54 protein-coding genes (2 of these 54 running past the window's edge) are annotated in these 56394 nt (G+C 62.9%); 15 read left to right on the top strand and 39 right to left on the bottom strand.

The genetic code is table 11. The features are described from left to right. The 3 genes from E2A64_RS02655 to E2A64_RS02645 all read right to left on the bottom strand — a co-directional run. On the bottom strand, positions 1–1172 hold the 5' portion of the coding sequence (locus E2A64_RS02655) for a ComEC/Rec2 family competence protein (RefSeq protein ID WP_133282883.1). 352 nt of this gene lie to the left of the window's left edge; the window shows 1172 of its 1524 coding nt (coding positions 1–1172); it begins with the start codon at positions 1170–1172; the stop codon falls past the left edge of the window. Between the two features lie 56 nt (positions 1173–1228). After that, a complete protein-coding gene (ggt, locus tag E2A64_RS02650; protein ID WP_133282882.1) occupies positions 1229–3019 on the bottom strand; it encodes a gamma-glutamyltransferase in 1791 nt (596 codons plus the stop codon). A 119-nt stretch (positions 3020–3138) separates the two neighbouring features. Then, the gene (locus E2A64_RS02645) at positions 3139–4050 is read right to left on the bottom strand and encodes a pirin family protein (protein ID WP_133282881.1); all 912 of its coding nucleotides are present in this window, start codon (positions 4048–4050) and stop codon (positions 3139–3141) included. Between the two features lie 212 nt (positions 4051–4262). On the opposite strand from E2A64_RS02645, the gene E2A64_RS02640 reads away from it, so the two are divergent. Together E2A64_RS02640 and E2A64_RS02635 are read left to right on the top strand one after the other, a co-directional pair. Next, on the top strand, positions 4263–4460 hold the full coding sequence (locus E2A64_RS02640; protein ID WP_133282880.1) for a hypothetical protein: 198 nt from the start codon (positions 4263–4265) through the stop codon (positions 4458–4460). A 121-nt stretch (positions 4461–4581) separates the two neighbouring features. Further along, on the top strand, positions 4582–5391 hold the full coding sequence (locus E2A64_RS02635; protein WP_133282879.1) for a class II glutamine amidotransferase: 810 nt from the start codon (positions 4582–4584) through the stop codon (positions 5389–5391). Here the strand turns inward: E2A64_RS02635 and coaBC are convergent, their stop codons facing one another. The 4 genes from coaBC to ubiE form a co-directional block, all read right to left on the bottom strand. After that, positions 5392–6600: a bifunctional phosphopantothenoylcysteine decarboxylase/phosphopantothenate--cysteine ligase CoaBC gene (gene coaBC, locus E2A64_RS02630; RefSeq protein WP_133282878.1), complete on the bottom strand. Its 1209-nt coding sequence runs from the start codon at positions 6598–6600 to the stop codon at positions 5392–5394. A gap of 150 nt (positions 6601–6750) precedes the next feature. Then, on the bottom strand, positions 6751–7185 hold the full coding sequence (locus tag E2A64_RS02625; RefSeq protein WP_133282877.1) for an FKBP-type peptidyl-prolyl cis-trans isomerase: 435 nt from the start codon (positions 7183–7185) through the stop codon (positions 6751–6753). 213 nt (positions 7186–7398) lie between these two features. Beyond that, positions 7399–8973: a 2-polyprenylphenol 6-hydroxylase gene (gene ubiB, locus E2A64_RS02620; protein WP_133282876.1), complete on the bottom strand. Its 1575-nt coding sequence runs from the start codon at positions 8971–8973 to the stop codon at positions 7399–7401. Position 8974: 1 nt separating this feature from the next. Then, positions 8975–9751 carry a bifunctional demethylmenaquinone methyltransferase/2-methoxy-6-polyprenyl-1,4-benzoquinol methylase UbiE gene (ubiE, locus tag E2A64_RS02615; RefSeq protein ID WP_133282875.1) on the bottom strand — a complete coding sequence of 259 codons (777 nt, stop codon included), beginning with the start codon at positions 9749–9751 and terminating at the stop codon, positions 8975–8977. A gap of 198 nt (positions 9752–9949) precedes the next feature. Between ubiE and mutM the strand changes: the two genes are divergently transcribed. The 4 genes from mutM to dnaA all read left to right on the top strand — a co-directional run bounded on the left by mutM (position 9950) and on the right by dnaA (position 14551). Continuing rightward, a complete protein-coding gene (gene mutM / locus E2A64_RS02610; RefSeq protein ID WP_133282874.1) occupies positions 9950–10843 on the top strand; it encodes a bifunctional DNA-formamidopyrimidine glycosylase/DNA-(apurinic or apyrimidinic site) lyase in 894 nt (297 codons plus the stop codon). Positions 10844–10888: 45 nt separating this feature from the next. Further along, entirely contained in the window at positions 10889–11662 is a 774-nt protein-coding gene (locus tag E2A64_RS02605; RefSeq protein ID WP_133282873.1) for an enoyl-CoA hydratase, read from the top strand. A gap of 213 nt (positions 11663–11875) precedes the next feature. Next, positions 11876–12142, top strand: coding sequence for a 30S ribosomal protein S20 (rpsT, locus tag E2A64_RS02600; RefSeq protein ID WP_133282872.1), 267 nt, complete (start codon positions 11876–11878; stop codon positions 12140–12142). Between the two features lie 960 nt (positions 12143–13102). Next, entirely contained in the window at positions 13103–14551 is a 1449-nt protein-coding gene (gene dnaA, locus E2A64_RS02595) for a chromosomal replication initiator protein DnaA (RefSeq protein WP_244598219.1), read from the top strand. A gap of 54 nt (positions 14552–14605) precedes the next feature. Here the strand turns inward: dnaA and E2A64_RS17780 are convergent, their stop codons facing one another. Continuing rightward, positions 14606–14770: a hypothetical protein gene (locus E2A64_RS17780; RefSeq protein WP_158285664.1), complete on the bottom strand. Its 165-nt coding sequence runs from the start codon at positions 14768–14770 to the stop codon at positions 14606–14608. Here E2A64_RS17780 and dnaN point away from each other — a divergent pair. The 4 genes from dnaN to E2A64_RS18010 all read left to right on the top strand — a co-directional run bounded on the left by dnaN (position 14769) and on the right by E2A64_RS18010 (position 18622). Further along, positions 14769–15887: a DNA polymerase III subunit beta gene (gene dnaN / locus E2A64_RS02590; protein WP_133282871.1), complete on the top strand. Its 1119-nt coding sequence runs from the start codon at positions 14769–14771 to the stop codon at positions 15885–15887. The two genes, E2A64_RS17780 and dnaN, sit on opposite strands and share 2 nt — an antisense overlap. A 37-nt stretch (positions 15888–15924) precedes the next feature. After that, positions 15925–17052, top strand: a complete 1128-nt coding sequence (gene recF, locus E2A64_RS02585; protein ID WP_133282870.1) for a DNA replication/repair protein RecF — start codon at positions 15925–15927, stop codon at positions 17050–17052. An 80-nt stretch (positions 17053–17132) separates the two neighbouring features. Further along, positions 17133–17894 carry a molybdopterin-synthase adenylyltransferase MoeB gene (gene moeB, locus E2A64_RS02580; RefSeq protein ID WP_133282869.1) on the top strand — a complete coding sequence of 254 codons (762 nt, stop codon included), beginning with the start codon at positions 17133–17135 and terminating at the stop codon, positions 17892–17894. Positions 17895–17959: 65 nt separating this feature from the next. Beyond that, positions 17960–18622: a DUF930 domain-containing protein gene (locus E2A64_RS18010; RefSeq protein WP_244598122.1), complete on the top strand. Its 663-nt coding sequence runs from the start codon at positions 17960–17962 to the stop codon at positions 18620–18622. Between the two features lie 15 nt (positions 18623–18637). Here E2A64_RS18010 and E2A64_RS02570 read toward each other — a convergent pair whose 3' ends face one another. Then, positions 18638–19642 carry a 2-hydroxyacid dehydrogenase gene (locus tag E2A64_RS02570; protein WP_133282868.1) on the bottom strand — a complete coding sequence of 335 codons (1005 nt, stop codon included), beginning with the start codon at positions 19640–19642 and terminating at the stop codon, positions 18638–18640. Positions 19643–19923: 281 nt separating this feature from the next. Between E2A64_RS02570 and E2A64_RS02565 the strand changes: the two genes are divergently transcribed. Then, on the top strand, positions 19924–20472 hold the full coding sequence (locus tag E2A64_RS02565; RefSeq protein WP_133282867.1) for an SH3 domain-containing protein: 549 nt from the start codon (positions 19924–19926) through the stop codon (positions 20470–20472). A gap of 76 nt (positions 20473–20548) precedes the next feature. Here the strand turns inward: E2A64_RS02565 and irrA are convergent, their stop codons facing one another. Further along, positions 20549–20968 (bottom strand): iron response transcriptional regulator IrrA, encoded by a 420-nt coding sequence (gene irrA, locus E2A64_RS02560; RefSeq protein WP_280177519.1) that lies wholly within the window; start codon positions 20966–20968, stop codon positions 20549–20551. Between the two features lie 264 nt (positions 20969–21232). Here irrA and fabA point away from each other — a divergent pair, with 264 nt between their 5' ends. The 3 genes from fabA (at position 21233) to fabI (ending at position 23875) form a co-directional block, all read left to right on the top strand. Further along, positions 21233–21751, top strand: coding sequence for a 3-hydroxyacyl-[acyl-carrier-protein] dehydratase FabA (gene fabA / locus E2A64_RS02555; protein ID WP_133282866.1), 519 nt, complete (start codon positions 21233–21235; stop codon positions 21749–21751). Positions 21752–21844: 93 nt separating this feature from the next. Continuing rightward, complete coding sequence (gene fabB, locus E2A64_RS02550) at positions 21845–23062, top strand: beta-ketoacyl-ACP synthase I (protein ID WP_133282865.1); 1218 nt, start codon at positions 21845–21847, stop codon at positions 23060–23062. 6 nt (positions 23063–23068) lie between these two features. Beyond that, positions 23069–23875 (top strand): enoyl-ACP reductase FabI, encoded by an 807-nt coding sequence (gene fabI / locus E2A64_RS02545; RefSeq protein ID WP_133282864.1) that lies wholly within the window; start codon positions 23069–23071, stop codon positions 23873–23875. Between the two features lie 181 nt (positions 23876–24056). Here the strand turns inward: fabI and E2A64_RS02540 are convergent, their stop codons facing one another. The 14 genes from E2A64_RS02540 to E2A64_RS02475 form a co-directional block, all read right to left on the bottom strand. Then, complete coding sequence (locus E2A64_RS02540; protein ID WP_133282863.1) at positions 24057–24722, bottom strand: ferredoxin reductase domain-containing protein; 666 nt, start codon at positions 24720–24722, stop codon at positions 24057–24059. A 115-nt stretch (positions 24723–24837) separates the two neighbouring features. Continuing rightward, complete coding sequence (locus E2A64_RS02535) at positions 24838–25278, bottom strand: SRPBCC family protein (protein WP_133282862.1); 441 nt, start codon at positions 25276–25278, stop codon at positions 24838–24840. 227 nt (positions 25279–25505) lie between these two features. Continuing rightward, complete coding sequence (gene pnp / locus E2A64_RS02530; protein ID WP_133282861.1) at positions 25506–27623, bottom strand: polyribonucleotide nucleotidyltransferase; 2118 nt, start codon at positions 27621–27623, stop codon at positions 25506–25508. Positions 27624–27952: 329 nt separating this feature from the next. Beyond that, positions 27953–28222: a 30S ribosomal protein S15 gene (gene rpsO / locus E2A64_RS02525; protein ID WP_133282860.1), complete on the bottom strand. Its 270-nt coding sequence runs from the start codon at positions 28220–28222 to the stop codon at positions 27953–27955. 172 nt (positions 28223–28394) lie between these two features. Beyond that, on the bottom strand, positions 28395–29339 hold the full coding sequence (gene truB, locus E2A64_RS02520; RefSeq protein WP_133282859.1) for a tRNA pseudouridine(55) synthase TruB: 945 nt from the start codon (positions 29337–29339) through the stop codon (positions 28395–28397). Between the two features lies 1 nt (position 29340). Further along, complete coding sequence (gene rbfA, locus E2A64_RS02515; RefSeq protein ID WP_133282858.1) at positions 29341–29742, bottom strand: 30S ribosome-binding factor RbfA; 402 nt, start codon at positions 29740–29742, stop codon at positions 29341–29343. A 183-nt stretch (positions 29743–29925) separates the two neighbouring features. Beyond that, positions 29926–32535 carry a translation initiation factor IF-2 gene (infB, locus tag E2A64_RS02510; protein WP_133282857.1) on the bottom strand — a complete coding sequence of 870 codons (2610 nt, stop codon included), beginning with the start codon at positions 32533–32535 and terminating at the stop codon, positions 29926–29928. A gap of 97 nt (positions 32536–32632) precedes the next feature. Continuing rightward, on the bottom strand, positions 32633–33220 hold the full coding sequence (locus tag E2A64_RS02505) for an RNA-binding protein (protein ID WP_244598121.1): 588 nt from the start codon (positions 33218–33220) through the stop codon (positions 32633–32635). A 51-nt stretch (positions 33221–33271) separates the two neighbouring features. Further along, positions 33272–34900 (bottom strand): transcription termination factor NusA, encoded by a 1629-nt coding sequence (nusA, locus tag E2A64_RS02500; protein WP_133282856.1) that lies wholly within the window; start codon positions 34898–34900, stop codon positions 33272–33274. Between the two features lie 155 nt (positions 34901–35055). Beyond that, positions 35056–35697, bottom strand: a complete 642-nt coding sequence (gene rimP / locus E2A64_RS02495) for a ribosome maturation factor RimP (RefSeq protein ID WP_133282855.1) — start codon at positions 35695–35697, stop codon at positions 35056–35058. 220 nt (positions 35698–35917) lie between these two features. Beyond that, a complete protein-coding gene (locus tag E2A64_RS02490) occupies positions 35918–37024 on the bottom strand; it encodes a quaternary amine ABC transporter ATP-binding protein (protein WP_244598120.1) in 1107 nt (368 codons plus the stop codon). Between the two features lie 10 nt (positions 37025–37034). Then, positions 37035–38072 carry an ABC transporter permease gene (locus E2A64_RS02485; RefSeq protein WP_133282854.1) on the bottom strand — a complete coding sequence of 346 codons (1038 nt, stop codon included), beginning with the start codon at positions 38070–38072 and terminating at the stop codon, positions 37035–37037. A 149-nt stretch (positions 38073–38221) separates the two neighbouring features. After that, a complete protein-coding gene (locus tag E2A64_RS02480) occupies positions 38222–39214 on the bottom strand; it encodes an ABC transporter substrate-binding protein (protein WP_174235738.1) in 993 nt (330 codons plus the stop codon). A gap of 527 nt (positions 39215–39741) precedes the next feature. Beyond that, entirely contained in the window at positions 39742–40293 is a 552-nt protein-coding gene (locus E2A64_RS02475) for a biliverdin-producing heme oxygenase (protein ID WP_158285663.1), read from the bottom strand. Between the two features lie 97 nt (positions 40294–40390). Here E2A64_RS02475 and E2A64_RS02470 point away from each other — a divergent pair, with 97 nt between their 5' ends. Next, on the top strand, positions 40391–40747 hold the full coding sequence (locus tag E2A64_RS02470) for a response regulator (RefSeq protein WP_133282852.1): 357 nt from the start codon (positions 40391–40393) through the stop codon (positions 40745–40747). Here the strand turns inward: E2A64_RS02470 and E2A64_RS02465 are convergent. The 15 genes from E2A64_RS02465 to trpS form a co-directional block, all read right to left on the bottom strand. Further along, positions 40730–43348, bottom strand: coding sequence for an HWE histidine kinase domain-containing protein (locus E2A64_RS02465; RefSeq protein WP_133282851.1), 2619 nt, complete (start codon positions 43346–43348; stop codon positions 40730–40732). The two genes, E2A64_RS02470 and E2A64_RS02465, sit on opposite strands and share 18 nt — an antisense overlap. A gap of 331 nt (positions 43349–43679) precedes the next feature. Then, positions 43680–44381: a tRNA (guanosine(46)-N7)-methyltransferase TrmB gene (trmB, locus tag E2A64_RS02460; protein WP_133282850.1), complete on the bottom strand. Its 702-nt coding sequence runs from the start codon at positions 44379–44381 to the stop codon at positions 43680–43682. 31 nt (positions 44382–44412) lie between these two features. Then, complete coding sequence (gene metK, locus E2A64_RS02455) at positions 44413–45660, bottom strand: methionine adenosyltransferase (RefSeq protein WP_133282849.1); 1248 nt, start codon at positions 45658–45660, stop codon at positions 44413–44415. Between the two features lie 263 nt (positions 45661–45923). Then, positions 45924–46343 (bottom strand): helix-turn-helix domain-containing protein, encoded by a 420-nt coding sequence (locus E2A64_RS02450; protein WP_133282848.1) that lies wholly within the window; start codon positions 46341–46343, stop codon positions 45924–45926. A 149-nt stretch (positions 46344–46492) separates the two neighbouring features. Further along, positions 46493–48082 carry an apolipoprotein N-acyltransferase gene (gene lnt / locus E2A64_RS02445; protein ID WP_133282847.1) on the bottom strand — a complete coding sequence of 530 codons (1590 nt, stop codon included), beginning with the start codon at positions 48080–48082 and terminating at the stop codon, positions 46493–46495. Between the two features lie 97 nt (positions 48083–48179). After that, positions 48180–49319, bottom strand: a complete 1140-nt coding sequence (locus E2A64_RS02440; RefSeq protein ID WP_133282846.1) for a hemolysin family protein — start codon at positions 49317–49319, stop codon at positions 48180–48182. Between the two features lie 12 nt (positions 49320–49331). Further along, positions 49332–49844: an rRNA maturation RNase YbeY gene (ybeY, locus tag E2A64_RS02435; protein ID WP_133282845.1), complete on the bottom strand. Its 513-nt coding sequence runs from the start codon at positions 49842–49844 to the stop codon at positions 49332–49334. Next, on the bottom strand, positions 49841–50878 hold the full coding sequence (locus tag E2A64_RS02430) for a PhoH family protein (RefSeq protein WP_133282844.1): 1038 nt from the start codon (positions 50876–50878) through the stop codon (positions 49841–49843). Before E2A64_RS02430 ends, ybeY begins: the two co-directional genes overlap by 4 nt. Before the next feature lie 31 nt (positions 50879–50909). Then, positions 50910–52331, bottom strand: a complete 1422-nt coding sequence (miaB, locus tag E2A64_RS02425) for a tRNA (N6-isopentenyl adenosine(37)-C2)-methylthiotransferase MiaB (RefSeq protein ID WP_174235737.1) — start codon at positions 52329–52331, stop codon at positions 50910–50912. A gap of 56 nt (positions 52332–52387) precedes the next feature. Beyond that, on the bottom strand, positions 52388–53188 hold the full coding sequence (gene olsA / locus E2A64_RS02420) for a lyso-ornithine lipid O-acyltransferase (protein WP_133282843.1): 801 nt from the start codon (positions 53186–53188) through the stop codon (positions 52388–52390). A 121-nt stretch (positions 53189–53309) separates the two neighbouring features. Then, entirely contained in the window at positions 53310–53753 is a 444-nt protein-coding gene (locus tag E2A64_RS02415) for a GNAT family N-acetyltransferase (RefSeq protein WP_133284217.1), read from the bottom strand. Between the two features lie 53 nt (positions 53754–53806). Then, a complete protein-coding gene (gene tsaB, locus E2A64_RS02410) occupies positions 53807–54481 on the bottom strand; it encodes a tRNA (adenosine(37)-N6)-threonylcarbamoyltransferase complex dimerization subunit type 1 TsaB (RefSeq protein WP_133282842.1) in 675 nt (224 codons plus the stop codon). Positions 54482–54586: 105 nt separating this feature from the next. After that, positions 54587–55150, bottom strand: a complete 564-nt coding sequence (locus tag E2A64_RS02405; protein WP_133282841.1) for a NifU family protein — start codon at positions 55148–55150, stop codon at positions 54587–54589. A gap of 144 nt (positions 55151–55294) precedes the next feature. Continuing rightward, positions 55295–55786 (bottom strand): universal stress protein, encoded by a 492-nt coding sequence (locus E2A64_RS02400; protein ID WP_133282840.1) that lies wholly within the window; start codon positions 55784–55786, stop codon positions 55295–55297. Between the two features lie 113 nt (positions 55787–55899). Next, positions 55900–56394 carry the final stretch of a tryptophan--tRNA ligase gene (trpS, locus tag E2A64_RS02395; RefSeq protein ID WP_133282839.1) on the bottom strand. It continues 564 nt past the right edge of the window, so only the last 495 of its 1059 coding nucleotides appear in the window; the start codon falls outside the window, past its right edge — the gene reads right to left on this strand; it ends in the stop codon at positions 55900–55902.

The raw sequence follows: 56394 nt of genomic DNA, 5'->3' as shown, positions 1-56394 counted from the left end.
GGCCGGGGGTGGACATGGCCTTCTTCATCACCCGACGAGATCACGAAAGCCGCCGGATTGACCGCCTCGATGAAGGCATCGGTCACCTTCTCCGAACCGTGGTGGCAGACCTTCATGAGATCGGCCTCGAACCAGTGCCGCGCCTCCTCGATCATCTTGTCATAGGCCGGCGTCCCTGACTTCGGCATCTGCGTACGGCCGGTATAATGGGTCAGCAGATATTTCTCGGCCTTTTCGTTGAGATCGCCTCCGAAGAGGATCTTGAACGACTTGAAGTGGAGGCGGAGAACCACCGAGTGGCCATTCTTCGTTTCGCCCGAACTGCCCAGCCGGCGCAGGCAGAGTGTGCCGTCCGACGCTGTTTCGGGGACCGGCGCCAATATTTCGATCGCATAGCCCCTGTTGTCCGAGGGCGCGAAGCCGGGCAGCCAGACCCGCCCATCCTCCTCGACGCCGTGTTTGGAGGACAGCATGGAGAAATCCGAAATGTGGGGGTTCTCCAGCGCCCTTCGCATCACCTTGGGTAAGCGGAAACTGCCGATATCGGCGTCCGGACCGAACAACCGTTCGATATCGGCGGTCGTCTCCACAAGGTCGCACTGGACCGTTCGGCCAAGCTGCGGATCGTCGACCGACCGCCCGAGCTTCTTCCAGCTGTCGGGCTCCGGACGCTCGAGCAGGCCATTGTGGTAGACATGATCGAAACCGTAGCTGGGCGAGGCGAAAATATACTCGAAACCGCCGTAGTGATCGCTGTCGGAATGGGTGAGGATTGCCGCATGGAAGCGGAAATTCTCCTTGTAGGAGCGAAAACGCTGCTTCAGGAAGTCGTACATCTTTTCCGATTCACCGGCGTCGATGACCATGACGGCCTCGCGGCTCCCCCGCTCGGGTGAGATCAGGACCGCTCCGTCACCCTGCCCGACATCCAGGAACACGATCTCCAGGGGGCGGGTGTCCGTCGTGTGCGCTTTCGGAATGTAAAGTGTCTGCGGCTTCGGCCCCTTCGGCGCCCAGATTATGCGAAGCCGGCCGTCCGGTTCTTCTCCGTCCACATTGAGCCAGTCGCCCCAGAGCACCTGGCGGACCTTCTTGCCGCTGGCTGATCTCAGATACGTCTTGATCGCCTTGCCGTCATCATCGAGCGGCAAACCCACAAAGCAATGCGCCATGACACCCCTCCTGCAAGCGAGAGGCCATCATAGCATCAATTCAAGGTTGCAAAAGCCTAGTCGCCGAGCGCTATGCCTTCCCGGCGCGGATCGGCTCCGCCCTCGAGGCCTTCCGGCGTGATCGCAATCGCATGAAGACCGGAATTGATGTCCCCTATCTTCACCTCGTAGCCCAGTGCCTCGAGCGGAGCTTTCAGCCGCTCGGCATCGGTGCCGGCCTCCAGATCGAACGGACCGGTGCGGTTGACCAGATGCGGCGCGGAAACCGCCTGCTGCGGATCCATGCCCCAGTCGATGCGGTTGATGATGGCCTGGGCGACGTAACCGATGATCTGGCTGCCACCCGGCGAGCCGACCACGAATGCGGGCTTGCCGTCCTTCAGGACGATCGTCGGCGCCATCGAGGAACGCGGCCGCTTGCCGGGCTCGAGGCGGTTGGCGACCGGCACGCCGTCATTATGGGTGCGGAAGGAGAAATCCGTAAGTTCGTTGTTGAGCAGAAAGCCGCGCACCATGAGCCGCGAGCCGAAGCCGTTCTCGATGGTCGTGGTCATGGACAGGGCGTTGCCATAGCCGTCGACGATCGAGATATGGCTGGTCGAGGGCAGTTCGATCGCCTCGCCGTCGGCCCGGTTGAGCGCGTGATCGAAGGCCGGCATGCCCGCTTCGACCGTCTCGAGCGCCTTATCCGTTTCGAGCAGCTTTGCGCGTGCGGCCATATAGGCTTCGTCGACGAGCCCCTTGACCGGTACCGGCACGAAATCGTCATCGGCCATGTAGCGCTCGCGGTCGGCGAAGGCGAGCCGGCTGGCATCGCCGATCAGCCGCCATGCCTCGGGGCTGGCGGAACCGAGCTTCGCAAGATCGGACGGTTCGACGAGCTTCAGGATCTGCCCGACCGTCAGGCCACCCGAAGAAGGCGGCCCCATGCCGCAGACATCATGGGCACGATAGGTCACGCAGACGGGAGGCCGGGCCTTGATGTCATAGGTCTGAAAATCCTTGAGAGAGAGGACCCCGGGATTCCCCTCCGCCTCGCGCACGGTGCGCACGATATCGGCAGCTATCGGCCCCTCGTAGAAAGCCTTCGCGCCACCAGCAGCGAGCGAGCGCAGCGTATCGGCATAAGCGGCATTCCTGAGAACCGTTCCCTCCGGCAGCGGCTCGCCCCCGGGAAGGAAATAGTCCCGCGCATTGCCGTAGCGCGACAGCCGCTCGGCATCAGCGGCGATGGACGCGGCCATCCGCGGCGAGACTTCGAAGCCGTGCTCGGCGAGAGAGATCGCATCGTCGAAAAGTCCGGCCCAGTTGGCCTTCCCCCAGCGGCGGTGGGCCTCCTCCAGAAGCATCGGAGTTCCGGGCGTGCCGACGGAGCGGCCGCCCACCACCGCATCGAAAAATTTCAGCGGCTCGCCAGTGTCATCGAGAAAGAGCTTCGGGGTAGCTTCGAGCGGCGCAGTCTCCCGGCCATCAAGGGTGGAGACTTCACCCGTTTCGGCGTCGTACCAGACCAGAAACGCGCCACCGCCCAGACCGGAGGACTGCGGCTCGACGAGCCCGAGCACGGCCTGTACGGCAATCATCGCGTCAGCCGCGGTACCGCCATCGGCCAGCACATCGGCGCCAGCGCGCACCGCGAGCGGATTGGCGGCCGCAACCATCCAGTTCTTCGCACTCACGGGTTTGCCGTCTTCCCTGGCCTTCAGCGCGGCGGAAATGCCGGGGTCGGTCGCCTGCGACGCGTCGACAGGCGTCGCGGGCTCGGGCGCGATCGTATCGGAAGCCTGCTGTGCGGAAGCGAAACTGGCGGGCAGCGTGGCGAGAAGGGCCAGAAGGATGCGGCGCATATGTGAAGTCTCCCTTTTCTCCGGCGCCGATGGCGGACGCCTCAAGGGAGGACACTAAACGCATGACCGGCCGCGTCCAGTGGGGATGCGGCCGGTCAGTTCTCAGTTCACCGGTTTGATCAGGCGCTGGCCTTGATGAAGGTGCCGTTCCTGAGTTCGTTGACGGCCTGAACCAGTTCCTCGCGCGTGTTCATGACGATCGGGCCGTGCCAGGCGACAGGCTCCTGGATCGGACGGCCGGAGACGAGAAGAAAGCGGATGCCTTCCTCACCGGCCTGCACGGTCACCTCGTCGCCACTGTCGAAGACCACCAGCGTGCGGTCGCCGGACATGTCGCGGATCTGGATCTCCTCGCCGTTGACTTCCTTCTCGACAAGAACGCCGAAGGGTTTGGACGCATCGCGGAAGGTGCCGGACCCGGCGAAGATATAGGCGAAGGCCGACCGGTAGGTGTCGATCTTGAAGGTCTTCTTCCGGTTCGGCGGCACCGAGATATCGACATAGCTCGGCTCTGCGGCAATACCGTCGACCGGGCCCTTCTTGCCCCAGAACTCGCCCGACACGATGCGTGCGACGGTCCCGTCATCATCGACCTCGACCGGAATGTCGGGGGCCTTGATGTCCTGGTAGCGCGGCGCGGTCATCTTGAGCGACGAGGGCAGATTGGCCCAGAGCTGGAAACCGTGCATGCGGCCATTGGCGTCACCATTGGGCATTTCCTGGTGCATGATGCCCGAGCCGGCAGTCATCCACTGCACGTCCCCGGCGCCAAGCGTTCCCCGGTTCCCCAGGCTATCGCCGTGTTCGACCGTGCCTGCGAGAACATAGGTGATCGTCTCGATGCCGCGATGCGGATGCCACGGGAAGCCGCGGATATAGTCTTCCTCACGTTCGTTGCGGAAGTCGTCGAACATCAGGAAGGGGTCTGTCAGCGACGGATCGCCGAAACCGAAAGCCCGGCGCAGATGCACTCCCGCACCTTCGAGATGCGGCTGGGCAAGCGATTCATGCTTTACTGGTCTGATGGACATTGGTCTCTCCTCGGCCGCCTCGCGGGTTCTCGGATGGGCGGCCCTTTTGTTGGCTCCAATGTAGCGACCAGGCGACTGTCTTATAAGAGGGAACAATGAAACGGACTGTTCACGCAAGCAATTGCAATGCAGCGCAGGGACCGCGGGTAACAGTGGCGGGGAACGGGTGAGGCGAGCGGGCGTTGTTCCCTGAGCCAGCGAAGGAGGCTCCGATGTCCAACGAAACGCTTTCGACCGACGCCATCATCCATGACCCGAATGCCACCAGGAGCGAGAAACTCGATCGGCTGAACGACATGGGCTACGAACTCAAGCGCTTTGCGACCAGGAACGAGACGAGCGCCGACGAGGTCGAACACCAGGCCGCGGAGATCAAAGCGGCGAAGGCACGGGTCGAGAAAGAAGGCTGAAAGCCGGCGCGGATCTCAAGCTTGCCCGGCCCTTGCGCCCCGGAATCCCGGGCCGTTTACATTTGAGCAAGCGCCGCGCAATATCATCATCCGATTAAATACCGGAGATGAGTGAAGACACATGTGTCGCTGGGCTGCCTATCGGGGTATTCCGATCCCGCTCGAACAGATCGTATCCGCACCCGGCCATTCGCTGATCGATCAGTCGCACTGCGCCTCCCAGGCCAAGACCGCCACCAACGGCGACGGGTTCGGCATCGCCTGGTATGGCGACCATGCGGAGCCCGGTCTCTACCGCGACATCCTGCCTGCCTGGTCCGACTGCAATCTGCGATCGCTTGCCCGGCAGATCCGTTCGCCGCTGTTTCTCGCCCATGTGCGCGCTTCGACCGGCGGCGCCACCAGCCGCGACAACTGCCATCCCTTCGCCCATGGCCGCTGGTCGTTCATGCATAATGGTCAGGTGGCCGGTTTCGACCGCATCCGACGCAAGCTCGAAAGCGCCCTGTCCGACAGGCATTATGCCTGCAGACGCGGCACGACGGATTCCGAGCTGATGTTTCTGCTGGCCCTGGAATTCGGGCTCGACGAGGAACCGGAAGGCGCCCTGGCAGAGATGATCCGCTTCGTGCTTACAACGGCAGAGGCCGAGGGCCTTGCGACACTCGTCCGGTTCACCGCCGCATTGTCTGACGGCGAGAGGCTGTACGCGATCCGCTATTCGACCGACAGCCATGCGCCGACGCTCTATTCCGCTCCCATGTACGGCGGCAACGGCCACTGCCTGGTTTCCGAGCCCTTCGAGGACACGGCTGCCAAATGGCAGGAAATTCCGGCCGGCAGCTTCGTGACTGTCACGGATGGCGGTCTGTCGGTCAGAGCGTTCGAGCCGGTGAGCCCGGAACCAGTCAGGCTTTCGGAACCGGCCTGATCAGGCGATCGTCCCGGCGATCAGGCGCGCGAGCCTTTCGGCCACCTCGTCCTTGCCCATGTCGGGCCAGTCTTCCACCCCACCGGCCGAGACGATACGGACCGTGTTGCGGGTTCCGCCCATGATACCGGTGGCAGGCGATACATCATTGGCAACGATCATGTCCGCCCCCTTGCGCTTGAGCTTGGCGCGGGCATTGTCGATCACGTCGGCGGTTTCGGCGGCAAAGCCGACCACCAGTTTCGGCCGCTTCTCGTGATGGCCGACCGTCCTGAGGATGTCCGGATTCTCTGCGAGTTCCAGCGCGGGAGGCCCCTCGCCCGCCTTCTTCTTGATCTTGTCGTCCGATGATCTGGCCACGCGCCAGTCGGCGACGGCTGCGACCATCACCGCGATGTCGGCGGGAAGCGCGGCCGTCACGGCATCGAGCATTTCAGTGGCGCGCTCGACATGCAGCGTCTTGACCCCAACCGGATCGGGGATCGTCACCGGCCCGGAGACGAGGGTGACATCCGCCCCAAGTCGAGCGAGCGCTGCGGCGATTGCATGGCCCTGTCGGCCCGAGGAGCGGTTGGCAATGTAGCGCACCGGATCTATCGGCTCGTGCGTCGGGCCGGAGGTGACAATCGCCGTCTTTCCGGCGAGCGGCTTGTCGCCTTCGCCCGCCAGCATGGTTTCGACGGCCGCGACGATGGCGAGCGGCTCGGACATGCGACCCTCGCCCGCCTCGCCACGCTCAGCCATTTCGCCGGTTTCCGGTCCGACGAAGGACAGGCCGTCCGCCCTCAAGGTGCCGACATTCCGGCGTGTTGCGGGATGGCTCCACATGGCCGGGTTCATCGCAGGCGCCAGGAGAACCGGCTTGTTGGTGGCGAGAAGCACGGCAGTTGCCAGATCATTGGCCTGTCCGGTCGCCATCTTCGCCATCAGATCGGCGGTTGCGGGAGCGACCAGCACCAGATCGCAGTCGCGCGCCAGCCGGATATGGCCGACGTCCTGCTCGTCCTCGCGATCGAACAGATCGGTGAACACCTTGTCGGCGGTCAGTGCCCCGACGGAGAGCGGCGTGATGAATTCACGCGCTCCCGACGTCATCACCGCGCGCACCGAAGCGCCTCGCTCGCGTAGACGGCGAATGAGGTCGAGCGACTTGTAGGCGGCAATGCCGCCCGAAATGACGAGAAGAATACGCTTGCCGGCGAGACTCATGAAACCACCGCACCCGGATTGAAACTATCAGGCCCGTCTATAGCGGCAATTCCGCCCGGAAAGAAGACGCCCGGCAGACGGGCCCCGCCATGCGCTCGCACGAAACGGGTCCGGGACTGCCGGGCGTCCGATTTTTCAACCCCGTAACCCTCAGGCTGCCTTGACGATTTCGACGAGCTCGACGTCGAAGATGAGGTCCTGGCCGGCCAGCGGATGGTTGGCGTCGATGGTGACCTCGTTGTCGTCGAAGGCGACGACGGTCAGCGAAATCGGGCCCTGCGGGGTACGCGCCTGAAGCTGCATGCCCGGCTGAAGGTCGATCTCGGCGGGGATCTGGTTGCGGGGCACCTTCTGCACCTTGGCCTCGTCATGAGGGCCATAGGCTTCGTCGGCCGGCACTGTGACGGTCTGCTTGTCGCCGACCTTCATGCCCTGCACACCACGGTCGAGCCCACCGATGATCTGGCCGGAACCGAGCTGAAACTCGAGCGGCTCACGGCCTTCCGAACTGTCGAACTGGTTTCCGTCGGGCAGCTTGCCGACATAGTTGATGCGGACCGTATCTCCGGTCTTGGCTTCCGTCATGAATGTTTCCCAATGCTGGTTTCAATGCCCCCGGATGCGCATCTCGCGCAGATGGGCCGGCACGATCAGAGGCCAGCCACGGGGCGTTTGTCGTGATCGCTGCTCACGGGCGCGATCGGCGAACACTGCCTTCAGGCAGCACACCAAGCCTGACGGAAATGACCGGAAAATGCAAATTTGGGCCGTTTCCGGCGTGAAATCCGGGTGAAACGGTCAATAAAGCCGGACCACGATCGCCACCAGCGCCAGCGCGATCACCCACAAGGCGATGCGTCCCGAGCGGGAGTGGCGGGCTTCCGCCCTGCCTATGGCTTCGGCGGTCGCGGCATCGAAGCGCAGGCCGTGCTCGGCCATGGAATCGATCTCGTCGGCGAATTTCTCCGTGCGCGCGGCCAGCTGCGGCAGCTGTTCGCCCAGACGGACGGCCGCCTCCAGCCCGTCGCGGAAATCGACCAGCAGACGCTTGGGACCGAGATTGTCGCGGATCCAGCTGCCGACCACCGGCTCGGCGGCCTTCCACATGTTGAAGCGCGGATCGAGCGTGCGGGCAACGCCCTCGACGACGACCATGGTCTTCTGCAGCATGATCAGCTCGGGCCGGGTCTGCATGTCGAAGAGCTCGGTGACTTCAAAGAGAAGCGTCAGCAGGCGCGCCATGGAGATGGTCTCCGCCGACTGGCCGTGGATCGGCTCGCCGATGGCGCGGATCGCCTGGGCGAAGCTCGCCGGGTCGTGCTCGGCCGGCACATAGCCTGCCTGGAAATGGACGTCGGCGACGCGGCGATAGTCGCGGGTGATGAAGCCATAAAGGATCTCGGCCAGGAAACGACGTTCCTTCTTCCCGAGACGCGAGACGATGCCCATGTCGACGGCGACGATGGTACCCGCCGGATCGACGAAGAGATTGCCCTGGTGCATGTCGGCGTGGAAGAAGCCGTCGCGCAGCGTGTGGCGCAGGAAGGACTGGATCAGCGTTTCGGCAAGATGGTCGAGATCGTGGCCGGCGGCGCGAAGCCCCTCCACATCGCTCATCTTGACGCCGTCGATCCATTCCATCGTCACACAGTCGCGGCCGGTGCGTTCCCAGTCGACCAGCGGCACGCGGAAACCCGGATCGTCGGCAGTATTCTCCGCCATTTCGGAAAGAGCGGCGGCCTCCAGGCGGAGGTCCATTTCCACCTTGGTGGTCTGCTCGAGGGTGCGGGTGATCTCGATGGGGCGCAGGCGCCGGGTGGCGGGCACATAGCGTTCCTGCATCTCGGCCACGAGATAGAAGGTATCGAGATCCTTGCGGAAGCGCTTGCGCACACCGGGGCGGATCACCTTGACGGCAACCTTCTTCGTGCCGGTCTCGGTCTTCACTTCGGCGGGATGGACCTGGGCTATGGACGCGGCGGCGATCGGAGGATCGAAGCGGGTGAAGAGATCGGCGATGGGACGGCCCAGCGAATCCTCGATCTCCTTGCGGGCCTCGGCCTCCGGGAACATCGCCATCCGGTCCTGCAGCATGGACAGATCGGCCGCAATTTCCGCCCCCACCACGTCGGGGCGGGTTGCCAGAAACTGGCCGAGCTTGACCCAGGACGGGCCGAGACGTTCCACCGCGCGGGCAAGACGGTCCGAGCGGTCGGCATTCATCGCCTTGCGGCGCGCGAACGGCCGGGCAAGCTTCTGGATGAAGCGCATGGCCGGCGGCAGTTCCTCGGGCGGCAGCATGGAGACCACGCCCTCGCGCACGAGAACATAACCGGCGCCGATCAGGCGCAGATAGGTCGAGGGAGAATGCACGTCAGAGTTTCCAGCCGGAATGGAGGGCAGCCACGCCGCCCGTGTAATTGGTCCAGTTGACGCGGGAGAAGCCGGCGCGCTCGATCATGGCGGCAAAATCCGCCTGGCGCGGGAACTTGCGGATCGATTCGACGAGATAGCGGTAGGGTTCGCCGTCGCCAGCGATCGCCTGCCCCATCTTCGGGATACCGTTGAACGACCAAGCCTCGTACAGCTTGTCGAGCACCGGCATCTGGACCTCGGAAAATTCAAGGCAGAGGAACCGTCCGCCGCGCTTGAGAACGCGATGGGCCTCGCGCAGCGCCTTGTCGATATCCGGGACGTTGCGAATGCCGAAAGCAATCGTGTAGGCGTCGAAACTCTTGTCCTCGAAGGGCAACTCCTCGGCATTGGCCTCGACGAATTCGAGGTGGGACGCCAGTCCGCGCTTCTCAGCACGCTCCTGGCCGACACCCAGCATCGAGCCGTTGATGTCGAGAACCGTACCGAGCGCTTCCTTCCTGGAGGCTTCGACAATGCGGAAGGCGATGTCGCCGGTTCCGCCCGCCACGTCGATGAACCGCCAGCCGGGCGTCTTCGGCGGGTTGAGAACCGAGATCATCGCGTCTTTCCAGACCCGGTGCATGCCGCCCGACATCACGTCGTTCATGATGTCGTACCGCTTGGCCACCTTGTGAAAGACATCATTGACCAGTCCCTGCTTCTCTCCCTCGCCAACCGAGGAAAATCCGTAGGACGTGGCCATTCCCCCATCGGCTGTGGCGCGGTTCTTCGACATGGGATCCTGTTCCTGTAACTCGACTACATACATATGACCGGCAGCCGCGGCGACCAGCCATCCGGGCGGACCATAGCGAAAGTCCTTCCGGCGCGCTATCTAACCGCCTGACTGCGCCATGCGGCAAAGCGCGCGGGCCTTATAGGCCAGCCCATGCGGCATGACCATAGACAGAGACACTTTCGAACGGAGCCCCCCTTGCCCGAACTTCCCGAGGTCGAAACGGTCCGACGCGGACTGGCGCCCGTCATGGAAGGTGCGCGGATCATGTCCGTCACCCAGCGCCGCCCGGATCTGCGCTTTGCCTTCCCGGAGAATTTCGTCGCCCGGCTCGAGGGGGCGACGATCAAGCGCCTGGGACGGCGGGCGAAATATCTGCTTGTCGAAATCGACCGCGGCGAAACGCTGGTCTGCCATCTCGGCATGTCCGGTTCCTTCCGCATCGAGGCGGACGCGGACGCGGACATCCCCGGCGTCTTCCACATGCCGCGCGGCAAGGAGAGCATCCATGACCATGTGATCTTCGAGCTGGACGGCCCGTCGGGTCTCGCGCGCGTTCTATATAACGATCCGCGCCGCTTCGGTTACATGGACCTGATCGCAAGCGGGCAGATCGAACACCATCCCTGGTTTTCCGCGCTCGGTGTCGAGCCCGTCGGAAACCTGTTGTCGGCCCCCTATCTGGCTGAAAAATTCCGCGGCAAGAAGGCGCCGCTCAAGGCCGCCCTTCTGGACCAGTCCATCATCGCGGGCCTCGGCAACATCTATGTCTGCGAAGCGATGTGGCGCACGGGACTTTCTCCCAGGCGTCACGCGGGCCTGCTCGTGACCAAGGGTGGCGCTCCCCGCGCGGGGCTCGAGCGGCTGGTCCCCGCGATCAGGGACGTGATTTCCGAGGCTATAGAGGCTGGAGGTTCGTCGCTGAGGGACCATATACAGGCGGATGGAACGCTCGGTTACTTCCAGCATCGTTTCTCGGTCTACGACCGGGAGGGAGAAGCTTGCAGGCGCGAGGGCTGCAACGGTACTGTCTCCCGCATCGTCCAGAGCGGACGGTCGACCTTCTACTGTCCCCGATGCCAGACCGGCTGAGGCGGGCACTTTCATTTCCGCCCTCCAGGGAGAAAAGGGAATCTCATGGCATCCAAACCGCTGAAGACCGAAACAAGGGGCCGCGTCGCCATCCTGACGCTCAATCGTCCGGAGGCTCTCAATGCGCTCAACAGCGAACTGATGAACGAGGTCTGCGACGCGGTGGCGAAATATTCCGCCGACGAGAAGATCGGCGCGATCGTGATCACCGGATCGGAAAAGGCTTTCGCCGCCGGCGCCGATATCAAGGAGATGCAGGACCAGACCTACATGGACGTGTTCATGTCCGATTTCTTCGCCCGCTGGAACGAGGTGGCATACGCGCGCAAGCCGACGGTGGCCGCCGTTGCCGGCTATGCTCTCGGCGGCGGATGCGAACTGGCCATGATGTGCGACTTCATCATCGCCGCTGACAATGCCAAGTTCGGCCAGCCGGAAATCACGCTCGGCGTCATTCCCGGCATGGGCGGGAGCCAGCGCCTTACCCGGGCGGTCGGCAAGGCGAAAGCCATGGACCTGTGCCTCACGGGCCGGATGATGGATGCGGAGGAAGCGGAGCGTTCGGGCCTCGTGTCACGCGTCGTCCCGGCCGACGAGCTGCTCGAAACGGCAATCGGCGCTGCCGAGAAGATTGCCAACTTCTCGCTGCCTGCCGTGATGATGGCCAAGGAATCGGTCAACCGTTCGTTCGAGGTCCCGCTCGACGAGGGTCTGCGCTTCGAGCGGCGGCTGTTCCACTCGCTTTTCGCCACCGAAGACCAGAAAGAAGGCATGACCGCTTTCGTCGAAAAGCGGAAAGCCGGCTTCAAGCACCGGTGAGGATGCCGCGCGGCGAAGAAAGCGCCGCCTCATCGACCGGAAAGGCCCAATTTCGCGTTGACGGAAAGAGCAATTGCCGGTATACGCCCGCAATCCGTTGATGGCCGGTCACGCCGTCAAGAACCAGTTCGCCTTACGACAAAGCTAGATGGAACCGCCGCGAGGGTGGTGTTCGGGCAGTCGCCAGGCGCTAGTGATAACCGAGAGGCATAAATGGCCAATACAACTTCGGCGAAAAAAGCGACCCGCAAGATCGCCCGCCGCACCGCAGTCAACAAGGCTCGCCGTTCGCGGGTCCGCAATTTCGTCCGCAAGGTCGAGGAAGCCATTTCGAGCGGCGACCAGGCAGCGGCATCGGCCGCTCTGCGCGCCGCCCAGCCCGAGCTGATGCGAGCCGCCGGCAAGGGCGTCCTTCACTTCAATACCGCATCGCGGAAGGTGTCCCGTCTGGCCCAGCGCGTGAAGGCGCTCAGCGCCTGATATCATCAGACAGTTTTGAGTTTCGAAAGGCCCGGCATCGTCCGGGCCTTTTTTGCGTCGTATTGTCAACTACTTGTCACATTCGTTGAATTATTGATACATAAAACCGCCCGCCCATTGGGCGCAATCGCAATTATTTCCATTTAAAATCAATGGCTTGCGCGAGGTGGGGTGCTTGCAGGCACCCCGTCATAAAATTTAGCAAGGCGTTAGGCTCACATTAACCTTTTTTAAAATTTTAAGGATATTTGGTGGCAGTGACCGGCGACCAAGTGGAAACGCCAATGAATCCAAGCAACTGCTCACTTAGTCCTTCGGACGCTGCTTAAGAGCCATCGGGAGTCAAGCACCGGAGGCTAAAAAAGAGTCAATTTTCGCGCTTGATTCACCCATCCCAACCTGCCTAAAAACGATCAACGAAGGGCGCGGGAGACAGTACTCCCAGACCGAATTTTCGGGGGATAAAACCCGGACATCCTACCTAGCTCTTCGGGTGTAGCCGATGGCTGCACATACTCAGTTGCAAGCAACTTTCTGCAACGCAGGCGTGTCTGCGTGTGGCGAAGCTGTGCCTGAACAACCGGGCCGTCATTCGGCGCGGTGAGCATGTGTGACGCAACCGGGATTCATTTGCGCGAAAGCGCAGAATGAGAGGTGAGGCTGGACGATAGAGTGGCGAGAGCCACTTCGGAATCCCAAGGGACAGGATTCCACAACAATGTGCAGATCGATCAAGGTCGCACGATAAGAAGACTACTAGTGGACATTCTTCGCCCAGGGGCGGGCAGAGTGTCTTTGGACAGAACTTAGCCGCGATTGCGGTCCAAAACATCGATTCAGGGGAGCGGCATGATGCATGCTAGACCGGCGACGCACCAGAACGACAACGACACAGCCATGAAGGCGAAAGTCGGGACTGCAGCTGCACAGGGGGCACAGCAGTTGACGACTGGGGCGGAAATGACCAATCAGAACGAGATCTTCACCAAGGTTCAGGCGAAACTGAAAGCCCAGGTCGGGCAGGAAGTCTTCACGAGCTGGTTCGGGCGGCTCAAGATGCAGGCGATGTCGAAGAGCGTCGTGCGTCTCTCCGTCCCGACGGCATTCCTGAAGTCCTGGATCAACAACAAGTATCTCGACCAGATCACGGCGCTTTTTCAGGAAGAAGATTCCAACATCCTGAAGGTCGAGATCACCGTCCGCTCGGCGACCCGCCCGACAGCGCGCCCGGCAAACGATATCGACGCCCAGGACTCGGCAATCAAACCCGCCGCCTCGTCCACGATCCGCAAGGAACCGGCCTCGATCCGCGGCATCTCGGCCCATGTCTCCTCGCCGTCCCGCCCGATAGCTGCCAACAATCCGGTCATCGGCTCGCCGCTCGACAACCGCTTCACCTTCGACACCTTCGTCGAAGGGGCATCGAACCGCGTGGCGCTCGCCGCCGCCAAGACGATCGCCGAAGCAGGCACCGGCGCCGTGCGCTTCAACCCGCTCTTCATCCATTCGAGCGTGGGCCTGGGCAAGACCCACCTCTTGCAGGCGATCGCCTCCGCCGCGAGCCAGCATGCGCGCAATCCGCGCGTCGTCTATCTGACCGCCGAATATTTCATGTGGCGCTTTGCCACCGCGCTGCGCGACAATGATGCGCTGTCGTTCAAGGAAAGCCTGCGCTCGATCGACCTTCTGGTGATCGACGACATGCAGTTCCTCCAGGGCAAGTCGATCCAGCACGAGTTCTGCCATCTGCTGAACATGCTGCTCGATTCGGCCCGCCAGGTGGTGGTCGCGGCCGACCGCGCGCCGTGGGAACTGGAATCGCTCGATCCGCGCGTTCGCTCGCGCCTTCAGGGCGGCGTCGCCATCGAGATCGAGGCCCCGGACTACGACATGCGTCTCGGCATGCTGCGCCAGAAGACCGCCGAGGCCCAGGCCGACGACGCGACCTTCGAGATCGACGACGAGATCCTGCAGCATGTCGCCCGCATGATCACCTCGAGCGGCCGCGAGCTGGAAGGCGCGTTCAACCAGCTCCTGTTCCGTCGCAGCTTCGAGCCGAACCTGTCTGTCGATCGCGTCGACGAACTGCTCGGGCACCTCGTCGGCTCCGGCGAACCCAAGCGCGTGCGTATAGAGGACATCCAGCGGGTGGTGTCGCGGCACTACAACGTGTCCAAGCAGGAACTGGTCTCGAACCGGCGCACCCGCGTCATCGTCAAGCCGCGCCAGATCGCCATGTATCTGGCCAAGACCATGACACCGCGCTCGTTTCCCGAGATCGGTCGCCGCTTCGGCGGACGCGACCACACCACGGTTCTTCATGCGGTGCGCAAGATCGAGGATCTGATCAGCAACGACACCAAACTCGGCCATGAGGTCGAGCTTCTGAAGCGGCTTATTCTCGAATAGAATCGCGCCCGGCGCCGACCGGGAGATTTTTCCCCAGAAACCCGGCCATGGCAGTCATGTCGTGGCCGGTTTCTCTTGCAATTCCACCTGCATATCTGCCATTTTGCCGTCCCCGGCCAGCACTCGCTGCCCGTGTCGATACATGCCGGGCACCCCGGCCAATCCAGCAGACAGAACCGCGCGGCAAGTGCGGGTCAAGAAAGCGGTAATCAGGATCATGCGTGTCACCCTCGAGCGTTCCAATCTTCTGAAGTCCCTCAATCACGTCCATCGCGTGGTCGAGCGCAGGAACACCATTCCGATCCTTTCGAACGTGTTGCTGAAGGCCGACGGCGCGTCGCTGGAAATGAAGGCGACCGACCTCGACCTGGAGATCACCGAGGCGACGGCGGCGATGGTGGAGCAGGCCGGTTCGACGACCGTGCCGGCGCATCTTCTCTACGAGATCGTCCGCAAGCTGTCCGACGGCTCGGAAGTGGCGCTGACCACGAATCCGGACGGCAATTCGATGACGGTTACCGCCGGCCGTTCGAAATTCTCGCTGCAGTGCCTGCCGGAAGCCGACTTCCCGGACCTGACCGCCGGCGCCTTCACGCACACGTTCCGCATCGCGTCGAACGACCTGAAGATGCTGATCGACCGCACCCAGTTCGCCATCTCGACCGAAGAGACCCGCTACTATCTCAACGGCATCTTCATGCATGCCATCGAGGGTGACGGCGGGCTCAAGCTGCGCGCGGTCGCCACCGACGGCCACCGCCTCGCCCGCGCGGACATCGAGGCGCCTTCGGGCTGCGAAGGCATGCCGGGCATCATCGTGCCGCGCAAGACGGTCGGCGAGATGCAGAAGCTGCTCGACGATCCGGACGTCGTGGTCACCGTCGAGGTGTCCGAAGCCAAGATCCGCCTGACGATCGGCAGCGTGGTGCTGACCTCGAAACTGATCGACGGCACCTTCCCGGACTACCAGCGCGTCATCCCGAGCGGCAACGACAAGGAACTGACGGTCGATTGCGAAACCTTTGCCAAGGCCGTCGATCGCGTCTCGACCATTTCGTCCGAACGCGGCCGCGCGGTAAAGCTCGCGCTCGATGCCGGTCAGCTGACGCTGACGGTCAACAATCCCGATTCCGGCAGCGCGACCGAGGAACTGGCCGTCGGCTACGATGCCGATCCGCTGGAAATCGGCTTCAACGCCAAATACCTCCTCGACATCACCAATCAGCTCTCGGGTTCGGAGGCCGTGTTCATGCTGGCCGATCCCGGTTCGCCGACTCTCGTGCGCGACAGTGCCGGTGACGACGCGCTCTACGTGCTGATGCCGATGCGGGTGTAGGCCTGGCGGGCCAGCATTTCGCACTGACGATGCCGGGCTGGAGCGGACGATGTACGTAACCCGGCTGAAACTCACCGACTTTCGGAACTATGCGCGCGCCGATATCGAATTCGCGCCGCGCCATGTCGTGCTGACCGGCAATAACGGGGCGGGGAAGACCAACCTCATGGAAGCGCTCTCGCTTCTGTCGCCCGGCCGCGGCATGCGCAGGGCTGCCTATGGCGACCTGATCAAGGCCGGCGAGCCTCAGCGTTTCGCGATATTCACCGAGCTAGACGGCATGGAAGGTCCGGTCGAAATCGGCACCGGCTTCTCGCAAGCCGACGAAGGCGGCCGCAAGGTCCGGATCAATGGCGCTCCGGCGCGATCCGCCGACGAACTGCTCGACCATGCGCGCGTTCTCTGGCTCACGCCGTCGATGGACGGGCTGTTCACCGGGCCCGCCGGTGACCGGCGGCGTTTTCTCGACCGGCTGGTCCTGTCGGTCGATCCGGGTCACGGCAAGCGCGCGGTCGACTTCGAGCGCGCCATGCGCAGCCGCAACCGCATCCTGTCCGACGGACGCAACGAACCGGTCTGGCTCGATGGCCTCGAAAGCCAGATGGCCGAATTGGGGGCCGCCATTTTCGCCGCCCGCCGCGAGGTGGTGGGGCTTCTCGCCGCACTCGTCGCCGACCGCCCCGACCCGGCAACTTTCCCGGTGGCGCTTCTCGCCCTGGAGGGCTTCGAGATCATGTCGGATACCGGTGACGCGACCGATGCGGAAGAGCGCTACGCCCAGGCCCTGCGCGCGGGGCGTTACCGCGACCAGGCGGCCGGACGCACGCTCGAAGGTCCCCACCGGATGGATCTCGCGGTCACCCACAAGGCCAAGAACATCGCCGCGGGCCTGTGCTCCACCGGCGAGCAGAAGGCGCTGATGATCGGGCTCATTCTCGCCCATGCGCGGCTGGTGCGCGACATGGCGGGACACCCGCCGCTGATGCTGCTCGACGAGATCGCCGCACATCTCGACGAAGGCCGCCGCGCAGCCCTCTTCGATCTGGTCGACGATCTTGGCGGACAGGCCTTCATGACCGGAACCGATCAGTCCCTCTTCGAAGCGCTCGGCGGGAGGGCACAGGTCTTTCATGTCTCCGAAGGCAGTCTCGCGCCGGCGTCCTGAGCGCGGCCGTCATTGACAGCCGCAGGCACGGGGCGTCTTCTCGCCTTCGACCAACCACGCAGCCAGGACGGATTTCATCCATGACGGAGCCGCTGACAGGCGAAGAGATCGAACGCTATGCGCGCCATATCGTTCTCAGGGAAATCGGTGGACCGGGGCAGGCAAGGCTGAAGGCCGCGCGTGTTCTGGTCATCGGGGCGGGCGGACTCGGCTCCCCGGTTCTCGCCTACCTGGCGGCCGCCGGCGTGGGGCTGATCGGGATCGCCGACGACGACACGGTGAGCCTTTCCAACCTGCAGCGGCAGATCGTCCACGATAACGATGCGGTAGGCGAAACCAAGACGAAAAGCGCCGCGCGCGCCATCAGGCGGATCAATCCCCATGTCCGTGTCGTCTGCCACGAGGAGCGGATCACCCAGGCAAATGCACTCGACCTGATGACCGGCTACGATCTGGTGGTCGATGGCTCGGACAGTTTCGAAACGCGCGAAGTCCTCGCCCTTGGCGCCGAGCGCTGCGAGATCCCGATGGTCATGGCTGCCGTCGGGCGCTTTGACGGGTCGGTCACGGTACTCGCCCCGCACCTCGCGGATGCGGACGGCAACCCGAACCCGCGGCTGACCGATCTTTTTCCGCAAGCCCCTCCTGCCGGCGCGGTGCCCTCCTGCGCCGAGGCCGGCGTCGTCGGCGCACTGACGGGGGTTATCGGTACGCTGCAGGCCATGGAAGTGATCAAGATGATTACCGGCGCGGGCACGCCGCTGATCGGCCGTCTTCTTCTCTATGACGGCCTGGAGGCGCGCTTCGACACGATCCGCTATCGGCGAAAGGCCCAGGCCTGACGGTCCGGGACCCCGAAATCGCCGCATTCACCGGGTGTCTGGTGACCTCGCCTCGGGGGACCGGCATGGCGCCGTACAATCTCACATCCCGCACACAGCCAAGTTACGGCGTTCCGGCCTCGCTTGCCCTGCACGCGACCTTGCTGCTGGTGGTGCTCCTCACGGCTTCGCCGATGCGGCTGAACCTGCCGGCCGAGCGAGTGGTCGATATCCGCATCGTCGCGCCCACACCTCTTCCGCCAGCCGAACCGCCCGTCACGGAATCGAAGAGCCCTGCGCCCGTCCTTTCGACGCCGGCGCAGGCCAAGCGGCCGGCGTCCGCTGTTGTACCGGACATGATCACGCCCGAGAAAATGCTGTCGGCTTCGGTGCTCGACGATCCGCGCAGCGCGGACGCGGTGCGCAAGCTCGCCGGGCTCTCCGACGACGAGCGGATGATCCAGCTCTGCGCGACCGAGGCGATGGCACAGGTGGCGGCATGGAAGACGGAGTACCGGCCGGACATGCTGGTCGCCTATGCCATGTCCGAACTGAAGATCGCCGGCGACAGGCTGATCGCCCGCGGCGGCGCCTTTCACAGCAAGGCGGAATGGTATGCGATCTCCTTCGAGTGCGGCCTGGGACGCGAGCATGCAGACGTCGCCGCGTTCAGCTTCAAGGTTGGCGAACCGATCCCCCGGGCGGAGTGGGCGAGCCATTCCCTGCCCGAAGGCCGCGACGATGACTAGGGCGCGATCGCGGGCCTAGAGGCGGCCCGGGATGACCCGGTCCGGCGGCCGGTGACCGTCGAAGAACGTCCGGATATTGATGATGACCTTGTCGCCCATGTCGATGCGGCCCTCGATCGTGGCCGACCCCATATGCGGCAGGAGCACGACGCGGTGCTGCTCGGCGAGTTTGCGCAGGCGCTTGTCGACGGCGGGCTCGTGCTCGAAGACATCCAGGCCGGCACCGGAAAGCTTGCCTTCCTGCAACGCCTGTATCAGCGCATCCTCGTCGATGATGCCGCCGCGGGCGGTATTGACGATATAGGCGCCGGGCTTCATCAGCGCCAGGCGGCGGGCGGAGAGAAGATGGAAGGTTCCGGGCGTCGACGGGCAATGCACGGAGACGATATCGACGCGGGCCAGCATCTGGTCGAGGCTTTCCCAGTAAGTCGCCTCCAGCTCGTTCTCGGTGGCGGGATCGACCTTGCGGCGATTATGGTAATGGATCGACAGGCCGAACGCCTTGGCGCGGCGCGCAACGGCGGTGCCGATGCGCCCCATTCCGACGATGCCCAGCCGCTTGCCACCGAGGCGGTGGCCAAGCATCCAGGTGGGCGACCAGCCCTTCCAGGCCGTGGCATCCTCCGCCAGCACGGCAGCGCCCTCGGCGAGCCGGCGCGGAACGGAGAGGATCAGCGCCATGGTCATGTCGGCGGTATCCTCGGACAACACGTTCGGCGTGTTGGTGACGGCGATGCCCTTCTTCTGTGCCGCCTCGATATCGATATTGTCGACGCCGTTGCCGAAATTGGCGATCAGCTTCAGTTGCGGACCCGCCTGCTCGATCAGCGCGGCGTTGATCCTGTCGGTCACCGTCGGCACGATCACGTCGAACTCGCGCATTGCCGCCACCAGCTCGGGCTGGGTGCACGGCGTGTCCTCGATATTGAGCCGCGCCTCGAACAATTCGCACATGCGCGTCTCCACCTGATCGGGCAGACGCCGGGTCACGAATACTTTTGTTTTTTTCTTCGAGGTCATGTCTTTCGGTCCGGCGTTGAGAGGTCCTTAACCTTGTTCGGCAATTATCATCTCCAATGACAGGCATCTTCTAACAGACCCTCCGGCGTTGACAACGAAAACCGGACCAAGGGCTTAGCGAAAGCCTGTAGCGTAAGCATGGCCTTACCCATGCAAACCGCATGCCACCGCCTGCGATACGGCCGACCGGGACGCTGAGTTCGAGCATTCCCGGCACGTTGCGACAGGCGCGGTGAAGGAACAGCGCTCCCTTCGAGCGCACCGAAAAAAGGTTGTAGGTAATGCGTCGCCTTTTCCCTTCCAAAGCCATGGCCGCAGTCCTGGTCGTGGCGAGCGTGTGCCTGCCTGCAGCAGGTGCTGCCAATGCCCAGAACGCGGGACGCGGTGCCAGCGGTCTGCCGCTTCCGCGCTTCGTCTCGATCAAGGCGGAGAAGGTCAATCTGCGGATCGGCCCCGGTCGCGACTACGCCGTGTCGTGGATGTACACCCGCTCCGGCGTGCCCATGGAAATCATCCAGGAATACGACAACTGGCGCCGGGTGCGTGACGCGGACGGCACCGAGGGCTGGATCTACCAGTCGCTGCTCTCCGGCAGGCGTACAGGCATCGCCGCTCCGTGGAAACGCGCATCGGGTTCCGACAATTTCATCAAGATGCACCGAGAGAGACGCGCGAATTCCAACGTCGTCGCCGAACTCGAGCCCGGCGTGATCGTGACGATGATCGAGTGCAATGGCGACTGGTGCGAGGCGGAGGCCAGCGGCGTGACAGGCTGGATCGCGCAGAACGAGATCTGGGGCGCCTATCCGGGTGAAGCCTTCAAGGACTGAGTTCAAACCCTGCCTGAAGACAGATGCGGCGGCGCGAGGTCCTCGAGCCGCCGTCTTCGTTCGTGATGGTGGAAAATCAGCGCTTGGGCCGCAGACGGATCACCACGTCGACATGGGAGATTTCCATGCCTTCCGGCGGGACAGGCAGGTTGCCGACGGTGATCGAACCATCGGGCACATCGAACACTTCCGTCGAGCCGTCCACCACGAAATGGTGATGGTCGGAAATATTGGTGTCGAAATAGGTTTTCGCTGTTTCCAGCGACAGCACGCGCAGGAGCCCGGCATCGGTGAACTGGTGGAGCGTGTTGTAGACTGTCGCGAGCGAGCAGCCCACGCCTGCAAATACCGCTTCCTCGTGGAGTTCCTCGGCCGTCAGGTGCCGGTCGCCCTTGGCGAACAGCAAATCGGCCAAGGCGACGCGCTGCCGCGTCGGGCGAAGGCCCGCGTCGCGCAGCCGTGCCGCGGGATCGATCATGTCCTGATATGTGTTCATCGGCTCCAATTGCCCCTTCTGGGGCCGTCTTCCGGTGCGTTCCACATCAAGTATATATCTGTCGCGAGCCGCTCTTTCAATAGAGGCTTGGGTACACACCGTTAGCGACAGTTTCGTGGCATCTGCCCCTTTCACTTGCCACGATCATCCTTTATGCGGGTTTCCGATAGGTCAGGTTTTGAACCCGGCGGCGATGTGGTAGCCTCCGGCCAACCAACCGACAGGGCCGCGACAACAGACGGCCGAAGAGGAGACGCGCATTAGATGACCGAACAGAAGTCCAGCTATTCCTACGAGGAAATCCTGACATGCGGCCGTGGCGAGATGTTCGGCCCGGGCAATGCCCAGCTGCCGCTGCCGCCGATGCTGATGATCCACCGCATCCCCGAGATCTCTGAGGAAGGCGGCGAATTCGGCAAGGGATATGCACGGGCCGAGTTCGACATCACGCCCGATCTCTGGTTCTTCCCCTGCCACTTCAAAGGTGATCCGGTGATGCCGGGCTGCCTGGGCCTCGACGCACTCTGGCAGCTCACGGGCTTCTTCCTCGGCTGGCTCGGCGAGCCCGGCAAGGGCCGCGCCCTTTCCACCGGCGAAGTGAAGTTCACAGGCCAGGTCACCCCGGCCACGACGCTTGTCGAGTTCGGGATCGATTTCAAACGCGTCATGCGCGGCCGGCTGGTGCTCGGCATCGCGAATGGCTGGGTCAAGGCGGACGGCGAGACGGTATTCACCGCAAACGACCTTCGCGTCGGCCTGTTCAAGGAAAAAAGCGAAGGATAAGGCCGGCAGTCCCAAGCCGCATGTTCCCGCAGGTTTGACTATTCGAGGCGGGGCGGAGGACGCCGGGTTCATCCGGTCTGAAAGGGCAATGACATGAGACGAGTCGTCGTGACAGGGATGGGGATCGTATCCTCCATCGGCAACAATACCGACGAAGTGACGCAATCGCTGCGCGATGCAAAATCCGGCATCAGCTTCTCCGAGGATTTCGCCGAGCACGGTTTCCGCAGCCAGGTGTGGGGCAAACCCACCCTCGATCCGAAGGACCTGGTCGATCGCCGCGCCATGCGGTTCCTGTCGACCGCCGGCGCGTGGAACCATGTCGCCATGGAACAGGCGATCGCCGATTCCGGGCTCGAGGAAGGTGACATCACCAACGAGCGCACCGGCATCATCATGGGTTCGGGCGGTCCGTCCACCCGCACCATCATCGAGGCGGCCGAAACCACGCTGAAGAACAACAGCCCGAAGCGCATCGGCCCGTTCGCCGTGCCCAAGGCGATGTCCTCGACAGCATCGGCCACGCTTGCGACATGGTTCAAGATTCACGGCGTGAACTATTCGATCTCGTCGGCCTGCTCGACCTCGGCGCACTGCATCGGCAATGCGGCGGAAATGATCCAGTGGGGCAAGCAGGACGTGATGTTCGCTGGCGGCCACGAGGACCTCGACTGGACGATGTCCAACCTTTTCGACGCCATGGGCGCCATGTCCTCCAAGCACAACGATACGCCTGCAACGGCCAGCCGTGCCTATGACGCGACCCGCGACGGCTTCGTCATCGCCGGCGGTGCCGCGGTTCTGGTTCTCGAGGAACTGGAGCATGCCAAGGCGCGCGGCGCGAAGATCTACGCCGAACTCGTGGGCTACGGCGCCACCTCGGACGGCTACGACATGGTTCAGCCGTCGGGCGAAGGCGCGATCCGCTGCATGAAGCAAGCCCTGGCCAATGTCGAAGGCCGCGTCGATTACGTCAACGCCCACGGCACCGCGACGGAAGTCGGCGACAGCCGGGAAATCTCCGCCATGCGCGAAGTCTTCGGTGACGACATGCCCTACGTGACCTCCACCAAGTCGCTTACCGGCCATTCGCTGGGTGCTGCCGGTGCGCAGGAAACGATCTACACGCTGCTGATGATGGCCAACAACTTCATCGGCGAGAGCGCGCATATCACCGAACTCGATCCCGAATTCGCTGGCGTGCCCATCGTCCGGGAACGGTTGGACAAGCCGTTCGACATCGCCCTGTCGAACTCGTTCGGCTTCGGCGGCACAAACGCCACCTTGGCATTCCAGCGTTACGCGGGGTAAGGCGACATGAGTGATCTGATGAAAGGCAAGCGCGGGCTGATCATGGGGGTCGCCAACGACCACTCGATCGCCTGGGGCATTGCGAAAGCCGTGGCCGAGCAGGGCGCGGAACTGGCGTTCAGCTACCAGGGCGAGGCCTTCGGTCGCCGGGTCAAGCCGCTCGCCGATTCCGTCGGCGCCAAGCTGCTCCTGCCGTGTGACGTCGAGGATATCGAGACCGTCGACACGATGTTCGACGCCATCAAGAGCGAATGGGGTGGGCTGGATTTTCTCGTTCACGCAATCGGCTTTTCCGACAAGAACGAGCTCAAGGGGCTTTACGCCGACACCAGCCGCGAAAACTTCGTGCGCAGCATGGTGATTTCCTGCTTCTCGTTCACCGAGGTGGCCAAGCGCGCCGCCGCGCTGATGGACGACAAGGGGTCGATGGTGACGCTGACCTATGGCGGCGCAACGCGTTCGATGCCGAACTACAACGTCATGGGTGTGGCCAAGGCCGGCCTGGAGGCGAGCGTCCGCTACCTTGCCGCCGATTACGGACCGCGCAACATCCGCGTCAACGCGATTTCGGCCGGGCCGGTCCGCACGCTTGCCGGCGCAGGCATCGGCGATGCACGTGCCATGCTCAACTGGCAGCAGCGCAACTCGCCGCTTCGCCGTACCATCACCATCGACGATGTGGGCGGGTCGGCGCTCTATCTTCTCTCCGATCTGTCCTCGGGCGTGACCGGTGAGATCCACTTCGTCGATGCCGGCTACAATTCGACCTCGATGCCCGCCATCGAGCAGTTGAAGAAGCAGCCCGAAGCCTGAGCGCAGGCGACTGCCTCAGAGGTGAAATCAGGAGCCCGCGGTCTGCGAATGACTAGCGGGCTTCTTCGGTTTAGAAGCCGGTTCGCGACCGGCCGCTCGAGCCCTCAGCCATGGCTCCGGGCGTTCGGCGCTCGACAAGCCAAATCCTTGTCTTGTCGTCTGCCTGACGGCAAAACGCTTCTCACTCTTCGAACACCAGTCCGTCCGCATCGGCGCCCAGATCCTTGAGGGCATCGTTGATGCTCTCGACCATCGCGTCGGGGCCGCAGACATAGAAGTGCTGGTTGAAGTCCGAGATGTGCGCCTTGAGGAAGTCCTTGTCGATGCGGCCATGCTCGAAGCCGTCCTTGTCCTCCTTGCTCAGCACATAGACCGTCTCCAGCCCGTCCATCGCATCGAATTCCTCACGAAGGATGATGTCGGCTTCGGTCTTGTTGGCGAAGATCAGCCGGTGACCGGACAACTCGCCACGATCCGCCAGCATGCGCAGGATGGCGATGAAGGGGGTAACGCCCGCACCACCGGCGATGAAAGTGCCCTTGCCCTTGTATTCGATCGTGCCCCACGCATCGCCGACGATGAAGGAATCGCCCTGCGTCAACTGACCGATCTGCTCGGTCAGGCCGTCATGGCTCGGGTAGATCTTGATGGTGAACTGCAGCTCGTCCCAGGCGGGCAACGAGGTGAAGGTGAAGGGATTGCCGGCATCCCGCCAGCCATCCTTGTCGATACCCACCTCCGCCGCCTGGCCGGGCTCGTAGGAAAAGCCCTGCGGTTTCTCGAAAGTGAACTGGCGGACATCATGGGTGATGTCGACGATGCTCGTAATGGCAAGCTTGTTGGTCATGACGGTCTGCTCCGTTGTGCTGTCGAGAGAGAAATGCGGCAGGCCGCGCCCGAGTTCCGGCCCGTCAGCAGGAGCGAAAGAGGCGACGGAGCCTGCCGATTGCCCGCCAGTCGGGTCAGGCGGCGGAGAGGTGCGGCATGACGAGATCGCGCCACCGATCGATATCGCGACGGAAATCGGCCTCCTGGAGCGCGTCGATATCGGCTGCGCCCTCAGGGCTCAGCGGCAAATGGCGATAATTCACCCGCACGGTCGTCGTGCCCTCGCCCAGCGACATGCACACGACCTCGACCAGACTGGCCTGGCGGTCGGAAACCGCTCGGAAATAGCGCGCGAGGCCGATGGCAGGGAGATAGTCGAGACAGGTCCACACGACGGTCGCCCCGGTCCTGTCGCGTGTGGTGAAAACCATGCCGCGCCCGGTTTCGCCGCTCTTCGGGTGGAGATAATCCGGCTTCCAGCCGGGCACCCATGCTTCTTCGCCTCGCGGCGTGAAGAACGGCAGTGCGGTCGCCGGATCGGTCGGCAATTCGAAGCTATGCGTGAACTCTCTCATCAGGCCTCCCTGCCGGTCATGCGGCTGCCTTCGTGCCTCGCCAGCGCCCCGCCGGAACCTTGCATCAGCGGAACCGGATCCGAACGCAGCCTGGCGTCCTGCCATGCATCTTGGCTTGCGGGCCCCGGCTTCAAGAGATTTTACTAAAAAAAGCGCGCAGCCGGAGCTGCGCGCTTTCCTATCTCTCGCGTTGTCAGCCGGCCATGGGGGCCGTCTGCAGGGACCGATCAGTCCTGCGCGATTTCCTGGCCGGTTTCCTGATCGACGACCTTCATCGACAGGCGAACCTTGCCACGCTCGTCGAAGCCGAGGAGCTTGACCCAGACCTTCTGGCCTTCCTTGACGACATCGGACGTCTTGCCGACGCGTTCCTGGGCGAGCTGGGAAATGTGGACCAGACCGTCCTTCGGACCGAAGAAATTCACGAAGGCGCCGAAATCGGCTACCTTGACGACCGTTCCCTCGTAGATCGTGCCGACTTCCGGCTCGGCAGTGATCGAGTGGATCCACTTGCGAGCGGCCTCGATTTCCTTGCCCGAGGACGAGGCGATCTTGATCGTGCCGTCGTCTTCGACGTTGATCTTGGCGCCGGTCTTCTCGACGATCTCGCGGATGACCTTGCCGCCGGTGCCGATGACGTCACGGATCTTGTCGACCGGGATGTTCATGACTTCGATGCGGGGTGCGAATTCGCCGAGCTGGCCGCGGCTCTCGGAGAGGGCCTTGCCCATTTCGCCGAGGATGTGCAGACGGCCGCCCTTGGCCTGATCCAGAGCGATCTGCATGATCTCTTCGGTGATGCCGTCGATCTTGATGTCCATCTGCAGGGCAGTGATACCATCAGAGGTACCGGCCACCTTGAAGTCCATGTCGCCGAGATGATCTTCGTCACCCAGGATGTCGGAGAGAACGGCGAAGCGATCGTCTTCCTTGATCAGGCCCATGGCGATACCGGCAACCGGCTTGTTGAGCGGAACGCCCGCATCCATAAGCGCCAGCGAGGTGCCGCAGACGGTCGCCATCGACGACGAACCGTTGGATTCGGTGATCTCGGACACAACGCGCAGCGTGTAGGGGAACTGGTCTGCAGCCGGCATCATCGGATGGATGGCGCGCCAGGCAAGCTTGCCGTGACCGATTTCGCGACGGCCGGGCGAACCCATGCGGCCGGTCTCGCCGACAGAGAAGGGCGGGAAGTTGTAGTGCAGCATGAAGGTGGCCTTGTAGGTGCCCGTCAGGCTGTCGACATACTGTTCGTCTTCGCCGGTGCCGAGCGTGGCGACCACGATCGCCTGGGTTTCACCGCGGGTAAACAGCGACGAACCATGGGTGCGCGGCAGGAGGCCGACTTCCGAGACGATCGGACGGACCGTCGAAAGGTCGCGGCCATCGATGCGGCTCTTGGTGTCGAGAATGTTCCAGCGGACGATCTTGGCCTGGAGCGACTTGAACACGGCGCCGATTTCCTCGGCGGTGTATTTCGCGTCCTCACCTTCGGCCGGGGTGAAGTGCTCCTTCACCTTTGCCTTGGCGGCATCGACGGCTGCGTAGCGGTCGGCCTTGTCGGTGATCTTGTAGGCGTCGCGAAGTTCGGCTTCGGCGATACCGAGCATTTCCTTCTCGAGTTCCGAATAATCCGGAGCGGTGAAGTCGCGCGGCTCCTTGGCGGCAGCTTCCGCGAGCTGGATGATCGCGTCGATCACCGGCTGGAAGCCCTTGTGGCCGAACATGACGGCGCCGAGCATGACGTCTTCCGGCAGTTCCTGTGCTTCCGATTCCACCATCAGGACGGCTTCGGATGTTCCGGCGACGACGAGGTCGAGATCGGTCTCTTCCATCTCGTCGACATGCGGGTTGAGCACGTATTCGCCGTTGATGTAGCCGACGCGGGCACCGGCGATCGGGCCCATGAAGGGAACGCCGGACAGCGTCAGCGCGGCGGAAGCGGCGACCATCGAGAGAACGTCGGGATTGTTCTCGAGGTCATGCTGGAGAACGGTGATGACGACCTGGGTGTCGTTCTTGTAGCCATCCGGGAAAAGCGGGCGGATCGGGCGGTCGATGAGGCGCGACACAAGCGTCTCGTTCTCGCTGGGACGGCCTTCGCGCTTGAAGTAGCCACCCGGGATCTTGCCGGCGGCGTAGGTCTTTTCCTGGTAGTTGACGGTCAGCGGGAAAAAGTCCTGGCCGGGCTTCGGCTGCTTGGCGGAGACCACGGTGGCGAGAACAACGGTCTCGCCATAGCTCGCCATGACGGCGCCGTCGGCCTGGCGGGCAACCTTGCCCGTTTCCAGAACGAGCGGACGGCCGCCCCATTCGATTTCAACCTTGTGGGTGTCGAACATGTCTTGTCCTTTGTCTGCGTTCAGGAGCGGGCACGCAGCCCGGCCGCCATGAACGGATCGTTTGTGCGTTTGCGCATCACGGGCAAGACAACAGGAGGCTTTCGGTCGGGGCCGTCCGCGAAGACGCGTCGACGGCGAAAGCATCCGGCAATCCTGCCCCATGACGGGCGGTCGCCTTGGTACCTGTGACCCCGTCGACGGGATCCTCAGGCGGTTTGCGGCAGTTCGTCCGGGATTTCCGTCCACGCCTGCCAGGCTGGCGTTTGGAGGTTCTTCATGACCTCCCCATGTGACAAGCGGGCCGGCTTTTGGCCGACCCGCCTGCAATCTTAACGGCGGATGCCGAGGCGCTTGATCAGATCGGCGTAGCGTGCCGGATCCTTGCGCTTGACGTAATCCAGAAGGGACCGACGCGACGAAACGAGCTTCAGAAGCCCGCGGCGCGAGTGGTTGTCCTTCTTGTGATCCTTGAAGTGCTCGGTGAGGTTGGTGATCCGCTCGGTGAGAACGGCAACCTGGACTTCCGGAGAGCCGGTATCGCCCGGCTTGGTGGCGTATTCCTTGATGAGCTCAGCTTTGCGCTCGGGAGTAATCGACATCGGTCAATCCTTTCGTTCGGGATGAAAGTGGTGCCGGCGGCCGGGATGTCGTCCAGCAGCGGCCTCTCGAACTGTCGCGGCCATGCCGGACAGTCGCGTGGGCTATAGGCCAATTTCCCCGGAAAAGAAAGGGGAATGTGATTCGCCGGTTTTCCGGAGCGGCAGGCCGCAATTACTGGCCGGCGCTGGAGAATACCCGTCGCGGATGGAATTCGCCGCCGGCAACCTCGCCGAGCGCCACCAGGCGGCCGGCCTGGAAGGCGCAGATCTCGTCGCAGGCAATGGGTGCATCGCGGCCCCGCACGATCACCGGATTGCCCATCCGGATCCTCTGTGCCTGATCGGAGCTGACCTCGAGACGCGGCAGCATCGAAAGCGCCTCGCCGATGTCGATGAGGTATTCATCCAGAGCAGCCAGCCGCTCGTCCTGATCCTCGATCTCCTCCAGCGCTGTCAGCGTTTCCAGCGGCACGAGCTGAGCTTCCGAGAAGGGCTCGACCGCGACGCGGCGAAGTTCGGAAACATGGCCGAGGCAACCGAGCTGGCGGCCGATATCGCGGGCAAGCGCCCGCACATAGGTGCCCTTGCCGCACTCGACCTCGAAGACCGTCGTCTTCTCGTCGGGACAATCCACGATGTCGAAACGATGGATTTCGACCTCGCGCGAGGGAATTTCCACTTCCTCGCCATCGCGAGCGATGTCGTAGGCGCGCTCGCCGCCGATCTTGACGGCCGAAAAGCGCGGCGGCACCTGCTCGATGACACCCATATAGTCGGGAATGACCGCCTCGATCTCGGCGCGCGTGGGGCGCTTGTCCGACGTGCCGGACACCTCGCCCTCGAGATCGTCCGTCGTGCGCTCCTCGCCCCAGGTGGCGGTGAAGCGGTAGACCTTGTTGCCGTCCATGACATAGGGCACGGTCTTGGTCGCATCGCCGAGCGCGATCGGCAGCATGCCCGATGCGAGCGGATCGAGGGTGCCGGCATGGCCTGCCTTGTCGGCCTTGAACAGCCAGCGGATCTTGCCGACGGCTTCCGTCGAACCGAAATCCCAAGGCTTGTCGAGGATCAGCCAGCCTGCGACCGGCCTTCCCTTCTTCTTTCCACGGCGTCCCATCTCAGTTCTCGTCTCCGTGGTCGTCGTCTTCGTCGAGATCGCGCGCGACCTCCGGCGAGCGCAGCAGCTCGTCGATCTTGCGGTAATTGTCGAAACTCGTGTCGTCACGGAAACGCACGGAGGGAATCGACTTCATCTGGTTCAATTGCCGGCCGATGCGTCCGCGGATGAACTTGGCATTGCGGTTGAGCGCCGCAACGAGCGCCTGGTGATCGCGCTGGCCGAGCGGCGTGACATAGGCCGTGGCGATCTTCAGGTCCGGCGACATGCGCACTTCGGACACGGAAATCACCGTGTTCTCGATTTCGGGATCGCGGACTTCGCCGCGCTGAAGCACCTGCGTGATGGCTGCACGCACCTGCTCGCCGACGCGAAGCATCCGCTGGGAGGGACCATTCGACATATATCGGACCTCTTCTCTTTCTCGACCAGCTCTGGGCCGGCTTCGAAAAACTCTACCTCAACAGGCCGGGGCGATGACACCCCGCCCTTCGGGCGTTCAGGATTGCATGAGCAATGGGCCTAAACGAAGGGACGCGATCCGGTGTGCGGAGCCGCGTCCCCTGTTCGTTTCAGGCCTGCACGATCAGAGCGTGCGGGTAAGCATCTCGACGCGGAAGCACTCGATGACGTCGCCGGCGCGGATGTCTTCGTAGTTCTCGAAGGCCATACCGCATTCCTGGCCCGACGGCACTTCGGAGACTTCGTCTTTGAAGCGCTTGAGCGTCTTGAGCTTGCCTTCGTGAATGACGACGTTGTCGCGGATGAGGCGGACGCCCGCCCCACGCTCGACCTTGCCCTCGCTGACGCGGCAACCTGCAACCTTGCCGATCTTGGTAATCGAGAAGACTTCCAGGATTTCGGCATTGCCGAGGAAGGTTTCGCGGCGCTCCGGCGACAGAAGCCCGGACATGGCAGCCTTAACGTCGTCCACCAGATCGTAGATGATGTTGTAGTAGCGGATCTCTATACCCGAACGCTCGGCCGCGTCGCGCGCCTGCTTGTTGGCACGGACGTTGAAGCCGATGATCGCGGCGCCCGAGGCTTCCGCCAGGCTGACGTCGGATTCGGTGATGGCACCGGCACCCGAATGGATGATCCGGGCGCGGACTTCGTCGGTGCCGAGCTTTTCGACGGCACCGGCAATCGCCTCGATCGAGCCCTGCACGTCGCCCTTGACGAGGAGCGGAAACTCCTTGACGCCGGCGTCGGAAAGCTGGGTCATCATCTGTTCGAGCGAACCGCGCGAACCCGACTGACGGGCTGCGGCCTTGTCGCGTGCCAGACGCTGACGATATTCGGCAACCTCACGGGCGCGGGCTTCGTTCTCGACCACTGCGAAGCGGTCACCCGCCTGCGGGGTTCCCTGCAGGCCGAGGATCTCGACCGGCATGGAGGGACCTGCTTCCTTGACCTGTTCGCCAAGGTCGTTGACCAGCGCACGGACGCGGCCCCACTCGTCACCGGCGACGAGAATGTCACCGGTCTTGAGCGTACCGGCCTGCACCAGAACGGTGGCGACCGAACCGCGGCCCTTGTCGAGCTGCGCCTCGATGACCACGCCCTCGGCGGTGCGGTCCGGATTGGCCTTGAGGTCGAGCACTTCCGACTGCAGAAGGATGGCGTCGAGAAGACCGTTGAGGTTCATCTGCTTGAGCGCGGAGACTTCCACGTCGAGCACTTCACCGCCCATGGATTCGACGAACACCTCGTGCTGGAGAAGCTCGGTGCGGACCTTGTTGGGGTCTGCCGCCGGCTTGTCGATCTTGTTGATCGCCACGATCATCGGCACGCTGGCCGCTTTCGCGTGGTTGATGGATTCGATCGTCTGCGGCATCACGCTGTCGTCGGCGGCAACAACCAGGATCGCAATGTCGGTGGCCTGTGCGCCACGGGCACGCATCGCCGTGAAGGCGGCGTGGCCCGGCGTATCGATGAAGGTGATCTTCTGACCGTTCTTCTCGACCTGGTAGGCGCCGATATGCTGGGTGATCCCGCCGGCTTCGCCCTGGACGACATTGGCATTGCGGATGGCATCGAGCAGCGACGTCTTGCCGTGGTCGACGTGGCCCATGATGGTGACGACCGGAGGACGCGACTGAAGATGTTCGCCATCGTCCTCGATGTTGAAGATCCCCAGCTCGACGTCGGATTCCGACACGCGCTTGACCGAATGACCGAAGTCGGTCGCGATGATCTCGGCGAGGTCGGCGTCGATGACGTCGCCCGGCTTCATCATCTGGCCTTCCTTCATCAGGTACTTGATCACATCGACCGACCGTTCGGCCATACGCTGCGACAGTTCCTGAATGGTGATGGTCTCCGGAAGGGTGACCTCGCGGACAACCTTCTCACGCGCTTCCTGGTGCTGGGAGCGGCGCATCTTTTCCTGCCGGCGGCGCATGGCCGACAGCGAGCGACCGCGTGCGTTGCCGTCCTCGTCGAGGGCGGCATTGAGCGTCAGCTTGCCGCGACGGCGATCGCCGTCGGTCTTGGTGCGGGTCGGCTTGGGAACTTCCGGACGGCCCGGCTTGGCGCTACGCGAACGGATATCGCCGTCGTCGTCACTCTTGCCGCGGCCGCGGGGAGCGTCATCATCGCCCTTGGCGACAGGCTCTTCCTTGTCCTTCTTGGTCTGCGGACGAAGCGCGGCGGCTTCTTCCTCGACCTGGCGCTCGGCGGCTTCACGGGCGAGGCGCTCGGCCTCTTCCTTGTCCTTGCGTGCCTGCTCTTCGCGTTCCTTGGCGAGGCGGGCCTCCTCCTCGGCGCGGCGCTTGGCATCCACCTCGGCCTGCTTGCGCTCTTCGACTTCTCGAATGCGCGAGCTTTCGAGCGCCTTGCGACGGGCTTCCATCTCGCCTGCGGAGAGGTTGCTCAACACGGCACCCTTGGCCGGCTGCGGCTTGGGAGCCGTCTTGTTCGGCGCAGGCGTTGCGGCCTGCGAAGCTTCCGGCGCCGGCTGCGGCTTGGGCGCGGCAGGCTGCGGCGCGCGCGGCTTCAGCGAGATCGTCTGCTGCGGCTTGTTTTCGTCTTCGGGACGCGTGATCCGGCGCTTGCGGGTCTCCACGACCACGGCCTTGGTCCGGCCGCGACCCATTTCCTGGCGCACCGTACCCTGCTCGACCGAGGGCCTCTTCAGCGAGAAGGTCTTCTTGCCCGAGACACTGATCGTCTTGTCGTCGTTGTTATCGCTCATCTACCATCCGTTTCCGGGGGCCGGCCGGCAATTGTCTGCGCCAGCCCCAATTTCCAGTTGCCGGCCCAGCCGGCGTCTTGCCAAGGTCGCCGTTTCCTCAGTCGGAACGGTATGCGGCAAGTCTCGTTGCGCGCTTCACTACACCCTCACCGGCCTGCCCTGCAAGCGCAGTTGCATGGATAAAGCCCCCTTCGCCGAAGCAGGCATCCATTTGCTCGCCCGTCATCAGCCTGAAAACGGGTATTTCCGGTTCGTCCAGCGTCAGCGCACGCGCCTTAACCGCCTGGCCGAGTTTGCGGACGCCATCGGCGGCCGCATCCGTTGCATGGAACAGCGCAATGGCCTCGCCCGAACGTATCGCGGCCTCGGCCTTGCCCGATCCGCCGATGAACTGGCCGGACTTGCGCGCCATGTTCATCATGCCGGTCAGATCGGCCAGAAGCAGCTGATCGACCGTGGCGCCGAGATCTTCGGGCGGCGCCAGTTTCGTCTTGAAGGCACGCGCGAACGCGCCCTTCCTCGCGGCCTCTTCGACCGTCTTTCGCTTCGCACTCACCCAGGCGCCACGGCCGGGCAAGGCGTTTTTGAGGTCCGGCACCACCGCACCGTCAGGCGACAGGACAAAGCGGATCAGATCCGCCTTGTCGCCCTTGGCGCGTGTGAGGATGCACATGCGATCGTTCACAGGTTCGATCCCGGTCTTCACGCTGTGTGCGCCCTTTCCGACCAGGAAGCCTTACGCTTCTTCCGAAGCTTCGGCTTCCTCGGCAGCACCTTCTTCGTCCTCGGCGCCCTCGACCTGCATGTCCTCGAGTTCGTCCTCGGTGATCCAGCCGACGGCCAGACGGGCCGAGAGGATCATGGTTTCGGCTTCGGCGCGGGACACTTCCAGCTTCGAGAACAGGCCTTCGAAACGCTTGGTTTCGCCATCCTTGCGCTCGGACCAGCCGCAGAGATCGTCGACGGCGCAACCGGCGAAGTCCTCGACGGTCTTGATGCCGTCTTCGCCCAGCGCAACCATCATCGGGGTGGTCATGCCGCCGATCTGGCGCAGTTCGTCTTCAACACCGAGCTCCTTGCGCTTGGCGTCGAGCTCGGCTTCCTGGCGCTCGAGGAATTCACGGGCACGGGCCTGCAGCTCCTCGGCGGTCTCGTCGTCGAAGCCCTCGATCGAGGTGATTTCGTCGAGATCGACATAAGCCACTTCCTCGACCTGGCTGAAGCCTTCGGAAGCCAGCACCTGGCCGACCATCTCGTCGACGTCGAGGGCTTCCATGAAGAGGGAGGTGCGCTCGTTGAATTCCTTCTGACGGCGCTGGCTTTCCTCTTCCTCGGTCAGGATGTCGATGTCCCAGCCGGTGAGCTGCGACGCCAGACGCACGTTCTGGCCGCGGCGGCCGATGGCGAGCGACAGCTGCTCGTCGGGAACGACGACCTCGATACGTTCCGCATCCTCGTCGAGCACCACCTTGGCGACTTCCGCCGGCTGCAGCGCGTTGACGATGAAGGTGGCCGGGGACGGCGACCACGGAATGATGTCGATCTTCTCGCCCTGGAGTTCGCCGACGACGGCCTGGACGCGGGAGCCGCGCATACCGACGCAGGCGCCGACCGGATCGATGGCCGAATCGTTGGAGATGACGGCGATCTTGGCGCGCGAACCCGGGTCACGGGCAACCGAGCGGATCTCGATGATGCCGTCGTAGATTTCCGGCACTTCCATGGTGAAGAGCTTGACCATGAACTGCGGGTGGGTACGCGACAGGAAGATCTGCGGGCCGCGCTGCTCGCGGCGGACGTCGTAGACATAGGCGCGGACGCGATCGCCATAGCGGAAGTTCTCGCGCGGGATGGTCTCGTCGCGGCGGATGATGCCTTCGCCACGGCCCATGTCGACGATCACGTTGCCGTATTCGACGCGCTTGACGGTGCCGTTGACGATCTCGCCGATGCGGTCCTTGTATTCCTCGTACTGGTGATCGCGCTCGGCTTCACGGACCTTCTGCACGATGACCTGCTTGGCCGACTGGGCGGCGATACGGCCGAAATCCATCGGCGGCAGCGGATCGGCGATGAAATCGCCGAGCTGCGCGTCGGGATTGCGGTCGGTCGCCAGCGCCAGCGGGATCTGCGTGGAATAGTCCTCGGCGTGCTCGACAACTTCCAGAAGACGCTGCAGGCGGATCTCGCCGGTCTTGGAATTGATGTCGGCGCGGATGTTGCTCTCGGAGCCATAACGCGAGCGTGCGGCCTTCTGGATCGCGTCTGCCATGGCGGCAATTACGATCTCGCGGTCGATGTTCTTCTCGCGGGCCACTGCGTCGGCGATCTGCAGAAGCTCGAGCCTGTTGGCGCTGACTGCCATTGTCTTCTCCGTTGCCGGCCCCATGCGGGGTCCGTTTGGTTCAGCCCGGGACTTTGAAAGTTACGAGGGCCTGTTGGTTCAACTCGAAAGGCCGCGTCGCGTGGGCGTTATACCACGATCGGCGACCGGATAGGTCATTTTCGACAGGAGGACGATCAGTCGTCGCCCTCATTGTCATTCGCGTTCTCGATCTCGACGTCATCGCCGAACTCGGTATCGATATCTTCGCCGGCCGCCTTGCGCGCCTGCTTTGCGGCCTTGTCGGCCTTCAGGGCTTCGCGGATGAGATCGTCGGTGAGGATCAGCTTGGCCTCGGCGAGAGCCGAGAAGGGAATCACCGTGGTGTTGTCCTCGCCCTCGACAGGCTGGTCGCGCTCGATGGAGAAGCCGCTCTCGGTCACGTCGCGGATGAAGCCGCGGTGGCGCTTGCGGTTGTCGACGAGCTGCGAGGTATCGCAGCGGGCCAGATGACCTTCCCAGCGCTTGAAGTCCGAGATGCGGACCATCGGACGGTCGATGCCCGGCGAGGAAATTTCAAGATGATACTGCTTGCCGATCGGATCCTCGACGTCGAGAACCGGCGACAGCGCGCGGGAGATCGCCTCGCAATCCTCCACCGTCATGGTGCCGTCGGGGCGCTCGGCCATGATCTGCAGCGTCATGCCGTTCTGGGCCGAGATGCGCACGCGCACAAGCCGGTAATCCAAGGACGTCAGAACCGGCTCGACGATCTGCGCAATGCGCGCGTCGAGACCCGTTTCAGTGATGATGCGTGCGTCGGTCTGATTTTCCGCCAACTGGCTGTCCGTATCCACTCGAGGCGCTTCGAGCACGGGCAAGCCCCGGTGCGAGCGCGTTTTCCTCCAGACGATCGGTAACAAAAAAGAGCGGGTCCGGTGGGGCCCACTCTTGTTCCTAGCGATCAAGATGTGATGTTCATATAGGCGGAATCAACCGAAATGGCAAGGGCGGGGTGGTCTTTCACCTCCGCCCCCGGAACAGGGCGCACCGAGCGCCCTACCCCTCGACCTTGCGCGGCACCAGCGCCTTCATGATCGCCTTCATGTCCAGCGTGCCGACCGGCTTGCCGTCCCTTGTCACGCGATAGCGCTTGTCCATCGCGCCCTCGGCGCGGGCAATGACGCTTTCGAGGTTTTCGTTCTGGTCGACGTCACCGGCAAAGTCTTCGCCCGACGGCTTGCCCCTGGTCATCACCGAGCGGACGCGCAGAACGCGGGCGCGGTTGATGTCGGCGACGAAGTCCTCGATGTAGGGATCGTTCGGGTTGAGCAGGATGTGCTGCGGCTCGCCCTGCTGGACCACCGCGCCATCCTTCAGGATCACCAGATGATCGGCCAGTTTCAGCGCCTCGTCGAGATCGTGGGTGATGAAGACCACGGTCTTGTGCAATTCGGCCTGCAGTTCGAGCAGCAGGTCCTGCATGTCGGTACGAATCAGCGGATCGAGCGCGGAGAAGGCCTCGTCCATCAGCATGATCTCGGAGTTCGACGCCAGCGCCCGGGCGATGCCCACACGCTGCTGCATGCCGCCTGAAAGCTGGTGCGGATATTGCTCCCCGTAGCCGCCGAGGCCGACGCGATCGAGCCACCTGGTGGCCTCCTCCTCGTATTCGGAGCGTGCGAAGCCGCGGGTATGGAGGGCCATCGCGGCGTTCTCAGTCACCGTCCGGTGCGGCAGAAGCGCGAACTTCTGGAACACCATCGACATGTTTTTCCGCCGCAGTTCGCGCAGCTGGCCTTCGTTCCAGTTCAGGATGTCGTCGCCGTTGAACAGGATCTCGCCGGCCGTCGGCTCGATCAGCCGGTTGAGATGGCGGATCAGGGTCGACTTCCCGGAGCCGGACAGCCCCATGATGACGGTGATCTCGCCGTCGCGGATATCGACATTGATGTCGCTGAGCCCCAGCACGTGGTTCTCGGCTTCGAGAAGTTCCGGCTTGCCCATGCCTTCCCGGACCTTCTCGAGCGCCGCTTTCGGGTCGTCGCCGAAGATCTTGTAGAGATGACGGATCGAGACCTTTACCGGACGCTTGGCGTCTTCATCTGCCCAGGGCAGGCTTTCGTCGCGCGGTTCAGCCATGGCTGTGTTGCTTGTGTGTGTCATGACATCCTCCTCAGCGGCTGGCCTGGCTGGCGTCGATGCGTGCCAGCGAAGCCTTGGTGACGCGATCGAGCGCGATGGCGAGAACCACGATGCCGAAGCCGGCCACCAGGCCGACGCCGAGTTCGAGGTTGCGAATGCCGCGCAGGACGAGAACGCCGAGACCAGGTGCCGAGACCAGCGAGGCGATGACGACCATGGCAAGGCTCATCATGATGGTCTGGTTGACGCCGGCCATGATGTTGGGCAGCGCCAGCGGGATCTGAACGCCGAACAGTTTCTGCCGGTTGGTCATGCCGAAGGCGTCGGCCGCCTCGATCACGTCCTTGTCGACGAGACGGATGCCGAGATCGGTGAGCCGGACGACGGGCACGATGGCGTAGAGAATGATGGCGATGCCGTAGAGCTTCGGCTCGGTGACCGAGAAAAGGAAGATCAGCGGGATCAGATAGACGAAGGGCGGCAGCGTCTGCAGCATGTCAAGGATCGGAATGACGAAGCGCTGCAGCTTGTCGTTGCGCGACATGGCGATGCCTATGGGCACGCCCAGGAGCACGCAGACAAAGGCGCAGACAAATATGATCGCGAGCGTCTGCATCGCCTCGTGATAGTGATCGACGAAGGCGAGGAGACCGAGCATTACGGCAATGAAGCCGACGATCTTCCAGGACCGGGTGACGAACCAGGTGATGGCGAAGAGCACCGGCATGACGATCCACCACGGTGTCTGCGTCATCAGCCAGAGCATGTCCTGCAACATCCAGCTGAGCGGCTGGGACAGCGGATCGATGACGACGCGCAGGGCATCGCGAATGCCGAGGAAGCCGGTTTCGAGGCCCTGCGTCAGGTCGCGGGACTGCGGAATTGCCGAACATGCCTTGTGCAAGGCATCGAGGGAGGGAAAGGGAAGATCCCAAGCGGATATTTCGGCCGCCTTGTCGCCCTTGGTCTTGGCGAGAAGATCCGCCATCGACATCGGCCCGCTGTCGGCCCCCTGATCGCACCACGCCCTCAGTCCAAGCGCATCGAAAAGCCCGTCATATGTTGCCATCAACTTCAAGGGCCGCCCGGGCAGCCCACCTCGTCCTTAATTTCAGAAACAGTTTTGACTTGAGGAAAGAGGGAACGGGGCCGATCGAGGCCCCGCTCCCTGAGCCTGCCGTTACGCACCAGCCAAAGGGATGCGCAAGGCTTTCACGCTTACTGGGAAATCAGGTTCTGAAGGTTTTCCTTCGCCTGATCGCTGACCCAGCCCGACCAGACATCGGAATTGTCGGTCAGGAAATGCACGGCGACTTCCTCGGCGGATGCATTGTTCTCATCCTGCCAGGCCAGAAGCCCGCTCATGGTTTCGGTCTTGAACGTCATGTTGCGGAAGAAATCCGTAACGTCCGGATGCGACTTGGCGAACTCGGTGGTCACCGAAGTCAGTATCGGTGCTGCCGGGAATTCCGAAACCTGCGGATTGTCGGCATCCGGGTTCTGAAGATTGGCGAACGCCTCTTCATCGTACTCACCCAGCTTGACGCGGGTCATGTCGTACTTGCCCATCGGGACGGTCGGACCCCAGTAGTAGCCGAACCACGGCTTGCCGTCGGTGACAGCAGACCCCATCGAGGATGCGAGCGTTTCGCCCGAACCGTGGTTGAAGACTTCGATGCCGGAGGATTCGAGGTCCAAGGCGCGCACCAGGTTGTCGGAAACGACTCGGCAACCCCAGCCGTCCGGGCAGTTGTTGAACTGTCCGCCGACCAGTTCCGGGTTCTTCATCACGCCTTCGATGGTGGTCAGTTCCGGGTGTTCTTCAGCAAGCTTGGTGGGGATCCACCAGCCTTCGACACCGCCCGGCTCGAGCACGTTGGTCAGGCGCTCCATGGTGCCGCCCTCTTCGAGCTTCTTGTAGGCGTCGCCGGCGGAGTTGAGCCACAGGTTGGTCACGACATCCGGTTCGCCGTTCTCGGCAACCGAGGTGATGGCGGGAATGGTGTCGGAATTGACCAGGCTGACCGAGCAGCCATAGCCCTCTTCGAGCAGGAACTTGGCAATATTGGTGGTCACTTCGGCCGCAGCCCAGTTCATCTGGGCGATCGACACTTCACCGCACTCGGTAGCGTCGGCGTCCTGCGCGCTGGCCTGCATCGGCAACAGGGCGAGGGCTGCAAGGGTAGTGGAAGCGAAAAGTAGCTTGTTCATCAAATTCCTCCTTCTGAGGTCGTTCTTCTTGAAAAGACGCGCCGGGAGCCTTGGCCCGGCCGGCAGGCAACGGCAGCAAACCGCTGAACGCGGCGAGACCGCGGAACACTATAAGTGCCCGCCTGTCCGGTTGTTTTGTCAGGCATGAGAATTCAACTAGCACGCCAGCGGAGCCGAATGCAAATTCAACGGCTCAAGATGTCACATATATATTTCAAAGTGATACGAAAACTTGATCGAAACAATTATGAAAATACCAAAAATATATTAAATACTTTTTCTTGATACGAAAATTCATGACGAAGCAACGGCGGATATAATCAAAAGAAAATTTTCTTTACTTGGAGAGAGCAAACGGACGCCAGAGGGCTGCTATCAAGCAGTCAGAAGCTCCGCCTCGATCGGCCGCTGCCGGTCAATTCCCCGACGGCCAAGGCCGTCCGGGTCTGCGGCTGCGCCTGCCGCGCTCCACGGGAGCCGCGCCATAGCCATCCATTCATCATGCATCAGGTGAGGACCGTCGAGGCCTAATGGCACTCCGGCTCGCGCCGGGTGGCTTCGAGAAACAGGGCGAATGCCGTGCGCGCCGATGCCACCGCCGCATCGCCAAAGGCCTCGTCGGGATGACGGTTTGCAAGCCAGGCCGTGAACGATTGCCAGAAACGTTGATCCGCTCCATGGGCGATGAAGGAGGTCGGCGCGTCGTGAAGTCCTGCCTGCGCGAGCTTGCGGGCTATCAGCTTGCCGCCCAGCCGCGAGCCTTCGAGGACATAGGCGAGACCGGTCGCCGCCCCCGGGCGATCTTGCAGCTCGAACGGCATGGACTGCGGAGGTGCAATGCCGAGCGTCGCGAGGTCGGCAATCAACGCATCGGCTCGGAAGCGGCGGTCCCAGTCAGGCAGGGTTCGGTACTCCCCGGAGGCGGCAAGAGCCGCTTCCGCGACGGGAAAAATGCGCGCCTGCGCCTCGAGAAAGCGGCCATAGGCAGCAAGCCCCGCAAACGCCCCGCCGTCATGGGCACTGTCGAGCTCATCATGAGCTTCCGCCGTCTCCGCCCTCAATCTCTCAAGCAACTGCACATACATTTCCACAATAATTCCGCTAAGGGTTTATTCACCATAAAAACTTAATGATAGAGCATGTGAAACTCTTTGGCCGGATGAGCATTCTCATTTCATGACACACGTTTCGAAAACCATTCTGATTGTCGAGGACGACCCGTTCATCGCGCTGGATGCAGCCGACACGATCGAAAACCTCGGCATGGACTGCATCATAGCCCATGATTGCAAGTCGGCCCTGCGCTACATCGAGAGCATGTCGCTCGATGCCGCGCTGCTCGATTTCAATCTCGGCCGTGAAAGCAGCGTTGCGATCGCCAAGCGGCTTGAAGCCGCGGGACTGCCCTATTGTTTCATCAGCGGCCACGACCCGCGCCAGATCAGGGCCGAGAGCGGCCTCGAGCCGGCGATCTTCACCAAACCCGCCAATTATGCCGATATCGCGCACAAGGTCCTACAGGGCAGCGCCTGAGCTGAAGGCCGAGTAGACCGCCTTTTCCAGGCCCTGCTTGTCGTAGGGCTTGGACAGGACATAGACGTCCTCCGGCATTCCCGCGAGCGGCTTGGCATCTCCATAACCCGACGCAAATACGAAAGGCACGCCGAGCTTACCAAGCTGCTCAGCGACTTTCACGCTCGTATGCGAGCCGAGATTGATATCGAGAATGGCGAAATCGGGCTGCGACTTCCTGATCTCGGCAAATGCCTCACTCTCATGCGCGCAGGTCGCGACCCGGTCCGCGCCGAGTTCGAGAAGCACCTTCTCGGTGTCCATGGCGATGATGAGGTTGTCTTCGACAAGCAGGATCGATTTCGGAAACCATCCCTCGGCGTCGCCGGCAATTGTGGCCGAACGCGAGCCGGGAGGCTGGTCGAGACGGGAAGCTGCAGTTGATTTCTGGCTTTCGGCTGTCATTCCCTCCCGACGAACGTGGTCGTGAGGCAACCAGAAGCGCGCCTTCACGCCGGACGGGTCGTAATCGACATCGGCGCGGCCAGCGAGCTCGAAGGGAATGGACCGCTCGATGATCGTGGTTCCAAAGCCACGCCGTGTCGGGGCCTTGACCGTTGGACCGCCGGTTTCCTCCCAGAGGAGATCCACCGAACCATCCTTCTGCAACTTCACCTCGACACTCACCGTTCCTCCGGAATCGGACAAGGCGCCGTATTTCGCCGAATTGGTCATCATTTCGTGAAGCACGAGCGCCACCGTCGAATAGGCGGCCGGCACGAGAAAGATGTCGTCGCCGTTGACCTGAATACGGTCGGCCTTTTCGAGAAGATAGGCTTCCGCCTCTGTCGACAGCAACCCGCGCAAGGAAGCCGCGGACCAGTTGTGGCGGGTGATCTGATCATGGGCGCGGGCAAGTGAGTGCACGCGGCTTTCCAATTCGGCAGCGAATTCCGTGGTCGAAACGGCATTCGTCGAGGTCTGGACGATCAGGCTGCGCACAAGACCGAGAATATTGCGGACGCGATGATTGAGTTCGGCAATCAGCAGTTCCTGCTTTTCCGAGGCCTTCCGGCGCTCCGCAGCGGTTTCCTCGGCCATGCGGAGCACGACCTCGAGCACGGTCACGCGGAACTGCTCGGCCGCCGAAATCTCGGCCTGCTGCCATTCTTCCGACTGGCCTTCGACGATCGACTGCCAGCTCTCGAAGCTCTTGCGCGGGGTGAGGCGGGCACCGTTCGGGCCGAATGTGGCGGGTTTTTCCGGATTGCCCGCCCATTTGACCTTCTTGAGCACCTCACCGCGGAAAAAGAGAATGTAGTCGCGCGGCGCCTTGGAAATCGGAATCGACAACATGCCGGCGGCATCGTCGGCAAATTTTCGGAAGTCCGGAGAGAGCGAGCCCAGCTCGCTCGTCGCGAAGACCTTGCCCGGCGGCAGGATGTTAAGGCGCTTGATGATCGCCTGGATGGCCTCTTCCCGCGGCGTGCGGCCATGCACGGCCAGCTGGCCATGGCTTGCGACCGCCATTCCGTCCGCCGACATCAGCTTCATGGCGAGTTCCGAGCGGTCGATGAGTGTCTGCGCCACTTCCCCGCTGGTCGCTGCCGAGCGGGAGAACGAATTGATCAATTCGTTGGCCTGGACGTGATACGCCCTGTCATCCGCGTTCAGCTTACCGGCAATCAGCAGCGACAGCATCTGCCCGAAGAGGACCAGCGAGTTTCGGAAGACCTGCGGAAGATGCTTGGGCTCATTGTGATGGCAGGCCAGCAGCCCCCAAAGCTTGCCGTCGACGATCAGCGAGATCGACAGCGAGGCGCCGACGCGCATGTTCTGCAGATATTCGAGATGGATCGGCGAAACGCTGCGCAACACGGCATTCGACAGATCGAGATACTCTTCCGCCCGCGTGGGGCGAGGCAGAATATCGGCCCCGATATTGGCCGTGTTGCCGATCGAGCGAACCGGATTGCGGATGTAGAGCGCCCGCGCCTGGGCCGGAATATCGGTCGCCGGATAGCGCAAGCCGAGAAACGGCTCCATGCCCGGCGAATGGGCTTCGGCCAGAACCTCGCCGGAGCCGTCGGAACGGAAGACATAGCCCATCACCCGGTCGAAGTCGGTCAGCGCCGCAACGAATCGGGTCGCATATTTGAGGATCTGCTCGACGCTCTCCATCTGCGAGATCCGCTGGATGGCCTGCTGCACGTCGGCGATCGTCCGCCCGGCCTCGGTAAGATCCTCGTGAGGCTCGAATTCCAGAACGATCTTCGATCCGGAAATATGGACGCTGATGTCAAACCTCCCGGCGGCTCCAACCTGCGCAAGCGGCATGTTGCTCACCACGTCCGGCAGACTGCCGTCGCGAAGATTTTGAAGCCTGTTTCTGAGCGTGTGGATGACATCGGGCGCGAGCAACGAGGAAATGTGCTCGCCGAGCAGCTCTTCCGGTTGGCGGCTTATGAAGTCACCGGCATTCTCGGAAATGTCACTGATCATCCAGTCCGAGGTCGTGGCGACGAGAAAACCGAATTCCTGGACACGCCCCAGGAGGTGGATTGGCTCGCGGTCACAATTGCTCAGATCAACAGCGCCACCGGGCGCCGATGTTACATTCATATGAGGGGAAACCTCCACCAACCTGACGATGCCGCCGCACCGAGCCGCCAATAAATCCACAAACGCCGCATTGCACAAGATGCATTTGAAAAATGGCGTTTTGTCGGATTCTCGGCAGCAGATTGTGTCTGTCGCTTAAAAAAGACATACCCGCCCGCCTTATGCAGGGAGCATGTATGTCGCAATAAACATCAGAAATTGCATTCCTGATCCGACAATGCAATCGGCGTAATTCTACCTAACCATTTTACTGGAAACTGCGCATAGGAGAGACGATCCGCAAGGGTTCCTGTCTGGAAGCCCCCGACGCGGCCCGGAATGCTTCGCCGGCTTACGGCGCGCGGGCAAACGTCAAATATGCCGGCGTGCGCCCCTCCCTGAAGGCCTTCGCTTCATACCGGGTGCCCGGCCATCCCTGCCAGGGACTGTGCCAGTCCTCAGCTTTGCCAGCCTGCCAGGAGAACAGGTCATGGCGCGCGACGTGCAGCAGGGTCCAGTTCACATAGGTATCGATATCCGAGGCGAAACGAAATGTGGCGCCCGGCTTGAGAACACGCGCGAAGCGATCGAGATTGACGTCGGAGACGAAGCGGCGCTTCCAGTGCTTCTTCTTCGGCCAGGGATCGGGATAGAACAGGTCTATACCGTCGAGTGAGGCCTCCGGCAGCCAGTCGAGCAGCCGGGTGGCGTCATCGTCATAGAGGCGGATATTCTCCATTCCCTCGTCATCGATCACCGCGGCGAGTTTTGCCATGGAATTGACGAAGGGCTCTACGCCGATAAAGCCGGTTTCCGGGCGCGAGCGGGCATGGTGGGCCAGGTGCTCGCCGCCGCCGAAGCCGATTTCCAGATGGATCGTCTCCGGCGCGTGCGGAAAGAGATCGGCAAGACGTGAAGGCGCCGGCTCGGACAGGTCAAGCATGCGCGCGCGCGCGACCGTATCGAGCGCTTCGGCCTGCGCGGGTTTCAGCGACTTGCCGCGACGGCGCCCCCAGAAGGCTTCCGTCGCACGGCTGCGGCGTTGTTCGGTCATCTTCGTCTGCCGGTCTTCAGGCCGCCTGCCGTCAGGCGACCTCCTTCACCGCTTCCTTGAGCGCCTTGACCAGGTCGGTCTTCTCCCAGGAGAAGGCTCCGTCACGACCGGCCTTGCGCCCGAAGTGACCGTAGGCCGCAGTGCGGGCATAGATCGGCTTGTTGAGATCGAGGTGACGGCGGATACCGGAAGGCGACAGATCCATCGCCTTGCGGATCGCCTTCTCGACGACGTCCTCGTCGACCTGGCCCGTGCCATGAAGATCGACATAGACGGACAAGGGCTGCGCCACGCCGATCGCATAGGACAGCTGGATGGTGCAGTTATCCGCCAGTCCGGCGGCGACCACGTTCTTTGCGAGATAGCGCGCGGCGTAGGCCGCCGAGCGGTCGACCTTGGTCGTGTCCTTGCCGGAGAAGGCTCCGCCGCCATGGGGCGCGGCGCCGCCATAGGTGTCGACGATGATCTTGCGGCCGGTGAGGCCCGCATCGCCATCGGGACCGCCGATCACGAACTTGCCGGTCGGATTGATGTACCAAACGCAGTCGGCGGCGATCGGAAGCTCGCCGAGAGCTTCACGGATATACGGCTCGACGACGGCACGAACCTTTTTCGAATCCCAGCCGGCGTCGAAATGCTGCGTCGACAAGACGATCGAGACAACCTCGACGGCCTTGCCGTTTTCGTAGCGCACCGTGATCTGGCTCTTGGCGTCCGGGCCGAGACCGGCGGCGTCGCCCTCGCCCTTCTTGCGGGCGGCGGCGAGGAGTTCGAGGATCTTGTGCGAATAATAGATCGGCGCCGGCATCAGGTCGGGGGTCTCGCGGCAGGCATAACCGAACATGATGCCCTGGTCGCCCGCGCCTTCCTCGCCCTGGCGGTCGGACGCGTTGTCGACGCCCTGGGCGATGTCGGCGGACTGCGAATGCAGAAGCACGTCGATCTTGCAGGTCTTCCAGTGGAAGCCGTCCTGCTCGTAGCCGATGTCGCGGATGGCGCGGCGGGCAGCGGACTTGAAGCGTGACGGGTTGATCACCTGATTGCCGTTCTTGTCGGTCTTCATCAGCGTCTCGGGCACCCGCACTTCGCCGGCAATGACCAGACGATTGGTCGTGGCCAGCGTCTCGCAGGCGACGCGAACCTTCCACGGATCGACACCCGTCTTCTTGGCTTCACGATAAACGAGATCGACGATCTCGTCGGAAATGCGGTCGCACACCTTGTCGGGGTGGCCTTCGGAAACCGATTCTGAGGTGAAGAGGTAGTTCTGACGCGCCATGCCGGGCTCCATCCTGCCAATTTGTACGAGCCTGTTTAGAGAAACCCGGAAAGACTGACAAGGTCACAACGATATAAAGATATGTTGATGTGGGTTATTTTTAAGGAGAAAGAGGCCACGCACGGATACCGGGAAACCCGCGCGGAGGTCGCGAAAAAGAAAAACGCCACCGGCAAACCCGTTACCCTGATGCGGCATGGCCGCCCGGGGTCATCGTGTTGCCAGTGGCGTTGTTTCGATTGACGCCGAGAGCCGGCGTCAAATCACTCGGTGTCGTCTTCGGCGGCGAGTACCTTGACGAGATCAACGATCTTGCGGCGGACCTTCGGGTCAGTAATCTTGACGAAGGAACGATTGAGCTGAAGGCCTTCCGACGACGACAGGAAGTCGACGACGTAGTTGGAAGAGTTTGCTTCAGCCATGCCGGGCTGTCCACCGGCAACGTCAGCCGGCGCATCCTCAAAGAAAAAGGAAACCGGCACATTGAGAATGGTCGAAATGTTCTGCAGACGGCTTGCGCCGACGCGGTTCGTGCCCTTCTCGTATTTCTGTATTTGCTGGAAAGTGATGCCAAGAGCTTCCCCAAGCTTCTCCTGGCTCATACCCAGCATGGTACGCCTCAACCGAACCCGACTTCCGACATGAACGTCGATCGGGTTTGGCTTCTTCTTGTTCTCGATCATTACAGTATCCTGCAAAGAGCCCATAAGGCTCAGTGGTAAGACTGCCCCATAATCCGAGCAAACAATGTCCGAAGACCCCCCACAATTTGGATGTTCGGTGCACGGGACGCGGGTTGACGCGTGGACTATGCAATTTCAGGGGTTTTGCGTCAATCTCGTCCGTTATGTAGACTTTTACGGGAAATAAAACCCAATAACACCATTATGGTGAATATCGCAGCGAAGCCCAGCTGCCGGTTTTTGTAAGTATTTCCCTGCGTCAGCGGGGCTGGAAGGTGAAAATCTATATTGCCTTTCGTGCCCAGCGGCAGGAGCCGGACGGTCCGCCCGAACGGGTCAAAAACCCCTGAAATGCCACTATTTGCCGCACGTATCAGGGGTAAACCGGCCTCCACTGCACGGATCCGGGCCTGCTGAAAATGCTGGTATGGTCCCGGCGTATGGCCGAACCATCCGTCATTGGTGAGGTTCAGCAGAAGACCGCCCCGCTTGCCGTCGATTTCCGACAAGGACGGGAAAATAGCCTCGTAACAAATAAGCGGAACAGCTGCGATACCCACAGGAAGCTGCAAAAAATTGCGTGTCTGGGCCGCACTGAAGCCTCCGAAACTCTGCGCGATCGTTTCCAGTCCGAAATTTTTGAGCAGTCCCTCGAAGGGGAGATACTCGCCGAACGGCACCAGATGAGCCTTGTCGACCGCTCCGACGAGCTCACCATTGTCGTTGATCATGTAGATCGAGTTGTAATAGCGGTCGCCTGACCCTGTCAGTCCGTTTTCGACCCGGACTGCGCCGGCGAGCAGCGTCTGGCCCGTCTTGAGCGTATCGGCAATGCGGGCGAGCGCTCCCGGATTGTCGGTCAGCAGGAACGGCACGGCCGTTTCAGGCCAGATGACGATATCCGGACGCGTCAGTCCAGGCTCCGGCGGGAGCGCTGTGAGCCGCAGGAGCTCGTCGAAAATCGCTTCACGGTCGCCGGGCTGCCACTTGGCGGCCTGATCGATGTTCGGCTGCACGATGCGGAAAACCGGCGCGTCCTCGTTTACGCCTGGCGCTGTGCGCATGTGCCACCAGCTGAAGCCGAGGCAGCCGGCAAAGAGAAGCACACCGAGAACGATGCCGGGCAAGGCGCCGCGCCGTGTGGCAAGCAGAGCCGGGGACGCAAAGATGTAGATGGCTAAAACCGTCATTCCGTCGAGACCGACGAGCGCCGCCGGCTGCATCATCAGCGGCGTCGGCATCAGCGTCATGCCGAGGGCGTTCCAGGGAAAGCCGGACAGCAGGAATTCGCGCGCGAACTCGATCAACCCGAAGGCGGCGGCAAGAATGGCAATGCGGCCGAAACCGTCCGACCAGAAGAGCCGGGCGAGCGCTGCGGCCAGGCCATAGAAGATCGCAAGCAAGGCCGGCAGACCCAGCACCGCGAGCGGAAGGGCCCAGGCAAAAGCATCCGCCTCGACGAGAAGGGCGGCACCGAGCCACCACAAACCGCCGACGAAATACCCGAAGCCGAACGACCAGCCGGTGGCGAAAGCAGGCCTGAGGCGGCCTGCCAGGCCTGCATTGGCCGCGCCGCTTGCGCCGTCGATCAGCCAGACCAGCACCGGCAGCGAGATGAACATCGCCGGAAAGAAATTGACCGGCGACAATGCCAGTACGGAAACGAGCCCTGCGAGAAAGGCGAGCGCCATGCGACGCCAGCCCCATGTGAGCATGATTTTTTCTGCCAGACGTTCCAAAGCCGCTTATTCCCGTCGCCGCCCCGCGGGGATCGAATCAGTTGCCGCAGTCTTTCAGAAATCGAGCCCGTTGTAAGTGGCTGAAAGCATCACGGCGTTACTCGCCGCCGGCGACGCTCTTTTCAGCCGCCGCTTCCGGTCTCGTCACCCTACGACGCGCGGCGGGGCGACCGCGGACGATCCTGACGCGCTTGATGCGGCGCGGATCGGCGTCGAGCACCTGGAATTCGAACCCGGGAACCGCCTGCACCACCTCGCCACGGGCCGGAACGCGTCCGAGCTCCGAGAAGATGAGACCGCCGAGCGTATCGACGTCCTCGCTCTGTTCGGCGACATCGAAGTCGGCGCCGATCTCCTCGACCAGATCGTCGAGTTCGGCTTTCGCGTCGGCAAGCCAGATGTCCTCACCCGAGCGCTTTATCATGATCTCCTCGTCGAGATCGTGCTCGTCGGCGATGTCGCCAACGACCATCTCGACGATATCCTCGAGCGAGACGAGACCGTCGGTGCCGCCATACTCGTCGATCACGAGCGCCATCTGGATGCGTGTCGCCTGCATGTGCTGCATGAGATCGGATGCCAGCATCGAGGCCGGGACGAAGAGAACCCTGCGGATCAGGCCTGACTCCCGGAGCGTCTTGGTAAGATCGACCCGGGCGAGGTCCAGCGTCTCGGTGGACGCGGGCTTGCGCGACGCGGGACCGTTGCCATTGCCGTTTCCGTTGCCGTTGGATCTCGTCGAGCGACGCTTGGGCCGCGACTGTTTGGCAATCCAGGCGAGAACGTCGCGGATGTGGATCATGCCACGCGGATCGTCGAGCGTCTCGGAGAAGACCGGCATGCGCGAATGACCCGATTCCTCGAAGAACTGCAGCATCGCGCCGATCGTGGTGGAATCGTCGATCGCCTCGATGTCGGCGCGCGGCACCATGATGTCGTCGATGCGGACCTCGCGCAGAAGCAGGATGTTGTTGAGCATCGCGCGTTCGCCGGGGCTGAACGCCTCGTGCAGGTCACCGCCGGTCTGCAGCGCGTCGGTAAGGTTCTCGCGCAGGGATTCGCCATCGGAAGGCGGGAAGAAGACGCGCTTCAGGCGCTGCCAGAAGCCGGGTGCGCGCTCGCCCCCGGCGGTCAAAGATCGGCCGGGTTGGCCGCTACTGTCGGCTTCGTCTTGTGAATGCCCCGGATTGTCCGCGGCGTGGCCGGCGCTTTCCGCCGGTGAATCAACGTTGGTCATAGCTCAATCGTGTCAAAGCGGATCCGTACCGCCATAAGGGTCAGATAAGCCAAGTTCGGCCAAAATGCGAGTCTCAAGCGTCTCCATCTCGCGCGCGTCTTCGGCATCAATGTGGTCATAGCCGAAAAGATGAAGAAATCCGTGCACCAGAAGATGGGAAACGTGGTGGTCGACGGGTTTGGCAAGGTCGGCCGCTTCGCGCTCGATGGTGCTGCGCGCCAGCACGATGTCACCGAGGACCGCGCCGGGCGTGTCGCCGGGCACGATCGGGAAGGCCGGAAAGGACAGCACGTTGGTCGGCTTTTCCTTGCCGCGCCACTGGCCGTTGATCTCGGCCATCGGCCCGTCATCGGTGAAGAGAAGCGAGACTTCCACCGGCTCGGCCGGAAAGGGCTGGCTCTCATGGGCATGAAGATAGCCGGCCGCAACCTCGAGTATGGACTGGGCGGTCGCAACTGCCTCGTCCTCGCCGGGCCAGCTGCCCGCTTCCACGGTGCCGACGCAATCGATGGCTGGCTTGCTCATAGACCGGATGGATCCGTGCCCTTCTCGTCATAGGCTTCGACGATTTTCTGGACGAGCGGGTGACGCACGACGTCGGCGCCCTTGAAGCGGCAGGTCACGATGCCCTCGACATTGTCGAGAACCGCGAGCGCCTCGACGAGGCCGGACTTCACGCCGCGCGGCAGGTCGATCTGGCTCGGATCACCGGTGATGATCATGCGTCCGTTCTCGCCCAAGCGGGTAAGGAACATCTTCATCTGCATCTGCGTGGTGTTCTGCGCCTCGTCCAGGATGATGGCCGCATTGGACAATGTGCGTCCGCGCATGAAGGCGAGCGGGGCGATTTCGATGACGCCGGCGGCCAGAGCGCGTTCGACACGGTCGGACGGCATCATTTCGTACAGCGCGTCATAGAGCGGACGGAGATAGGGATCGACCTTCTCCTTCATGTCGCCGGGCAGGAAGCCCAGACGCTCGCCGGCTTCCACCGCCGGACGGGTGAGCACTATGCGCTCGACGGAGCCGCGCTCGAGAAGCTGCGCCGCGTGGGCGACCGCCAGGAAGGTCTTGCCGGTGCCGGCAGGGCCGACGCCGAAGACCAGCTCAGCACGGTCCATCGCACGAATATAGGCATCCTGCGTCGGGGTGCGGGCGATCACCGTCTTCTTGCGGGTGGAGATCTGGGCCATGGCGAGCTTGCCCTTGCGCTCCATGGTCGGCAACACGAGCTGATCGTCGGCGGCGAGCGCCATGCGGATCGCGCCCTCGACGTCGGAAGCCTCGACCGAGGAGCCCTTGAGCAGCCGATCATAGAGATAATCGAGCGTGCGCCTGGCCTGATTGGTCGCCACCGCCTCGCCAGTCAGCGTCACCGTGTTGCCGCGGGCGCGGGCATCGATGCGCAGCTTCTGCTCGATCAGCGCGAGGTTCTGGTCGAACTGGCCGAAAAGCTCGCTGGCAAGTCTGTTGTTTTCGAAAGTGAGCGCGATGTGTGTCGTATCCGAAGCGCCGGCGGAGATGCCCTGAGAGGGCGCGGACAGGTTATGCGCTGTCAAACGATCTGGCTCCTTTTTGGACTCGTTCAACCTAAACCCTATCTGCGAAAAGGCTGTTGGTACCAGCCTTGGTGATTCGCACCTTCACAATGTCACCTATTTCCTCGGGCTTTGCATTAACAATTACTGGCTGCAGCCAAGGAGAACGCCCGATGAGCTGACCTGGTTCCCTGCCCGGCTTTTCCAGAAGCAGATCGATCTCGCGGCCGACGCAACGCTCGGCGAAATCCCTTTGCTGCCGGTACAGCAGGGCCTGAAGGCGATCGAGCCGCTCGGATTTCACCGCCTCGTCGACATGGCCGCCGAGATCGGCGCCGGGCGTGCCCGGGCGCGGGGAATATTTGAACGAAAAGGCCTGTGCATAACCGACCGTCTCGATCAGCCGCATCGTATCCTCGAAATCCTCGTCGGTCTCGCCGGGGAAGCCGACAATGAAATCGCCGGACAGCGCCAGATCCGGATTGGCCTGGCGAATGCGCTCGACCAGCCGGATGTAGTCGTCGGCCGTATGGCGACGGTTCATGGCCTTGAGGATCCGGTCGGATCCCGCCTGCACCGGCAGGTGGAGATAGGGCATGAGCTCCGGCAGATCACGATGGGCCTCGATCAGACCGTCATCCATGTCGCGCGGATGGCTGGTGGTGTAGCGCAGCCGCTCGAGCCCGTCGATTTCGGCGAGCCGGCGCAGCAATTCGCCGAGCCCCCATTCGCGGCCGTCAGATCCCTCGCCGTGCCAGGCATTGACGTTCTGGCCCAGAAGCGTGACCTCGCGGACGCCGGCGGCGGCCAGCCGTTCGGCCTCTGCGACGATGGCATCGACGGGACGCGACGTTTCCGCGCCGCGCGTATAGGGCACCACGCAGAAGGTGCAGAACTTGTCGCAGCCTTCCTGCACGGTGAGGAACGCGCTGACCCCGCGCTTGCGGATGACCTTCTCCGGCGCTTTCGGCAGAGCCGTGAACTTGTCCTCGACCGGGAAATCGGTTTCGACGACCTTGGCGCCGGTGCGCGCCTTGGCCAGCGCGTCCGGGAGCCGGTGATAGGTCTGCGGACCGATCACCACGTCGACGACCGGCGCGCGGCGGGTGATCTCCTGGCCTTCGGCCTGCGCCACGCAGCCGGCGACCGCGACCATGAAATCGGAGCCTTCGCTCTGGCGCCGCTTCTTGAGCTTGGCGAGGCGGCCGAGCTGGGAATAGACCTTCTCAGCGGCCTTTTCACGGATATGGCAGGTGTTGATGAGCACCAGGTCGGCGTCTTCCGGGCTGTCGGTGGCCGTATAGCCGTCACGGCTCAGCGCGTCGCTCATGCGCTCGGAATCATAGACGTTCATCTGGCAGCCATAGGTCTTGACGAAGACCTTGCGGGACGGTGCAGCAGATGTCGCCTGTTCCGGCGCTTCGCGGCCGCTCACAGGGGTTTCAGCGATTTCGGTATCAAGCCTGTCCATCATGGCCGCCTTTTACCTGTCATGAAACGCGCATGCAATCAGGGGATATCGGAGGATATTCAGCCGATCCGCCTTCGTCCTGCAAGGCCTTCCGCCAGCAGGTCTGCGACCCGCCTCTCGACTTCCTTTGCGGCGATTTTCCGGTTCGTCGCCTCATCGAAGACCACGGGAGCCCCGAAACGGACCTCGACCTCCAGCGCCCCCTCTCTCAGAACCCTGAGCAGATGGGGCACGAGCGCCACATCGCCCGGCCAGGCCGCGACCGGGCGGTGGTAGCGCCCCATCGGCATGCCCTGGATACCCACATAGCAGATGGCGACCGGCTGGACGACGACACGCCTGTCCGGCACTTCGGGAATTGCGGCGGTGGCTGCCCCGAAAAGCGAGGTCTTGAAAGGCAGAAGCCGATTTCCGTCGGACGTCGTGCCTTCCGGGAAGAGAACCACGATCTCGTGCGCCTTCAAGCGCCGGGCCATCTCGTCGATCTGATTGCCCGTGCTGCGCTTGCGGTCGCGCTCGACGAAGACGGTGCGCTGAAGCCGCGCCAGCCACCCGAAGACCGGCCAGTCGCGCACCTCTGACTTTGCGACATAGACCACGTCGGCGGCAGCGCCGAGGACCACGATGTCCTTCCAGGAGACGTGGTTGGAGGCGAGCATCAGGGGACGATCGGCCACCGGCCTGCCGATGACTTCGACCTTCAGCCCGATCATCGTTGCCATGATGCGGTGCCACCGCCGCGGCAGGCGGCGGCGGATGTCGTTGCCCGACCAGAGCGCGAAGAGCTGCACGGGCAGAAGGGCCAGCGTCACGGAGAGGAAGATGAAGGCGACCATTGCCAGCCGCAGGGCGGTGATCATGGCGTGTGCCGGCTCCGGGCTTTGATCGAGGGCAAAATGGTTGGCACTGGGGCTTGATCCATTGGAACAGTGCCTGCGGCAATAGCGATTTCCCGGCGCGAAATCCACACAGAGGAGGCTGCTATTTCAACTCGCGGCGCATGACCCAGGCGGCGGTGGGCGGCTCGCCCGCATGTTCGTAATAGGCCCGGCGTTCACCCACCTTGGCGAAGCTGAGCTTCCTGTACAGGGCTATGGCATTCCCGTTGGTCTCGTCGACCTCGAGGAACATTTCCTCGGCGCCGCGGTGCGATGCCTCGCGCATGGCGGCCTGCATCAGCCGCCAGCCGAGACCCGAACGGCGAACGCCGGGATCGACGCCGATGGACAGGATTTCGGCTTCGCTCGCGGCTTCGCGCACCAGGACGAAGCCAGCGGCGAGATCACGGGCGCGGGCCGGATCGACCGCAAGAAAACCGAACACCGCAGGCTGCCCCAGAAGCGAAGCGAATTCGCCGTCGGTCCAGCCGCGCGCAAATGCGAGCTTGTGAAGGCGCGCGGCAATGGCTGCGTCCGCCGTCGTCATGGGGGTGATCTCGAAGGCATCGGGCCGCGAGAAGAAACGGGTAAACAGGGTGCTCACGCCTTGAGCCTTTCGACGGCGAACCCGGCCTGCGGCTTGGCATCCGGGGCGCGCAGATAGGCCGGTTCGGCCGCACTGACGGCCGGATCGAGTTCGGCGCCGATCCGTGCCACTTCGGCGATGTCGGCGAAGGGGCCTCCGCTCATGATCGAAAGACTGGCATCCTCTGCAAGCACCAGTGGCGCGGCGTCACCGACAATGACCGCCGGGATCCGGCTGGCGAGTTCCGCTGCGGCCACGGCTGTCAGTTCGGCGGGTTCGGCGAGCGTTGCGCCATCGGGACCGACGACAGCCGCCCAGATGCGGTCGCGCCTGGCGTCGATCGTCGCCATCACCGGCAGACCGGCGTCGCGAGCGCATGGTCCCGCCATGGCATAGAGCCCGGAGACGCCGACAGCAGGGATTTTCAGCGCGAGCGCGAGCCCGCGTGCGAAAGCCACTCCGACGCGGATCCCGGCAAAAGACCCCGGGCCGATGGTTACGGCTATGCGGTCGATATCGGCAAAGGCGACCCCCGCCTCGGCCAGCACCTCATCGACGAGGGCCGGCAGACGCTCCGCATGACCGCGGCCGATCTCGGGATCGAGGCGTGCGAGCACCTCTCCGCTCCCCGCATCGTAAAGGGCAACGGCGCAGAGGCGCTGGGCGCAATCCAGGGCAAGAAGCTTCACGGCAGTCCACGAATCCGGTTGATCTCGACCCTATCCAAGCACGAAAGCCGCCCGGAGAAAATAATCCCGGGCGGATGAAGCTCGAAGGCCCGCGCCGATGCGGCTTCAGACGGCTTCGACTTCGCGCACTTCAGGCACGAAATGGCGCAGCAGGTTCTGGATGCCGTGCTTGAGGGTGGCCGTCGAGGACGGGCAGCCGGCGCAAGCGCCCTTCATGTAGAGATAGACCTTGCCGTCCTTGAAACCGCGGAAGGTGATATCGCCACCGTCCTGGGCCACGGCCGGGCGCACGCGGGTCTCGAGCAGTTCCTTGATGGTGGCGACCACGGTGCCGTCAGCCTCGTCGAAGAATTCCTCGTCGGTCATGCCCGCTTCGTTTCCACCGGCATTCATCACCGGCGCGCCGGACATGAAATGCTCCATGATGGCCCCGAGAATGGCGGGCTTGAGGTGCTGCCAGTCCGGGCCGTCCTTGGTCACGGTGATGAAGTCATAGCCGTAGAAGACCCCGGTGACGCCGGGAATGGAGAAGAGCTTGGCGGCCAGCGGAGATGCGCTGGCGGCTTCGTCCTCGGAACGGAATTCGGCGGTGCCGTCCTGCATGACGACCTTGCCGGGCAGGAATTTCAGTGTTGCCGGGTTCGGTGTCGCTTCGGTCTGGATGAACATCGGACTTTCTCCTCGGGGGCTTCACCGGGGGTCAAGGTCCCGGGTTCCCGCACCGGACATCAGCGACCGGTGAATTTCGTAGTTTAGAATACTTCCAAAATAGGCCCGGATGCAGCCCGGATCAAGCACGGAATGCGAGAACAATCAGCTCAGCGCGTCGATTTCCTCGTCCGTCAGCGTATCGGGAACCACCGTCACGGGAATCGGGAAGGCCGCTCCACGACCTGCAATCGAGGACACCAGGGGCCCCGGCCCTTCCTTGGCGGAACCGGCCGCCAGCACGAGGATGGCGATATCGCGGTCTTCCTCGATGACGGAGTGAATTTCCTCGTCGGCCCGGCCCTGGCGAATGCGGGTCTCGGAATCGATCCCGATGGCCTGGCGGAGATTCTCAGCCGCCTTGGCGAGCGTCGATTCGGCTTCCTCCATGGCCTCGGCCCGCATGATCTCCTCGACACCCAGCCAGTGCTGGAAGTCGGTCGGCGAGATCACATAGCAGAGGACCAGCCCGCCGCCCGAATTCTTGGCGCGCAGCGCCGCATAGCGCATCGCGCGCTCGCATTCGGGGGTGTCGTCCACCACCGCCAGGAATTTGCGCCGGTGTCCGGCCTCTCTCGAAAGTCGTCTTGAAACCATGCGCCGGACTATGCCCGTGCCGCCACCGCCTCGCAAGATGGGACATGCGGAAAGTGACGGGGTTAAAAGAAATGCCCCTCCCTTGCTGGGGAGGAGCGATGGGGTGATGCCGATTACAGCAGCCCGATGATGTCCTTGACGTCGGACATGGTCCTCGCGGCGATTTCGCCGGCGCGCTCGCTGCCCTTTTTGAGCACCGCGTCGATATGGCCGGGATCGGCTTCGAGCTTGCGCATCTCGGCATTGATCGGGGCGAGAACCGTGACAGCGAGTTCGGTGAGCGCCGGCTTGAAGGCCGAGAACTGCTGGCCGCCATACTCGGCGAGCACGTCCTCCTTGGTGCGGTCGGAGAGAGCAGCGTAGATGCCCACGAGATTGCTGGCCTCGGGGCGGCCTTCCAGACCGTCGAGCTCGGACGGCAGCGCCTCGGGGTCGGTCTTGGCCTTCTTGATCTTGCGGCTGATGTCGTCGGCATCGTCGGTGAGATTGATGCGCGACAGATCCGAGGGATCGGATTTGGACATCTTCTTGGTACCGTCGCGCAGGCTCATCACGCGGGTGGTCGCGCCGCTGATCATCGGCTCGGTCATCGGGAAATAGGCATGGAC

The organism is Pseudohoeflea suaedae (genome assembly GCF_004354915.1).
GTDB classification, from domain to species: Bacteria; Pseudomonadota; Alphaproteobacteria; order Rhizobiales; family Rhizobiaceae; genus Pseudohoeflea; species Pseudohoeflea suaedae.
Note: the sequence above shows the minus strand (reverse complement) of the source record. Positions and strands in the feature narration are given on the sequence as shown.

What these genes read in the sequence shown, in the direction of transcription:
- ggt (WP_133282882.1), bottom strand. Translation starts at nt 3,019, where the DNA reads ATGCGCCGCATCCTTCTGGCCCTTCTCGCCACGCTGCCCGCCAGTTTC.
- E2A64_RS02645 (WP_133282881.1), bottom strand. Translation starts at nt 4,050, where the DNA reads ATGTCCATCAGACCAGTAAAGCATGAATCGCTTGCCCAGCCGCATCTC.
- E2A64_RS02640 (WP_133282880.1), top strand. Translation starts at nt 4,263, where the DNA reads ATGTCCAACGAAACGCTTTCGACCGACGCCATCATCCATGACCCGAAT.
- E2A64_RS02635 (WP_133282879.1), top strand. Translation starts at nt 4,582, where the DNA reads ATGTGTCGCTGGGCTGCCTATCGGGGTATTCCGATCCCGCTCGAACAG.
- coaBC (WP_133282878.1), bottom strand. Translation starts at nt 6,600, where the DNA reads ATGAGTCTCGCCGGCAAGCGTATTCTTCTCGTCATTTCGGGCGGCATT.
- E2A64_RS02625 (WP_133282877.1), bottom strand. Translation starts at nt 7,185, where the DNA reads ATGACGGAAGCCAAGACCGGAGATACGGTCCGCATCAACTATGTCGGC.
- ubiE (WP_133282875.1), bottom strand. Translation starts at nt 9,751, where the DNA reads ATGTCGAAGAACCGCGCCACAGCCGATGGGGGAATGGCCACGTCCTAC.
- E2A64_RS02605 (WP_133282873.1), top strand. Translation starts at nt 10,889, where the DNA reads ATGGCATCCAAACCGCTGAAGACCGAAACAAGGGGCCGCGTCGCCATC.
- rpsT (WP_133282872.1), top strand. Translation starts at nt 11,876, where the DNA reads ATGGCCAATACAACTTCGGCGAAAAAAGCGACCCGCAAGATCGCCCGC.
- dnaA (WP_244598219.1), top strand. Translation starts at nt 13,103, where the DNA reads ATGACCAATCAGAACGAGATCTTCACCAAGGTTCAGGCGAAACTGAAA.
- dnaN (WP_133282871.1), top strand. Translation starts at nt 14,769, where the DNA reads ATGCGTGTCACCCTCGAGCGTTCCAATCTTCTGAAGTCCCTCAATCAC.
- E2A64_RS17780 (WP_158285664.1), bottom strand. Translation starts at nt 14,770, where the DNA reads ATGATCCTGATTACCGCTTTCTTGACCCGCACTTGCCGCGCGGTTCTG.
- moeB (WP_133282869.1), top strand. Translation starts at nt 17,133, where the DNA reads ATGACGGAGCCGCTGACAGGCGAAGAGATCGAACGCTATGCGCGCCAT.
- E2A64_RS18010 (WP_244598122.1), top strand. Translation starts at nt 17,960, where the DNA reads ATGGCGCCGTACAATCTCACATCCCGCACACAGCCAAGTTACGGCGTT.
- E2A64_RS02570 (WP_133282868.1), bottom strand. Translation starts at nt 19,642, where the DNA reads ATGACCTCGAAGAAAAAAACAAAAGTATTCGTGACCCGGCGTCTGCCC.
- E2A64_RS02565 (WP_133282867.1), top strand. Translation starts at nt 19,924, where the DNA reads ATGCGTCGCCTTTTCCCTTCCAAAGCCATGGCCGCAGTCCTGGTCGTG.
- irrA (WP_280177519.1), bottom strand. Translation starts at nt 20,968, where the DNA reads ATGAACACATATCAGGACATGATCGATCCCGCGGCACGGCTGCGCGAC.
- fabA (WP_133282866.1), top strand. Translation starts at nt 21,233, where the DNA reads ATGACCGAACAGAAGTCCAGCTATTCCTACGAGGAAATCCTGACATGC.
- fabB (WP_133282865.1), top strand. Translation starts at nt 21,845, where the DNA reads ATGAGACGAGTCGTCGTGACAGGGATGGGGATCGTATCCTCCATCGGC.
- fabI (WP_133282864.1), top strand. Translation starts at nt 23,069, where the DNA reads ATGAGTGATCTGATGAAAGGCAAGCGCGGGCTGATCATGGGGGTCGCC.
- E2A64_RS02540 (WP_133282863.1), bottom strand. Translation starts at nt 24,722, where the DNA reads ATGACCAACAAGCTTGCCATTACGAGCATCGTCGACATCACCCATGAT.
- E2A64_RS02535 (WP_133282862.1), bottom strand. Translation starts at nt 25,278, where the DNA reads ATGAGAGAGTTCACGCATAGCTTCGAATTGCCGACCGATCCGGCGACC.
- pnp (WP_133282861.1), bottom strand. Translation starts at nt 27,623, where the DNA reads ATGTTCGACACCCACAAGGTTGAAATCGAATGGGGCGGCCGTCCGCTC.
- rpsO (WP_133282860.1), bottom strand. Translation starts at nt 28,222, where the DNA reads ATGTCGATTACTCCCGAGCGCAAAGCTGAGCTCATCAAGGAATACGCC.
- truB (WP_133282859.1), bottom strand. Translation starts at nt 29,339, where the DNA reads ATGGGACGCCGTGGAAAGAAGAAGGGAAGGCCGGTCGCAGGCTGGCTG.
- rbfA (WP_133282858.1), bottom strand. Translation starts at nt 29,742, where the DNA reads ATGTCGAATGGTCCCTCCCAGCGGATGCTTCGCGTCGGCGAGCAGGTG.
- infB (WP_133282857.1), bottom strand. Translation starts at nt 32,535, where the DNA reads ATGAGCGATAACAACGACGACAAGACGATCAGTGTCTCGGGCAAGAAG.
- nusA (WP_133282856.1), bottom strand. Translation starts at nt 34,900, where the DNA reads ATGGCAGTCAGCGCCAACAGGCTCGAGCTTCTGCAGATCGCCGACGCA.
- E2A64_RS02490 (WP_244598120.1), bottom strand. Translation starts at nt 37,024, where the DNA reads ATGACACACACAAGCAACACAGCCATGGCTGAACCGCGCGACGAAAGC.
- E2A64_RS02485 (WP_133282854.1), bottom strand. Translation starts at nt 38,072, where the DNA reads ATGGCAACATATGACGGGCTTTTCGATGCGCTTGGACTGAGGGCGTGG.
- E2A64_RS02480 (WP_174235738.1), bottom strand. Translation starts at nt 39,214, where the DNA reads ATGAACAAGCTACTTTTCGCTTCCACTACCCTTGCAGCCCTCGCCCTG.
- E2A64_RS02470 (WP_133282852.1), top strand. Translation starts at nt 40,391, where the DNA reads ATGACACACGTTTCGAAAACCATTCTGATTGTCGAGGACGACCCGTTC.
- E2A64_RS02465 (WP_133282851.1), bottom strand. Translation starts at nt 43,348, where the DNA reads ATGAATGTAACATCGGCGCCCGGTGGCGCTGTTGATCTGAGCAATTGT.
- trmB (WP_133282850.1), bottom strand. Translation starts at nt 44,381, where the DNA reads ATGACCGAACAACGCCGCAGCCGTGCGACGGAAGCCTTCTGGGGGCGC.
- metK (WP_133282849.1), bottom strand. Translation starts at nt 45,660, where the DNA reads ATGGCGCGTCAGAACTACCTCTTCACCTCAGAATCGGTTTCCGAAGGC.
- E2A64_RS02450 (WP_133282848.1), bottom strand. Translation starts at nt 46,343, where the DNA reads ATGATCGAGAACAAGAAGAAGCCAAACCCGATCGACGTTCATGTCGGA.
- E2A64_RS02440 (WP_133282846.1), bottom strand. Translation starts at nt 49,319, where the DNA reads ATGACCAACGTTGATTCACCGGCGGAAAGCGCCGGCCACGCCGCGGAC.
- ybeY (WP_133282845.1), bottom strand. Translation starts at nt 49,844, where the DNA reads ATGAGCAAGCCAGCCATCGATTGCGTCGGCACCGTGGAAGCGGGCAGC.
- miaB (WP_174235737.1), bottom strand. Translation starts at nt 52,331, where the DNA reads ATGATGGACAGGCTTGATACCGAAATCGCTGAAACCCCTGTGAGCGGC.
- olsA (WP_133282843.1), bottom strand. Translation starts at nt 53,188, where the DNA reads ATGATCACCGCCCTGCGGCTGGCAATGGTCGCCTTCATCTTCCTCTCC.
- E2A64_RS02415 (WP_133284217.1), bottom strand. Translation starts at nt 53,753, where the DNA reads ATGACGACGGCGGACGCAGCCATTGCCGCGCGCCTTCACAAGCTCGCA.
- E2A64_RS02405 (WP_133282841.1), bottom strand. Translation starts at nt 55,150, where the DNA reads ATGTTCATCCAGACCGAAGCGACACCGAACCCGGCAACACTGAAATTC.
- E2A64_RS02400 (WP_133282840.1), bottom strand. Translation starts at nt 55,786, where the DNA reads ATGGTTTCAAGACGACTTTCGAGAGAGGCCGGACACCGGCGCAAATTC.